The sequence below is a fragment of the Sphingobacterium sp. SGL-16 genome (genome assembly GCF_011043515.1).
Taxonomy (GTDB): Bacteria; Bacteroidota; Bacteroidia; order Sphingobacteriales; family Sphingobacteriaceae; genus Sphingobacterium; species Sphingobacterium litopenaei.
In genome coordinates this window covers 1-57347 of record NZ_JAAKGQ010000022.1, presented here as the reverse complement: position 1 = coordinate 57347, position 57347 = coordinate 1, and the positions used below count along the sequence as shown (strand labels likewise).

The following is a 57347-nucleotide window of genomic DNA, read 5'->3' as shown; positions in this document are numbered from 1 at the left end:
TGTAACTAATTGGATATAAATAGCCAAAAACAGGATGCTACAGGTTGGATAATCGACTTATTGTTGATAGTTTAGTTATCTATCAAAGTCCAATTATAGGACCGAATTATAAACCCTTAGATAATATTAATCAATGAAAAACAGTATAGTTTACCTTCTAGCTTATCTCTGTATGGGAGTGTTTTCAGCGAAAGCACAGCAAAAATTTCCTAATGGAGAGTTGATCAGTTCTTGGTTTTCTGATGCCAAATTAGTGGATGTAAATTCATTGGGTAAAAAATATAAGATAACAGATTATGGTGTCATTTCTGATAGTACTGTAATTCAAACTAAGAAGATTCAAGAAGTAATTGATAAAGCATATCAAGAGGGCGGAGGTGTGGTTATTGTACCTAAAGGTGTTTACTTGAGTGGTTCTTTATTCTTCAAGCCCAAGACACATTTGCATTTAGAAGAAGGTGGCGTATTGAAAGGAAGCGACGATATTTCCAATTTCGATTTGGTGATGACGCGTATGGAAGGACAGACGCTGAAATATTTTGCTGCTTTGGTAAATGCCGATGAAGTGGATGGGTTTACGGTTACGGGAAAGGGTATGTTGGATGGAAATGGTCTACGTTATTGGAAAGCATTTTGGTTACGTAGAGCTTTTAACCCAAATTGCACGAATATGGACGAAATGCGACCTCGCTTATTGTATGTTTCCAATAGTAAAGACGTTCATATTTCTGGAATTAAGTTGCGCAATTCTCCGTTCTGGACGACACATTTTTATAAGGTAGAAAATTTAAAACTTTTAAACTTACATATTACCGCGCCAAAAGAGCCTGTGAAAGCTCCAAGCTCAGATGCGGTGGATTTGGATGTTTGCAAAAATGTGCTCATTAAGAATTGCTACCTATCTGTAAACGATGATGCGATTGCTTTAAAAGGAGGAAAAGGGCCAAAAGCAGATGTTGATCCAAATAATGGACCTAACTCGAATATTATCATTGAAAATTGTTCATTTGGATTCTGTCACAGCGCATTGACCTGCGGAAGTGAGTCGATTCTGAGCTATAATGTTATTTTTAGAAATAATACAGTGGATCAAGCGCAAAAGGTTTTACAATTAAAAATGCGTCCCGATACACCACAGGAATACAAATTCATTACGCTAGAGAATGTAAAAGGTAATGCTAAAAGTGTGCTTTTTATCAAACCATGGACACAGTTCTTTGACCTAAAAGGCGAAAAGGATATCAAAATGTCTTATGCCAAAAATATTGTTTTCAAAAATGTGGATTTGGAATGTGATATCTTGTTTGATGTGATCAATTCTCCGCAATACAAACTTTCTGATTTTTCATTTATCAATATGAATGTCAAAGCTTCTCGTTCGGGTGATATTAAGCAAAGCTATATCGAGAACTTCCAATTGGAAAATGTCGTGGTAAATGGTAAAAAGGTAATTAAACAATAATATCCAATTGTCTAGTAGAAGTAGTATTATGTATGCTGTCCGAATTATAGTTGTCCTTTTCTTCACGATATTGCAAGGAATATTTTGCTACGCACAGCGAAAGATGGAATACTTGGATAGAGGTCTTATTGGAATTAAAACCAGTGAATCTTCAGTTTTTCTAAGTTGGAGATTATTAGGAACTGACGAATATTCTACGGCTTTTAATCTTTATAGACAATACGCAAAGTCGGCAAAAACTAAATTGAATGCAGAACCACTTATTGCAGGTACAAATTTTCAAGATGAGACTCTTCAAACAGGTTTGGATGTAACTTATATTTTGACAGTTCTAAAAAATAAAAAGGAAGAAGAAGTCGCAAGATATAGCTTTTCAAAAGACCAAAATAATCAATCTTACCTAAATATTCCATTGCGAACACCTAATGGGTATAATCCAGGAGATGTATCGGTTGGTGATCTGGATGGCGATGGATCATACGAATTGATCGTGCATCAAACAGGAATAGGTCGCGATAATGCGCACAATGGACTCACCTCTGAACCTATTTTTCAAGCCTACAAATTGGATGGAACATTCCTTTGGGAAATAAATCTGGGCAAGAACATTAGAGAAGGTGCACATTATACGCAATTTATGGTGTACGACTTGGATGGCGATGGTAAGGCTGAACTGGTTTGTAAAACAGCAGATGGCACAAAGGACGGATTAGGAAAGTACATTGGTAACCCGAATGCTGATTGGCGTGATACAGTTCCTTCTTCCCGCTTTTTCGGTAGAATACTCGAAGGACCTGAATTCCTAACTGTTTTTGATGGTCTGACAGGCGCTGCCGTTCACACCGTAGATTATTTACCTGCGCGTGGCGACCTGATGTCTTGGGGAGATCGTAATGCCAATCGTGCAGACAGGTATTTAGCCTGTATAGCTTATTTGGATGGTGTCAATCCTTCAGTGGTCATGACCAGAGGGTATTATGAGAGAACAGCTTTGGTGGCTTGGGATTATAAAGATAAGAAGCTGGTAAAAAGATGGGTATTTGATACGGAAGGTCGTAATAATCCTTATTCAGGTCAGGGCTATCATAATTTGTCTGTTGCAGATGTAGATCAAGATGGCAAAGATGAAATAATATTTGGGTCTATGGTTGTGAATGACAATGGCAAAGGATTATACAGTACAAGATTAGGTCATGGTGATGCACTGCATGTTACTGATTTGGATCCCGACAGACCAGGGTTAGAGATATTTGGAATTCACGAGTTAAAAGGAGGAAGAAAAGGTATTGGTACTTCACTCTTGGATGCAAAAACGGGTGAACTTTTATTTAAAGGTGCTATTGATGAAGATATCGGTAGGGGTGTAGCTGCTAATATAGATCCCAATTATAAAGGTGCTTACATGTGGTGGGCCGGTTCATACAATGCGTATAATATGAAAGGAGAAGCAGTAGGACGTGCTCCGCGTTCTGTAAATTTTTTGATCTGGTGGGATGATGATTTAAGCCGTGAATTGTTAAATAACAATTATATTGAGAAGTATAATGTTGGAAGGATATTCACAGCAGATGGTGCTTTTTCGATAAATGGAAGTAAAAGTACACCGAATTTATCAGCTGATATCCTTGGAGATTGGCGTGAAGAATTGATTCTTCGTTCAGCAGACAATCAATCTTTGCGGATTTATACGACAACAATTCCTACCCCGCATCGAGTGTATACACTTATGCATGATCCGCAATATAGGTTAAGTATTGCCTGGCAAAATGTGGGATATAATCAACCACCACATACAGGATATTATTTGGGAACAGGAATGGGTACACCTCCAAAACCTAACATCAAAATTGTGAAGTCCAAAAAGAAATAGTATTGAATAGCTATGAAAATATTTAAAATAGTCTCCATAGGAGTAATAGGACTGATGTTAATGTCCTATATAATAAAACCTAAACCTACAATTTATATAATTGGTGACTCAACGGTTCGTAACAGCAATAAAGAATTTTGGGGATGGGGATCGTTATTAAGTGAATTTTTAGACACTACTAAGGTGGAAATTGCAAACCACGCCATGGCAGGTCGCAGTACTCGCACATTTTTAAAGGAAGGACGTTGGGCAAAAGTGGATTCGTTGATGAAAAAAGGAGATTTCCTCTTAATCCAGTTTGGACATAATGAAGGCAGTAAGCCTGACACTTCGCGCCAAGGGTATAGAGGTGTCCTGCGAGGAATAGGACGTGATTCTGTTGTGTTGGATTGGGGTAATAACCAATTTGAAGTCGTGCATACCTACGGCGAAAATTTAAGACGATTTGTGAAAACCGCCAAGAGTAAAGGCGTGCAGCCGGTGTTACTTTCTATGATACCACGTAATCAGTGGGATGCTGAAGGAAAAGTAAGACGTGCCAATCAAGATTTTGGTCTTTGGGCGAGGCAAATTGCAGAAGAAGAAAATATTCCTTTTGTGGATTTGAATGAATTGTCTGCGAAAAAATACGATAAGTTGGGGCCTGATCTTGTAAAGTCTAAATACTTTCCTGGTGATCATACACATACGAATTACGAAGGGGCGATGGAAAATGCCGCTTCTGTAATAGAAGGTCTTACGACGTTACAACATCCTATTATAAAATATTTAAAGTCATTATAATATGTTAAGAAATATAAGATTACTGTTTTTGGGGATTTGTACATTTTTAATGCTCAATTCTTTTTTGCAACAGGAAAATAAGACTCGGTTATTCGTAATTGGCGATAGTACAGTAAAAAATGGCAGAGGTGATGGTTCCAATGGTCAATGGGGCTGGGGCAGTTTTATCGCGAATTATTTTGATCAAAATAAGATAGAAGTACGCAATCAGGCTTTAGGAGGAACAAGTACAAGAACATTTTACAACAATCCAAAATTGTGGCAACAAGTATTAGATAATATTAGACCTGGCGATTACGTAATCATGCAATTTGGACATAATGATTCAAGTCCTGTTGTGGATACTTTGCGAGCAAGAGGTACTTTAAAGGGGAATGGAGACGAGTATGAAGAAGTGATTAATCCTTTGCTTAAGCAAAACGAAATGGTGTACAGCTATGGTTTTTATCTTCGTCGTTTTGTGAAAAATATCCAGGATAAGGGTGCTACTGCAATTATCTGTTCGCCAATTCCTCGTAATTCTTGGGAAGGAGAGAAGGTCCGAAAATCCAACTACGCTGATTGGGCAAAAGAGGCAGCTATTCAAAGTGGTGCTCATTTTATTCCATTGCAGGATTTGATTATCTCAGTTTATGAGAAAGAAGGACAGCAAAAAGTAAAATCTACTTATTTCGGCGAAAAAGATGCGACGCATACCATCAAAGAAGGCGCAGAATTAAATGCCAAATTAGTAGCCAATTATTTGAAATCAAATTCCAATATCGGCTTAAAAAAGTTTTTGAAATAAACTGAAGGAGCTTTAAATAAGATTTCGCAGGACACTACAGGTTGCTGTAGAAGCTTATTTACAGTATACTCGTACTATTAATGTAACCAATACAAAGCATTCTACCGATGCTTTTAAATATTTTTTGACGTTACCAGCTAATCATTTGATATGAAAAGAAATAAGATAGCCCTTATAAGTTCAATACTATGCTCCGTGTTTTTTATAATCGGATGTGCAACCAAAAGTAAAATCTCCAACACAACGAATTCATCGATTAACAAAGACGAAGTGCTCGCTGTGTTGCGCACAACCAATAATTATTTTATGAATAAATGGCCTGATACAGGGAAACCAATTTATACGAATCGTTGGCGACCAAGTAACATATGGACTCGGGGTGTATATTATGAAGGGCTAATGGCTTTGTACAAAATCGATAAAGACAAACGCTATTATGATTATGCTGTAGATTGGGGTGAGAATCACAAATGGGGATTGCGTAATGGTACAACCACTCGTAATGCGGATGATCAAGCCTGCGGCCAAACTTACTTGGATTTGTATGAAATTGACCCTAAACCTGAACGTATAAAGGACATTAAAGCAAATATTGAATACGTCATAAAATCTGGAAAATATGATGATTGGACTTGGATTGATGCTATTCAAATGGCTATGCCTGTGTTTGCGAAATTAGGTGTCATGTATAAAGATGACACGTATTTCGATTACATGTACAAAATGTATGCGCACTCTAAAAATGTAGAAGGTGGAGGGCTGTACAACAAAGCTGATAAATTGTGGTGGAGAGATAAAGATTTTGTACCTCCTTACAAAGAGCCAAATGGAGAAGATTGTTATTGGTCCAGAGGCAATGGGTGGGTGGTTGCAGCATTGGTACGTGTGTTGGATTTAATTCCTGAAACTGAAAAGCACCGTGCTGAATATTTGCAGGATTACAAAGAATTAATGGAAGGCTTGTTGGCTTGCCAACGCGAAGACGGCTTCTGGAATGTGAGTTTGCATGATCCGACAAATTTTGGCGGAAGAGAAACCTCAGGTACTGCTCTGTTCGTTTACGGCATGGCGTGGGGAATTAATAATGGTTTATTGGATGCCAAAACCTATCGTCCTTCGATGGAGCGCGCATGGAATGCCATGTTCAAGGAAGCTATCCACCCTTCAGGTTTCTTAGGTTACTTGCAGGGAACAGGTAAAGAGCCTAAAGATGGTCAACCAGTAAGCTTTGCTTCAGTTCCAGATTTTGAAGATTACGGCTTAGGTTGTTTCTTATTAGCTGGTTCAGAAGTTTATAAATTACTGGATAAAAAATTATAATGAGACATATTGGTCTTACATACTTTTTAACTGTATGCTTTAGTTTTTTTGTGTATACAATATATGCGCAGGATAGTAAAGTATATAGTCTCAATGCCGAATGGCGCCTTCATATTGGCGATATCAAAGATGCGGAGAAAGAAAGTTTTAATGACTCCACTTGGAAGCAAGTAACGCTGCCTCATGCGTGGAATGAGAATGAATCTTTTGCGAAAGCTATTCATGAGCATTCCACAAATATTGTTTGGTATCGTAAACATCTAATTCTTCCTAAAGATGTGCCTTTGGACAAAGTTTTTTTAGAATTTGAAGGAGCAAGGCAAGGGGCAGAAGTCTATTTGAATGGGCAATTTATTGGTCGACATGAAAATGGTGTGATGGCTTTTGGTATGGATATTTCGAAAGCCATTAAAAGAACGCAAAAGAATATTATTGCTGTACGTACAGACAACAGTTGGTCTTATCGAGAAAAAGCCACTAATAGTACTTTTCAATGGAATGATCGAAATTTCAATGCCAACTATGGTGGCCTACCTAAAAATGTTTGGATTCATTTCAAACCTAGGGTATACCAGACTTTGCCACTATTTTCTAACCTTGGAACAACAGGAGTTTATACCTATGCAAAGAACATAGACGTTAAAAAAAGAAAACTTGATCTTTTTGTAGAATCTCAGGTTAAAAATGAAAGTGATCAAGCCCAATCAGGGAAATACAGTGTAGAAGTGCGTGACGCAGATGGAAAGCTTGTAAAAGAATTTTCCCAACCCTACAGCATTGCCAGTGGTCAAACAAAAATTTTGGTAGCTAAAGCACAGCTGCAAAATGTGAATTTTTGGAATTGGGGATATGGATACTTATATACCATTACGACCAAAATAAACAATACTGATAATACCAACGATATTGTAGAAACCAAAACAGGATTTCGAAAAACAGCTTTCAGTGGAGGCATGGTATACTTGAATGATCAAGTCCTTATGATGAAAGGATATGCACAGCGGACCAGCAACGAATGGCCTGCAGTAGGACTTTCTGTCGCACCCTGGCTGAGCGATTTCAGCAACAGGTTGATGGTGGAAAGCAATGCAAATTTAGTGCGTTGGATGCATGTTACACCTTGGAAACAAGATGTGGAATCTTGTGATAGAGTCGGACTAATGCAAATGTTACCAGCGGGGGATTCTGAAAAAGATGTAACAGGTCGTCGTTGGGAACAGCGCAAAGAAGTCATGCGTGATGCGATTATTTATTACCGTAATAATCCCAGTGTATTGCTTTACGAAAGTGGAAATGAATCTATATCTGAAGAGCACATGGACGAAATGAAAGTAATTCGAGATCAGTATGATCCGCATGGAGGACGAGCAATTGGTTCGCGTGAAATGTTGGACAGCAAGATCGCAGAATACGGGGGCGAGATGCTTTATATCAATAAGAGTGCGCGTCATCCCATGATCGCTACGGAATATATGCGTGATGAAGCACTTCGAAAATATTGGGATGAATATACTTATCCTTACCACAAAAACGGTGAAGGTCCTTTGTACAAAGGAAATGATGCAAGTGATTACAATAGAAATCAGGATTCTTTTGCTATTGAAGCGGTATACCGGTGGTACGAGTATTACAAAGTACGTCCTGGCACTGGTGATCGCGTAAGTTCTGGAGGATTAAATATTATATTCTCAGATTCAAATACACATTTTAGAGGCAAAGAAAATTACCGCCGAAGTGGCGAAGTGGATGCCATGCGGATACCTAAGGATGCTTTTTATGCTCATCAAGTAATGTGGAACGGCTGGGTTGAACCCGATCCAAAAGGATTGCATATTGTAGGACATTGGAATTACGCTGAAGGTACTATTAAAGATGTACATGTGATTTCGGCTGGAGAAAAGGTTGACTTGTTTATAAACGAAAAAAAAATCGGTGAAGGACAACGTTCACTGGAGTTTTTATTCAATTTCCCGAATGTAAAATTCGAAAAGGGAACGCTCAAAGCGATATCTTATGATGCTAGTGGTAACAAATTGAATGAGAAAATCCTTCGCACGGCGAGTGAACCTTATCGCCTAAAATTAACTTATCAGCACGGCAAGAACGGATTGTATGCAGACGGTAATGATATGGTATTGGTAGAAGTCGAAGTGCTGGATAAAGAGGGCAACCGCTGTCCTACAGCTACCAACATGATTGATTTCAAATTTACTGGACCTATGGAATGGAAGGGGGGAATTGCACAAGGTTCCAATAATTTTATCTTAGCAGAATCACTACCTGTAGAAGCTGGCGTAAATAGAGTTTTATTACGCACCTTATACAATCAAACAGGAGAAGTAAAATTAACAGCACACGCTAACGGTCTGCTTTCAGATGAAGTATCTTGGAAAGTAGAGCCTATCATAATCAATAACGGTCTTTTTGAAAAGTCTTCCAAACTAAATCTTCCATCGAATTTAGATAGAGGAGAAGGATTGTCTGAATCTCCGTTAAAAGTGAAGCGTATAACCTTACCAATTAAATTCGCTACAGCGGGGGCTAATCAAGACAAAGTAGTTGCTTCTTTTGATGATAATGAATTGTCGGATTGGGTAAACGATGGAAAAATGCAAACAGCTTGGATAGAATATAATCTGTCTAAAACCGATTTCATCGACGAAATAGATGTGAAATTAAACAATTTTAGATCTAGAGCCTATCCTCTGGAAATTTATATTGATGATAAATTAGTTACTGATATCGTGACTAAAACCACCTTAGGTTATTACACAATCACATTACCTCGTACTAAAGGTCAAAAAGTAAAAATTAAATTAAAAGGAGCATCGTATACTGCTCAGGAAAATTTACATGCTGAAATTGGCGGTAAAAGATTAGACGATGGGGTATCACGTAATGACGCGAACGCAAAGGGAACATTGAGCATTATCGAAATAGATATTCATAAAAAATTATAAGCATGAAAGTAGCTTTTAAAATGAAATTAAAACCTGGCATGAAGGCTGAATATGAAAAGCGGCATGCGGAAATATGGCCTGAATTGGCAGAATTGCTTAGCAAAAGTGGTATTTCGGATTACAGTATTTTCTTGGATGAAGAAACTAACACTTTATTTGCAGTGCAACGTCTTTCGGGAAGCTCTTCGCAAGAATTGGGAAGTAATACAATAGTTCAGAAATGGTGGGAATTTATGGCGGATATCATGGAGACAAATGCTGATTCCTCGCCAGTTTCAATCCCTTTGATACCCGTTTTTCATTTAGACTAAATTATGAGGAATAAAAACATACTAGCACTGATTTGTGCATTAGGCTTAACGACTTTTACGTCTTCAGCGCAAAATCTGTGGCCTGAGGTGACTAAAGAAATGAAACCTTGGACAAGATGGTGGTGGATGGGTTCGGCAGTTGATAAGCAAAATCTCGAGCGCGAGCTACAATTAATGAACCAAGTGGGATTCGGTGGAGTGGAGATTACGCCTATCTATGGTGCAAAAGGATTTGAAAAAAGTTATATAAATTTCCTTTCGGACAAGTGGCTGTACATGTTGAAAGTCACAACCGAACAATCCGAAAAGTTGGGCATGGGCGTGGATATGAATTTGGGTACAGGATGGCCATTTGGCGGTTCATTTGTCACCAATGAGTACGCCGCTACTAAATTCTTTTTGGATGAGATAGATTTACAAAAAGGAGCAAAACTTACTTTTCCGTTGAAAGTAAGTGATAAAAAGCAAACCTATTCCAAATTACAAGCTTTACGCGCTTTCAAAGGAAATGGGGAAGAAATTAATTTGGATCAATACCTGAATTCGACTTCGGGAGAATGGATCGCGTCTGAAAATGTTAAAGTGATAGCCCTATTTACAGGTCGTACGAGGCAGCAGGTCAAAAGAGCCGCTCCAGGCGGAGAAGGTATGACGGTAGATCATTTGGGTAATGCTTCTGCAAAATTCTATTTTGATCATTTTGCCCATATTTTTAATGGAAAACATCTAAACGTTCGCTCATTCTTCAATGATAGTTATGAGGTATATGGCGCGAATTGGACAGATTCTTTCTTATCAGAATTCGAACGTATAAAAGGATACAAACTTCAGGATCATTTGCTGGATTTTTCAGGCAAAGGAACAGATTTAGACCGTCAAGCACGTATAAAAACAGATTATAGAGAGGTGATCAGTTATTGTTTGCAAAATAATTTCTTAGTCCCTTTCACAAAGTTTACGAATGACCATAATGCATTATCTCGTAATCAAGCGCATGGATCTCCAGGTAATCTGATCGACTTATACGCTAGTACGGATATTGCGGAATGTGAAACTTTCGGTTCTAGTTTTTTCAATATCCCAGGACTTCGTCGTGATAAGGAAGATGTACGTAACGTGGATCCAGACCCTATGATGTTTAAATTTGCTACGTCGGCTACGCACCTTTCAGGTAAAAAATATACCACCTCAGAAACATTTACATGGTTGACGGAGCATTTCAAGACGGCTTTGTCTCAAGCAAAGCCTGAAGTAGAGCAGTTGTTTTTGGCGGGTGTAAATCACGTATTTTATCATGGTACGACGTATACGCCAAATGACGTATCATTTCCAGGTTGGTTATTTTATGCTTCCACAAATTTTGTTACTAACAATTCTTTTTGGGACCATTTGCCAGGTTTAAATAGTTACGTCACACGCGTCCAATCTGTAATGCAATCTGGTGTTGCTGATAATGAAATTTTAGTGTATTGGCCTGTGTATGACGTGTGGCAAGATACCACATCAGCTTTTAAGACCTTAAGTGTGCATCATGTAGACGAATGGTTGCATCCTTCTTCATTTTATAAACAATCCGTAAGGTTGCAGCGCCAAGGATATAGCTTTGATTTTATCTCGGATGCTTTTATCGCAAAGACCAAAGTGCAGAATAAACAGTTGGTGACATCCGAAAAGGCAAATCCTTACAAAGTAATTTATGTGCCCTCCACAAAGTATTTCTCTGTACAGACATTTAAAAATTTATTGCGTTTAGCCAGTGATGGTGCAACTGTAATTTTTGAGTCTTTGCCTAATGATGTAGAAGGCTATCAAAATCATGAAGCTAGAAGGAGAGAATTGGCTGACCAAGTAGCTTTGCTTAAATTAAAATCTGATGTAGCACATCAATATACTAAGTATGGCAAGGGAAAGATTTATGTAACTACAGATGTTCAAACAGCTTTAGAAACCGAACAAATCTTTGCAGAGCGATTGGTACGCGCAGGTATTAATTTTACCAGAAGAGTGGTAGGAACTGAGGTGTATTATTATTTGGTAAATCACAGCAAACGCAATGTGGATCAAAAAGTAACCTTAAATAATGTTCGAAAATATTATTCTTTGTTGGATCCACAAACTGGAAAAGTTTATAATCTGCCGCAACAAGAAGGTCATATAAGATTGCAGATTCCTTCGGGCTATGCTTGGATCGTGTTAGCTTCGGATGAAAAGAAAGTAGAAAAGGATTATAATTATATCGAAATATTAGAAGAAGTAAATTCTTTCAGCCAACCATGGAAACTGACCTTTATCAAAGGAGGTCCTCAATTACCTAAAGCGGAGACTTTATCGAAATTAAGTTATTGGACGGCGCTGAATAAAGCCGATATGAATAAATTTTCTGGAATTGGAGTCTATGAGACTTCAATAGATTTGACAAAAAAGGAAGGGAAATCTTACCTTTTAAAACTTGGAGCTGTAGGGGAAAGTGCACGAGTGATAATCAATGGAAAAGATGCAGGCATTGTTTGGTCACATCCTTACCACATTGAAGTGAGCGACTTTTTACAGTCTGGCAAAAATACGGTACGTATTGAGGTGGCAAATTTAATGGCAAATCGAATGCGTGATTTGGATGCCCGAAAAGTAAATTGGAAAAATTATCACGAGATCAATTTTGTAAACATAAATTACAAACCATTTGATGCTAGCCAATGGAAAATCATGGATAGTGGATTAAATGGACCAATTCAATTATTCAGTTTTTAAAATAAGTAAATGTAAAGGTAGCTTGTGAGTATAAAAAAAAAAGTATTTTCTTTATACTTACACTAACAAATAAACCTATGAGCAGTTCTTCTTTTAATAAAAGTATTCAGATAAACGACTTTTCATCTACTCCAAAATATATTCAATTAGTAGATGCTGTAATTGATGGAGTTCGAAATAATTACCTCAAACAAGGTGATATTTTGCCTTCTATCAATGAACTAAGTATTTATCTTGATATTTCAAGAGATACTGTTGAAAAAGGGTACAAGCAACTAAAAAGTTTAGGGGTCATTTCTTCGACACCTGGCAAAGGTTATTTTGTAGCAAAGACCGATGTCGCGAAAAAATTAAAAATTGCTTTATTCCTCAATAAACTCAGTGCACACAAAAAAATTGTGTATGATGCTTTCGCAAAAGAATTAGGTGATGAAGCTTCCTTAGACTTATTTGTCTACAATAGCGACATTTCGCATTTGAGAAGATTATTACTCAATTTGAATAAACAGTACGATCGCTATGTCGTATTTCCACATTTCAAAGAAGGCCGTGATCAGGCTCCTGAGGTATTGTCTCTGATTCCGGAAGAAAAGTTGATGCTATTGGGCAAACACATTGATGGTATCAGCGATAATGTGGATTGCGTATATGAAAATTACGAGAAAGATATCTACGAAGCTTTAGAAAAATTCCTTGAGCCTCTTTCGCGTTACCAAATGATAAAATTAGTTTTTCCAGACCATAGCGATTACCCCAAAGCGATTATTAAAGGCTTTTACAAGTTTTGTAATCAATATGCATTCGATCATATTTTAGTGGGTAATCTTGCCAAAGAACCCATCAAAAAAGGTGAGTGTTATATCAATCTTGCTGAAGACGATCTAGAACTCATACTAGAAAAAAGCATCAAGAAAGGACTAAAAATCGGAAAAGATATTGGCGTAATCTCCTATAATGAGACTGCCCTGAAAAAATTTATTTTGAATGGTATTGCGACCATTTCCACCGATTTTGATTTAATGGGTAAATATGCGGCCCAAATAATTAAGAATCAAGAAAAAAAACAAGTAGAAGTGCCCTTCTACGCAAATTACCGACCTTCCATCTGATACAGGACATCACAGGATGCTCAAATAAATATGCATACCTATCTTTAGTTATATGGATAGGATGTAGCTTATATGCATCTACTGTGAAATTATAGACCTGATTTATTTTCTTTTAACCAGGAGAAAATAATTGTAATGTATATCAAAAGACGATGCTTAATTCATTCGTGCGTGAAGACATTTCTTATTGATTTCAATAGGGGAATTTTTCAACCATAGGATAACCAGAACAAACTATTAGATTTTATATAATGAAAAGGAAAAAACAAACTAATCAATTTTTCCAAAAGTTTTTAAGCATAAAAGCACTTCTGCTTGTATGTTTGATGAGTATAAGTTTTATTACAGCTTTTGGTCAAAATCAAGTGACTGGTAGAGTTACGGATGATGGGGGAAGTCCACTTGAGGGCGTAACAATCTCAGTGAAAGGAACGTCAAGGTCGGTAGCTAGTAATGCTTCAGGTCAATATACTATTGATGTACCAAATAACGCAGTACTGATTTTTAGAGTTATCGGCTACACTTTGCGAGAAGAGTCTGTAGGAGGTAGATCGACTATCAATGTGCAGTTATCACAAGATAATCTGGAGGTGGATGAGGTCGTGGTAGTCGGATATAACGTCGTTCGAAAATCTGATGTTACAGGTGCTGTAGCGAGTATTGGAGAAAAAGAACTTAAAGCTATGCCTGTCAAAGATGCGTTGCAGGCTATGCAAGGAAAAACAGCCGGTGTAGATATCACATCCAACCAACGTCCTGGAACAACGGGAGGTATCACTATTCGTGGACTAAGATCACTATCTGCAACGAATAGTCCGCTTTACGTTGTTGATGGTATGCCCTTGCAAGGAAGTGGTATTGATAATATCAATCCATCGGATATTGAGTCTATCGACATCTTGAAAGACGCTTCTGCTACCGCTGTTTATGGTTCTCGAGGCGCAAATGGTGTTGTTTTGGTGACTACCAAAAAAGGTAAAAAAGGAAGAACTTCACTTACTTACGCAGGAACGGCGACTGCAGAAAAAATGTACGATGTAATGGAATACATGTCCGCTGCGGAATGGATTGACTACGCACGCTTAGCAAAAACAAAATCGACTACGCCAAATTACAGTGAGGATTTTGCTCGTTGGGGATCAGTTGCTGCTTCTTGGGCAAATATTGCAAAAGGTTGGACACAAAATAATACCGTGTGGGATCCTTCATTGGTAGGTGAATTTGATTGGGCGTCAGTAGGAAGAAAAGACGCATTATCTACAGAACACACGTTAAGCGTTTCAGGTGGTAGCGAAGAAACACAAGGATATGGTTCTTTTGGTTACTTAAAACAAGATGCCACACAACCAGGACAACTATACGAAAGATTTACTTCAAAAATTAGCTTTGAAGCATCACCTACTAAATGGTTTACTATGGGTGCTAATTTAAATCTAACGTATGGTGACCAAGATTATGGATATAGTTTTACTAAATCTACTACTGGAGCAGGTGATTATTACAATGCGCTAAGAGGAATGCTTCCTTGGACTGTTCCATATGATGCCGATGGCAACTTTATTCGTAACCCAGCAGCGGGAGATATCAATATTATCAACCCTATAAATGAGTTGGAGCATAATACAAATCAACGTCAAAGTCTTGTGGCTACCGGTAGTTTGTTTGGTCAGATTGATTTAGGAAATATCTATTCACCATTGAAAGGGTTACGTTATAAAATTCAATTTGGTCCTGAATACAGAGACTATAGACTGGGAATTGCTAATGCAGCTGAAGGTATAAACGGAGATGGAAATAATGCTGTAACATATAGTCCCGATAGAACTATTGCATGGACCTTAGATAATTTAGTTTTCTACGATAAGGACTTTGGTACGGATCACAAATTAGGGTTGACCTTCTTGCAATCCGCTTCTGGATACAACTATGAAAGTGCTACGATGCGCGCAACAGATGTATATAGTGCACAAGAATTATGGTATAATATCTCTTCAGGTGGATTTGTGGGGTCCTATGGCACAGGATTGAGAGAGTATCAATTAGAATCCTACTTAGCGCGATTGAATTATATCTACAAAGACCGCTATATTTTAACTGCTTTCACACGTTGGGACGGTTCATCGGTGTTAGCTCCAGGCTATCAATGGGATTCATTCCCTTCGGTGTCATTAGCATGGCGCATTGACAAAGAAAATTTCATGCAGAATTCTTCTGTAGTGAATGCATTGAAGTTGAGAGCAGGTCTTGGTGTAGTAGGTAACCAAGGTATTGGTCCTTATGCTTCCAAAGGTGGTTTAACGCAAGTATTTTATAATTGGAATACAACGACTTCGACACCTGGCTATGTTGCTTCTGATCCTTCAGCAGCAAATCCTCAAAAAATGGCTAATCCGCAATTGGGCTGGGAGCGTACTACACAATTTAACGTCGGTTTGGATTATGGTTTATTCAACAATAGAATCAATGGTGCGTTAGATGTATATAGCACAAAGACTAATGATTTGTTGATGTCTATGCTGATTCCTTCCATTTTAGGATATACTTCAACTAATGCAAATGTGGGTAAAACCAAAGGTTGGGGTATAGATTTCCAATTGAATACAGTGAATATTCAAAAAGATGATTTCCAATGGAATACTTCTTTGACATGGTCTAAGGATAAAGGTGAAATTGTGGCATTAGCAAATGGCAATCTTCAAGATGTAAACAATAGATGGTTTGTTGGAGAAGAATTAGCTGTAGCTTATGATTACGTGTACGATGGTATTTGGAAAACTTCAGAAGAAGCGGAAGCTGCTAAGTATGGTCGAAAACCAGGACAAATCCGTGTAAAAGATTTAAGTGGACCTGATGGTGTGCCAGATGGTGCTATTGATGGTAACAACGATAGACAAATAATAGGTTCGTACCGTCCAAAATGGTCTGGTGGTATATCAAATACCTTTAATTACAAAAACTTCGAACTTTCATTTTTCATCTATTCACGGTGGGGATTTTTAGTGAATGCAGGTGCAGCTACATTAGATGGAAGGTATATGCAACGTAAATTAGATTATTTTATTCCTGGAGTGAATGAAGATGCAGAATATTATATGCCAGGTTCAAACGGAGAAGCGGCGGATACGTACAGTTCTTCGATGAATTATAGAGATGGTTCATTCATAAAATTGAGAAATGTAAGTTTTGGCTATAATTTCCCTGCTTCCAAACTACAAAGAATAGGAGCTAATAATATTAAAATCTATGGTCAGCTTATGAATCCTGCCATGCTGTATTCTAAAATCGACTTTTTGGACACAGATCTTTCCAATTATAACAATAACTCTAATCAAGTGGGATCATCGGTTACTACCAGGGGATTTGTTTTGGGTGTAAGTGTTGGTTTTTAATAAGAGCGTCGTAAAATTTATAAAGTGAAAATCATGAAAAAAATTAATTATAAACTATTAGTAGCATCGCTATTAGGTGCGACCTGTATATCTTTTATGGAGTCTTGTAGTAAGGACTTTTTGAAAGAAGAGCTTATTACTACACCGAGTACAGATTTATTTAAAACACAAGCTGGGTTGGACGATTTGTCTACTGGTGCCTATTCCAAGCTAAAATTTAAGTTTAATTACACTTGGGGTATGGCATTATTCAATCTCGGAGTTGATGAATTCACCGATGCTAACAATGCCTCGCCCAGTTTTAATAGCTATGGAACGGACTTAAATCCGCAAGAAACTACTTATGGTGGTCAAAATATTGCCCCTTTGTGGGACAATATGTATTCTGGAATTGAATCTGCAAATACGTTGATTAAAAATGTTCCTTTGTATTATGATAAGTCAAGCTCTAATTACAATGTAAGATTAGGTGAAGGCTATTTTATGCGCGGCTATTTCTATCTACAATTGGTGACTCAATTCGGTGGTGTCCCTTTAAAATTGACACCTTCTGAAGGCGTAACAACTTACTTCCAACGTAACACCGAAGAAGAATGTTTCGCTCAAATTATTGCTGATTTAGAAGAAGCTTATAAATTATTGAATCCTACAGGTTCCGAATTTGGTCGTGTGACCAAATGGGCAGCAGCACATTATTTGGCTAAAGCACATTTGACACGTGCTAGTGAACTTTACAGTGGATGGAATACAAGTTATGTAGGTGCGGATTTGGATGCCGTGATCAAGTATGGTACAGAAGTAGTGAATGCACATCCCTTGGTGAGTGATTACACTGAATTGTGGGATTACCAAAAAGCGAATAGTCCTAACGAACGCGTTTCTGAAGTAATTCTTTCCGCACAATTTTCGGATGATCAAGCTACTTGGGGACGTTATGGTAATCAAATTCATTTATATTATCCAGCTGTTTATCAAGATCTAGCAGGTACTTCTCGCGATATTTCTGGGGGGCGTGAGTTCTCTTATGCGCGCTCTACAAACTATACATTAGATGTTTTTGACCGTGTCAATGACTCGCGTTTCTGGAAATCTTTTATTACTACTTATGGCAGTAATAATACTGCGGGGGCGCCTTCTTGGACAAATGAGCAAGCGGCTATGGGCCCTCCAGGAACGGTAGCAGGTACCAAGCGTTTTAGAGGTGGCGAATTAGCCATAAAATATATTGTTAACAGTGCCGGAGATAATAGATATACCAAAGTGGGAACTGATCTAACTTCTGTAGCAAAAGGTGGAATAATGCAAAATACCCACACGTTCGTACGCTACTTTAATGGTCAATCACAAGCTTGGGTGGGAGAACATGGTAATTATGGTTATTTCTTATCCCAAGGAACAAGTACGCATTCTCGTTACGTAGCCCTCTCCAAATATAGAGATGGATATCGCGTAAATATTGCTTCTCAATTTGGTACGCGTGATGCAATTATGGCACGATCTGCTGAAGATGTGCTAATGGTAGCAGAGGCTTATGTGCGTAAAGGTGAAGGAGAATATGCTAATGCCATACAATGGATCAATAGGTTGAGAAATCGAGCAGGGTTTAAACAAGGTGAAGACCGTACAAAACATGTAGATGGTGGGCAATCGTATATAAATAATCCTTATGCTGCTGGAAAAGGTGGTGGATTCTCTGCTGATGGCGCGATCTATTGGAATAAGAATACCTACTATGAATCCAACAATGATATGCCAGTAACGACTGCTTCTACGGTTTCATCTTTAGTAATCAATTCTGTAAATGATATTTTCAACTCACCTGTGGATGTTCCTATTTACAATAAACTAGGAGCCACCACAAATGCACAAAAGATGCTGCATTTTATCTTAAATGAACGTACAAGAGAGCTGTGTGGTGAGCTATACCGTTGGGAAGATTTAGCCCGCACAAAAACACTAGAAGTAAGATGGAAAGCATTCAACGATGGTTTCGTACGAGGAAATTCAGTCTTTAATCCAAATACACATTACTATAGACCGTTACCTCAATCGTTCCTAGATGCAATCACAAATGAAAATGGAGGAGCTTTAACTCCAGCAGAAAAGCAAGCTATGCAAAACCCAGGTTATTAGTGGTTATAATTTGAGTATAAATGTCAAAGCCAACTTATTTAAGTTGGCTTTTTTATGTTTTATTCGAGAAAAATTTTATGATTATGACTCTCTTTTCATTTGTTCATCCAGCAATTGACGCTTAAGTTTTTGTTCGGTTTCCATAGCTTTCTTCTTATAAGCCTGAAAATCATTTTGAACTTCTTCTGCTGTTTTTTGATGCTCTACCGCATCTACCTTAGCTTTTCTAAAGGAGAATAGAATAATAAAAAACGCCAAACCTAATATCGCAATAATAGACCATACCAACATGTGATATGATGGTTTTGAAAAGTCTATCCCCAAAAAGGAGATGCTATCGGTTTTCTCTTGTTCCACGCGCAAGCTTTCGCTTAATGTCTGTACCGAATCTTTTAAGGATTGTACCTGCTGAACAGATGAGGAAGAATTCGCTTTCAAGGAAGCTATTTCTTTAGTGTATTTCGCTATAGAATCACTTACATTCCGTTGAATGATATCAATATTTGACTTTCGTATAATCTTAAAATCAGCATCTTGATTTCTGGATTGATTCAATAAAACCTGAAATTGAGATTGAATTGGCAGGTTAGATTGTAATTTTTGCTGTAATGTAGGTTGGGGTTGAGCAAAACTAACGATGGAGACAAAAAGAAATACGAAAGAAAGAAATGATTTATACATAGCGATTTTTGATGCGTGTTAAAGTCTTTACGTAAAGTTGTTAAAATATTTGCTTATTTACAAGAATACCACATTTAAATAAATATTTCTGTATTTCAAGTTCTTTTTGGTTAATTTTTAGGACAACTAAAAGGTCTTAACCTTAAATGTCCTTAATCTAACGCCGTAATATTCTAGCTATAAATAGATTTCTCGGCTGTAATCGTTGATCTTTCAGGATACTGCAGGATAGGAAAAGAGGCTTTTTTGAGTATATTAGAAATCGATAGCCAAAGTACAATCTACTCTATTTCAAATCTATTGCTATGTTGATAAGAATAAACTTATGTATTTTCCTGTGTTTTATGACACTTATTGTATGGGGACAAGGAAACGTGTGGACGTCTTCCAAACAACCACTTCAGGAAGTTGAAAATCTCAAAAAACTTATTAAAGCTCCCTCATTTAGAAATAAAGATTATAATATAAAGGATTTTGGTGCCATTGGTGATGGTAAACACAAAAATACGGATGCTATTCGAGAAGCTATTGAAAAATGTAATAGTGATGGTGGAGGCCGTGTTATTGTACCTAGCGGCACTTTTTTGACAGGAGCAATATATTTAAAAAGTAATGTAAATCTTCACATTAGTGAAGGAGCTACATTATTATTCAGTCGGGATAGTTCGGATTATCCTATGGTATTTACCCGTTGGGAAGGTATGGAATGCATGAATTATTCCGCTTTCATCTATGCTTATGAAGAAGAAAATATAGCCATTACAGGATCGGGATTGTTAGATGGTAATGCTGATCTGGATCATTGGTGGTATTGGTGTGGAGCGCGTCATTACGGTTGGAATGAAAGCCGTCCCGGAGAACAAAAACCTGCACGTGCGAAGTTACACCAACAGATGGCTGATGAAGTAAATCCGCGCAATCGTGTTTATGGCGATGGACACTTTTTAAGACCAAATTTTGTTCAAACTTATTTGTGTAAAAATGTATGGATAGCAGATGTGAAGCTAATTAACTCGCCTATGTGGAATTTACATCCTGTACTTTGTGAAAATGTCCTTATTGAACGTGTAAAAATTGAAACATTAGGTCCTAATAATGATGGAATAGATCCAGAGGCTTGTAAGAATGTCTGGATTAGAGACTGTTATTTTGATACAGGTGATGATTGTATTGCTATTAAATCGGGGCGGGACCAAGATGGTCGAAATATAGGCCGTCCTGCGGAAAATCATATCATAGAGAATTGCATGTTTAAAGAAGGACATGGCGGTGTAGTTATAGGTAGTGAGATAGGGGGCGGGGCGCGCAATATTTATGCGCTTAATAATACCATGGATAGTAAAGAACTAGACAGAGCTTTGCGTATCAAAACGAGTTCGAGTCGCGGTGGAATAATTGAGAATATATTTTTCTACAACACAAAAGTTGGGCAATATAAGGAAGCTGCGGTTCGCTTCAATATGTTCTATGAGAAACCCGGAAATCATATTCCTACTATTCGTAATATTTGGGTGGAAAAATTAGATGTGACGCACGGCGGAAAATATGCGGTACTTTCTGCTGCTTATGAATCCTCACCAGTGACCAATTTTACCATGATTGATTGTAATATCAATGGAGTAAAAGAACCGTATAAAGTCGACTATCTAAAAAATATAACCTTGAAAAATGTAAAAATTAATGGGAAAACGTACACCTCTTTTTACTAAAAATATAGTAAGATTCAGTGTTTTAATTGTTGTATTTCTTTCTCTTCAATCTTTTCAAAACCCTAAAATCAATAGAAAGAATGTAGTTCAGCGACACAATGTTATCAACACTGAAGTCGATATTCTCTCCTCTCTAACGGTGGGGAATGGAACTTTTGCGTATACCGTCGACGTAACTGGAATGCAATCTTTTCCAGAATTTTATAGACCAGGAGTTTCTTTAGGGACGCAGTCAGAATGGGGTTGGGATAGCTTTCACAATCCTAACAATTATAAGTTTGAAGAAACACTAAAAGCTTATGACTTTAATAATGAAGGCAGAAATGCTTTATATAGCATTCAGCACAAAGAAGAGGGAAGACCAAAAGAAGCAACAGAATATTTTCGTGCTAATCCGCACCGTTTGCAGTTAGGTAATGTTGGTTTAGAACTCTATTTAAAGAATGGAAAAAAGGCAGAAATCACGGATATAAAAAATATTGAGCAAACTTTAGATGTATGGACGGGGTTAATAACCAGTCAATTTACCATTGATAATATTCCCGTAAAAGTTTATACCGCTTCTTATCAGCAATCGGATAGAGTAGGTGTGAAGATTGAATCCGCACTGCTTGCACAAAAACGCATTAAAGTATATATAAGATATCCTTATCCTACGGGAACATTTTTGGATGAGGGAACGAATTATACGAATGAAGAGCAACATAGCTCTAATATTATTGCACAAAATAATACTTCTGCTGTAATTAAGCATACACTACAAGGCTCGGAATACAACACAACTTTACATTTTACCAACGCACAGGTTTCTAAATCTAACGCGCATTATTTCGTTGTAGAACCCATATCTTCCAAACAGAACTTTGAAATTTCTTTTGCTTTTCATTCTACACAAAAGCGTATAACAAAAGGATTATTTACTGAGGCAAAAAAGGAAAGTGAAATTGCATGGACAAAATTTTGGAATTCGGGAGCGGCTGTAGATTTTGAAGGTAGCACGGACTCCCGAGCGAAGGAATTAGAAAGAAGAATTGTACTGTCTCAATATTTGACTCGTGTACAATGCTTAGGCAATAATCCTCCCCAAGAAACAGGTCTGACATTCAACAGTTGGTATGGTAAGCCTCATACTGAAATGCATTGGTGGCATGGGGTGCATTTTGCATTATGGGGAAGACCTGAGCTTTTGGAACATACGCTAGAATATTACTTTAGAACTTTTAATAAGGCAAAACAGTTAGCACAACGTCAGGGCTACAAAGGTGTTCGTTGGATCAAAATGTCCAGTAATGAGGGCGATGAAAGCCCATCTTCTGTAGCTGCATTTTTAATTTGGCAACAGCCACATCTAATTTACCTGACCGAATTATTATACCGTCACAATCAGGATGTGAAAGTATTGCATAAGTATAAAAATCTTATTCATGAAACAGCAGAATTCATGGCTCACTTTACCTCTTATAACAAAGAAAAAGATCTGTACGATTTGGGATTTGGGTTAATTCCTGCTCAAGAAGTTTTTCCAGCTGCCCAAACCAAAAATCCACCTTATGAGGTCGCCTATTGGGATTGGGCTTTGCGAACTGCTCAACAATGGAAAGAACGCTTAGGAGAAAAGCGTCAACCTAAATGGGATGAGGTTATTAATAAATTAGCTCCACTTCCAGTTAAAGATGGCGTGTATTTATCTACTGAAACGGCTCCCGATTCTTATTCCTTTGATAAGTGGATGACCGATCATCCATCTGTATTAGGTACATTAGGAATGGTTCCTGCATCCTCTAAATTAGACAAAGGAATTATGAGAAATACTTTTGATGTAGTTTGGAAGCGATGGTCATGGTCAGATACATGGGGGTGGGATTTCCCAATGACAGCAATGAATGCGGCTCGTCTTGGACTTTCAAATAAAGCCTTAGATGCTTTATTTATGGATATCCGAACTAATACTTATCTCAAAAATGGACACAATTATCAAGACGATAGATTACGGATTTACTTGCCTGGTAATGGAGGAATATTGACGGCTGTAGCAATGATGCTCGAAGGGTGGGACAACTCTGATTCAGATTCACCCGGGTTTCCAAAAGATGGCACATGGAAAATCAAAAAAGAAGGGTTTAAGAAGATGCCTTAAGGACATATGCAAAATTTATAAAATAAAAAATAGCTCCATTTAGGAGCTATTTTTTATTTGGATGTCTTCAATGGATATTGTTTCATGATACCATTTATCATTTTCGGCAGTCCATTAATAGCTTTTTCTGGGTTATCTACCTCTGTGGTGCCGCGGGCTTGCCATACTACAGATTTTGTATTACGGTCTACAGCTTCCAAAATAATATGACCATAGCGTATTCTTTCTTTTCCTACAGGATAGTTTGGCGAATAATATCCGTAATATCCCCATGGACGATACCAACCCCATGGACCGCCCCAGCCCCAACCATAACCGTAAGGAGAGCCATAAACCAATCTGCTTTTGTTGTTAACAATAGCTACATATCGGAAAAGTAAATCTGGATTTTCTTTAGTATAAGTTAAGCCGCGTTGTTCAATTTCTTGATTGGCAGTAGTCATGATATTGTGCTTGGCAATATCATTGCTAAAATAATCTTTAGAAAGGGAATCTACTGGCGGTAGCCATCCATAAGTTTTATATTGCCCGAAATCTAAATTCTGAACACGAGTGGTATGATATTTATTGGACGAACAAGAGGCCATTACTATAATAGCAAAAGCCGCTAACATGACACTTAAATTTTTCATAATAAAGCCTAGTTATATCTTGTATGACAGGGAAATAAATAAAAGGTTTAATTTATATTTATTTTATTTCCACTCTTCTGGAATATGGCAAACAGGAATAGGCTGAATTTTATGTTGAGCTGCTTTGTGCATACGGTCAAAAATTTTGAATACTTCCAAATCTCTTCCTGTATAGTCACTTTCCGACTTGCTGCCGTACTCTTTTTGGATTTTTTCTAATTCAGGATATGTGGCACCAATTTGTTGTTCGTCTGTTCGCTCCGCGTCCCATAATCCATCTGTTGGGATGGCATTTTTAATGCTTTCTGGCAAATCCAATGCTCTCGCTAAGGCATAAACTTCCGTTTTGTATAAGTCCGCTATAGGTGAAAGATCGACCCCTCCATCTCCATATTTAGTATAAAAACCAATACCGAAGTCTTCCACTTTATTTCCTGTCCCGCACACTAATAAGGAATTTATTTGTCCATAGTAGTAAAGTGTCAACATGCGTAAGCGTGAACGTGTATTAGCTAATGCTAAATCTCTGTTTGGTATATCGGATTGTTTTGCATCAAAAATGTTAGTCAATTCATCAAATGCAGAAGTCAAATTCACACTCGTTCCTTTTACATTGGTAAACTTGTTTTTTAAATACTCAATATGTTCTAATGCACGATCGACTTGATCCGTTTTTTGGTGAATAGGCATTTCAACCGCCAATACTTCTAGGCCTGTCATTGCACAAAGCGTCGACACGACGCCCGAGTCAACGCCACCAGAGACACCTACTACAAATCCTTTCACTCTTGCTTGGGTAGCATAATCTTTGAGCCAAGTAACAATTCTATCGATGATTTTTTCTGTTTGCATAATAGGAAATTTATCAAATAAAAAGAGGTAAATACGAATTTAAAGATTGGATTCGTATTTACCTCTATTTTTATTCATTTTATTAGAATCTTTTTAGAAGAATAGACCTAAATTAAGTGCTAAGTATGAAGTTTTTGGCTTTCCTTCTTTGATTGCCCTCGTAAATCCATTATTAAAGGTTAATCCCGTCATCAATCCTAAGTTTTCACTTAATTTCCATTCTTTACCGCCTCCAATTTGAAGTCCTAAACGAAACAAATCATCACCTTCTATGGATTGATTTTTAGTTGCTCCCGCTAGTTTCTCTTTTCCAGACACTTTAAATCCAGCTGTGAAACCAAATTGACCATAGAATCTTCCTGTTTCATCTTCAACAGATTTCAATTTAATTGTCAAAGGAACTTCCACATATTGTAAACGAATTTTGTCTCTATCAATAGCTTCTCCAGGAAAATCTACTTTTGAAGCAATTGAATTGATTAATAATCCTGTAGAGAAATAATAGTTATCTGCAAAGCCTAAGTCAGCAACCAAACCATAAGAGAAGCCTGCTTTTGCTGTTGCTTCATACTCATCATCATAACGCAACCAACCAATGTTAGGATTTATAGAAAGTCCTAAACGGAAATTTTTTTCTTCTGAACTATTACGTGATCTATTATAATAGTCTTGTGCCTTTACCTGCATCGCAAAGAAAAGAATCGCCAATGTAGCTAAGGTAGTAATTGTAGTTTTTGTAAAATTTAGCATACTTATAATTTTAGTTTTAAATTTATGGTGATAACTTCGTTTTACTAATGAAATTAAAACCGCTACAAAAGTATTTCTTTTTTTTAATAGTTGCTATAGCATCTTGTCGCGAAACAACTACAATAAAACGACCTGACGTATCAAATATTAATGTTCAAGTACATATTGAACGTTTTGATCAAGACCTTGCCCAGATAAATCCAGAAGATATTGGTTCGATGAACAAAGCCTGGCAAGAGCGATATGGCATATTTTACAGTAATTATATGCAGGATATTTTGCAAATAGCAAATCCAGCGGATAGCATCCGAGTGAAGGAATTTTTAACTCAAATTATTAAGCAAAAGGATTTTGTAGATTTGAACAAGGCTGTGGCAAAAGTTTATCCATCAATGGAATCATATGAAAAAGAGTTAACGCAGGTTTTTAAATATGTAAAATACTATTTTCCAGAATATAATATCCCACGATTTATTACCTATGTAAGCGGTTTTGCTTATCAAACACCTATTGGAGAAGATTATGTAGGCATAGGATTGGATATGTTTTTAGGAGCGGAATCTGAATTTTATCCTGCATTGGTGCAGTCAATCCCTCTATATATTTCAAGGCGTTTCACGCCAGAAAACATAGTTCCACGTGTAATAGAAGCGGTATTGCGCGAAGATATTTATTCAATTCCTGATCAAACCCACAATACCTTGCAACACATGATATACAATGGAAAGATAATGTATGCAATGGATATGCTACTTGAAAATGTATCAGATGAACTTAAAATAGGTTATACAAAAGAACATTTGGCTTGGGCAAACAAGTACCAAAGTGATGTATGGACATGGTTTTTACAGGAAAATCTGCTATATAGTACAGATCATTTGCGTACTCAAAAATATTTTACGGAAGCTCCTTTTACACCAGAACTGGGGGAAAAGAATGAGTCTGCTCCCAAGCTCGGATCGTTTATAGGATGGATGATGGTCCGTAAATATATGGAAAGGCATCCCGAGACTTCATTGAAGGAATTATTTGCTATAGAAGATGCGCAAAAAATTCTAGAAGGTTCTAAATATAAAGGTAAGTAAAACAAAAATGTCAATCCATTCAGATTGACTTTTTGTTTATTGAACAACATCTTTTATGTCTATGACTTCTATTTCAAAAAATAAAGGAGAATTTGGCGGAATCTTACCCATATCTCTATTTCCATATGCATAATAAGAAGGAGTTACTATTCTTATTTTACTGCCTTTTTGTAATCCCGTAGAAGTAAGACCTCCAAATTCAGAAGAACCTATACTTTTAGGAATAAATGCAATTTGCCAAGCTGAAATTAGTCCACTCAATTTACTGGTAAAACCTGCATCAGTTTGATTAGAGTCAAAAGTTGAATTATCTGATATTAATTTACCAGTATATTTAACAGTTACAGCAGGCATTCTTAATGCTTTCACCATTTGCCCGTAATAATTTAAGGTATCTACCACTTTGTATACATAACTTCCATCAGTACCGGGATTCACCACTTCATACCACATTCCTGTTTCATCACCCGCATATACCATATTCGGGAAATTTGTATTTGCATATGATTTGATAAGTGGTTTCTCCGTTTCGAATTGGGCAATAGGGTCAAATATCTCTTCCTTAGCACAAGATAAGAAGGAGAACGAGATGATAATAAGGTATAAAATTGGTCTTAAAAAATTCATGAATCTAAATTAATAAAAAAGAGACAAAAAATTAATTTTATCTCTTTTTTATTGACATTTTATTGTATTTCCAAAACTTCAAATTCGTACACTAAAGGTGAATTAGCAGGGATATCACCTACTTTATTCGCACCAAATGCCCAAAGAGAAGGTGTTATCATTCTTATTTTACTACCTTTTTTAAGTCCATCTTTTGTTAAACCACCCATATTAAGAATTTTAACATCTATGTTGTTAAATTTTACAGCATAAGGGAAGAATGCAAAATACCAAGCATTGTTAAATGTATTGTTACTAGAGCCAGCGAAAGAGTATTGACCACCCTGAGTGTCAGACTGTACTACAGTACCATTTAATAATTTAGCTGTGAATTTAGCCTTGAAAGTAGGAGGAACTAAATTCTGGTAATTTGTTCCATTCGATTTATATTCATAAGAATTGTCTGTAGGCTGTGATAATATTTCATACCAAATACCTCTTTTAGCCGTTTTTTTGTCTATGTAGGAATATTTAATAGTAACCGTGTCTTCTATTGGATTTGTAAAATTAGCTTCTACATAATCTTCAATTTTTAGCTTCTCATCGGTTAGAAGTGAATCAATTGCTTTTTCTTGTCTCCTGTTGTAATCATCATAATCAAAATCGTCAGATTTATTACATGAGGTAAAAGTCGTAGTCAAGAATGCTACTGCAGCAAGTAAGCCAAATAATTTTTTCATAAGAATATTAAAATAGTTTATAGGTATGTAACGATCAAAATCGCATTTTGCTACAAAGAAATCAAAATATTTCTCTTAATACGAATTCTTTGTTAAAGACTTACTTATTGCCAGTATTAATTCATTGATTTGTTTATTGTTCAATATTCCATTATGTCGGAACACAGGTTTAAAATTTTCATCTAAAAGTATCCAGAATGGATAGGATAAACTTTGATTACCAGTAAAGATCGTTACGAGTTCATGTATTCCAGTGTTTATTCCCTTGGGTCTAAAGTGATATGTTTTTCCCATAAAGTCTATTGGATCTTTTCGTTCTGCATCAAATTCGATAAAGTAAAATTCGTCTTTATGGTTGTGGAAATATTCGTTTTTTTGAAGCTGGTTTTTCTGAAGGGCGCAGTACTGGCACCAATCCGTGGACAAAAGGATAAGCAAAGGTTTTGGCTTTTGCGCCATCAAACTATCTACCTGCTCAATTTTATGCGGATTAATTTGTGCAGAACTATTTAGCCCTGCACAAATTCCAATCATTATTAACAGAAACTGAATTACATATCTTGCTTCCATACTAACGGTTTTACATTAGATTATATCGTAAACCTAAAAATCCACGAGCTCCTTGGTTTGGACCGTAAACATAACTAGGATCAAATGGTAATAAGTTAGGATCGTCAATTCTTTCAAAAGGGTCGTGAGCTCTGGAGATAATTTCAATGCCGCCTTTGGTAGGAGTCCAGTTTAAGAAGTTTTTAACCCCTCCAAATATTTCCAAACCGTTGTGGAATTTTTTGGTTAATTGAATATTCTGAATACTCCATGCTTTTGATTTGTCTGGACGGGTATCATTTTCACCTAGGACAGGTAAACGCATTGGCCCAATTAGATTTCCTGTGTAATCAATGTTAACGCCCAAAGGTTTTACAGTATACCCAATCGTCCAAGTTCCCATTACCTTTTCGGTCAACATCTGCCATTCTTTTACATCGTTTTCTACACTGTACACGTCCATGACAGTAGCTCCAATCATCGCTTTCAGTCCACTGGTATGCGCCCAATCCAAATTGAGGGATAAGCCTTTCGAAACAGCGTGTCCGTCCAGATTAGAATATATAATTTTGTTTACATCTGATTCGTAGTCAGGAATAATCTTATTATCGAAATAAGTGTAGAAAGCGCTCGCGTCAATTGCAAAAACAGAACCTCCATCCATATAAAATTTCTTAATGTAGTTTACGTTACCATTCCAAGAGGTTTCTGGTTTTAAATCTTCTTCAAAAGTCACATCACGTGATCCTGTTAAGGCGGCGTGATCTTCTGTGAATACATTAGCTACACGGTACCCATTACCAATTCCTACACGTAAAACTTGGGTTTTGTCCAATGAATTCCATTTATAATTTACACGAGGAGAAACGATACTCCCATGGACAGAATTGTAATCATAACGGGCTCCAAGTAATAATTTGTGCTGCGGATGTAATGTAATTTCATCTTGCACAAAAAATCCTGGAAGGTGAGTTTTTGAAGAATTGATGGTAGCTGGAGTATTGTCATTATAATACGTATAACGATAAGCTAAACCTGTCAACAAATCATGGTTTCCTAGTTCTTTTCGCCAGGTTAACTGTCCGAATGCAATTTTTTGATCCGCCAAATATTTTGTTTCGCCATATACGCTATTTTGATTGTGACCGTTTACGCTAAAAGTGAAAGTCAAATTTTCTGTGGTAGGTAAATCGTAAGCACCCATCAACTCCCAACGTTTGGTATAAATACTTTCGCCATAAACATCGTTTCCACCACGGTATTTCCTCGCCCAATTCATCTCACCACCCCAACGGTCTTCGTACACGTAGCGTCCAGCTAAGGTGAAGAGCTTATTGTCTTTACGGTCAAAATTCCATTTATTGAAAACAGAAAGTCTATTCTGTAGAGTTACATCGGTAAAGTTATCCCCATTATTATCAATAGGATTAGCATAATTGAAGTAATTAGCTCCGACCAGAGACTGCGCAGAACCTACCTCAAATTTGCCACCTAAGTCTAAGTTGTATTCTTGCCAAGAAGTCCCAAATGCTTCTACATTTAGTCGTGGTGCGTTATTTGGACTTTTGGTAATGATATTGATTAATCCTCCTACAGCTTCACTTCCATAAAGCGTAGAGGCAGGTCCTTTTACGATTTCAACACGTTCGATTAAAGCCTGTGGAATACCATTTAAACCGTACACTGTTGATAATCCTGAGACGATTGGTAGACCATCAATCATCACCATGGTGTATGGACCTTCTAAACCATTTATATGGATATCACCTGTGTTACATACGCTACAGTTAATTTGCGGACGTACACCGTTTATGTTTTGAAGCGACTCAAAAATAGTAGGTGCAGGGTTTGCTTGGAAAAATTTGGCAGTAAAAACTTCTACTGGAATCGGGCTATCCAATTTTGATACTTGTTTCAACGTTCCAGAGACCACGACTTCTTCGAGGTTGCGGTTGTCCGTGTCCAATACAATTTCAAATCCATTTTGATATTCAGTTGCAGCAAGATCTTTTTTGGCTGTCAAAAAGCCTACAGCGCGAACAGTGATTTTTGTTTTTCCGTCAGGGATTTGAATAGAAAATTGTCCTTCAGAATTTGTTGAAATCGCCAATTTCGTGCCATCAACGAATACAGTAGCATTATCTATGGGATTCCCATGAGAATCTTTTATCGTTCCTTTAAGTAAATTTTGTGCATGAAGTACGAAAGCAAAGCTAACAAATACAGCAGTCAGCATACAGCTTTTTATAAGTTGTAACATATATAAGTTTCTTGTTAATGATTAGTTGGTATGAAATGACTACAAATAAATTGGAAAGGACTATATATAAATACATATAGCCAGCTCCATTACATGTTGCTGTCAAATCAATTTTATTGTGTTTTTTAGAAGAAATCATTATTTCACAAGGCTAAAGCGTTGCAAAATGTTTGGGGTATCATTAAACAAGTGAGGGAGGTCCTCGTAGGTAAGAATGAAATATTGTTACAGCCTTTGTAGCACGGTTGTAAACTATATCAAAGGGAATAGAAAATTCATTGAAGACGGGAACTTCGAAAATAGTGAATTCACTTTCAATAAACGTTCCTTGATAGAGTACATCCAAAAAGCGAATCTCCGCATCGTTTTTGTGATGATGTTTTTGGTTCTTGGTAAAATCGTACGGGTGAATGTGGGTAATTATTTCACCTTTGGATGTTACCTCTTTGTGCATAAATACTATTCCACTAATCACAATTAACGTCATCCAACACGTCAATAGTGAGGCGATGAGTCTGCGATATGTAGAAATAGTATTTATCACAAAATAGTATTACATATTATTTTGTCAATCTATTGTTGTCGTCTGGAAACACTAATCTTGGTTTGTGGGCTTTCGCTTCTTCTCTGTCCATCAAAGCATAAGAAATGATAATCACAATATCACCTACTTGTACCAATCTTGCTGCAGCTCCATTAAGGCATATAGTTCCTGTGCCACGTTTTCCAGGAATGACGTAAGTTTCTAACCTTGCACCGTTATTATTATTTACGATTTGTACCTTCTCGTTCGCAATTATATCTGCTTCATCCATCAAATCTTCATCGATGGTAATACTTCCAACGTAATTCAACTCGGCTTGTGTGACACGTGCGCGGTGAATTTTGGACTTCATTACTTCAATCATCATGCTGCAAAGTTACGCTTTATATTTAAAATCTAAATGTCATTAATCGTTCAAAAGCATATTATCTATTAACCTAACGCCTTCAATCCAAGCGACTATATGAGCAATATATTGTTTGTCTGCTTCAACAGTTTCTACTCTTTCAAGCGTGCGTGTTTCACTAATAGCAAAATATTCCAGTTCTACTTCACCTTCTTCTGTAATCATTTGTTCCGCTATGTGCTGCAATTCTGGGATAGCAACGTTTTCGTTAAAGCCTTTTTTAACGGCTTGTAGGGTGTGGGAAAGGATTAAAGCTTTTTCTTTGCCCGCTTCGGAAAGCCTTGCATTTCTAGAACTCAAAGCCAATCCATTTTTACTTCGTATAATAGGACAGATAATTAATTGAATATCTAGATTTTTGATTTCAATCATGCGCTGAATAACCATCACCTGTTGGAAATCTTTTTGTCCAAAACAAGCTACATCAGGGTTCACCAAATTGAATAATTTATACACGATTTGGGTTACCCCTTGGAAGTGACCTGGACGTTGTGCGCCTTCCCAGATTTGATCTAATCGACCCAAATCAATTTGCCATTGTTCTTCGGCATCAGGATACATTTCTTCTACAGAGGGAATAAAAAGAATGTCACAACCCTGAGCTTCTAACAGTTTAATGTCATTTTCTATAGGGCGAGGATACTTTTCTAAATCCTTTGGATCGTTGAATTGTGTAGGGTTGACAAAGATACTACACACGACTATATCTGCGTGTTTTTTAGCTTCTGAAATAAGGGACATATGTCCTTCGTGTAATGCACCCATAGTAGGTACTAAAGCTATTTTTTGGTGCTGCGCACGTGGAGTTTCAAGGTAGGTGCGAAGCGAATTTTGGGTGTTGAAAATTTCCATATCGATATGGGTAAAATAGGGGTCAAAATTGCATAATAAATTTGTAATTAGAAAGCTATAAATCGCAAAGAATTGTAAAATTTGTTTATTATTCGTATCTTTGTACACCGATTTTACTGTTCAAATAATAAAAAAACAATTGGAGATGGCTAAAACGAAAATATTGTTTATTACCCACGAGATGTCGCCTTTCCTTGAAATAAGTAAAATTTCTGAAATAACACGCCAGTTACCTCAAGCGATGCAAGAAAAAGGATTCGAAATTAGAATTCTTATGCCACGTTTTGGTAACATTAATGAGCGCAGAAATCGTCTACACGAGGTGATAAGGTTGTCGGGAATGAATATAGTGGTGGATAATAACGATAATCCATTGATCATTAAAGTAGCATCATTGCCAGCAGCTCGTATGCAGGTGTATTTCTTAGATAATGAGGAATACTTCCAACGCAAAAAGGTGTTCAGAGATGAAAATGGAAAATTCTTTGAAGATAACAACGAACGTTCGTTGTTCTTCTGTAAAGGAGCGCTAGAGACTGTTAAAAAATTAGGATGGTCTCCGGATGTAGTGCACTGTCACGGCTGGTTCACAGCTATGATTCCTTTGTACTTGAAAAAAGTATATCAAGATGATCCTACTTTCAAAGATGTTAAAGTGTTCTATTCATTATTCAATGAAGATAATGATTTCGGAGCAGATACATTGACATCAAAATATGGTGAAATGGCAGCTCAAGAAGATGTAGGTGCTGAGGATGCGGCTGTATATGGTTCAGGCAGTTATGCTGACGTATACAAAGGTGCCTTGACTTACACGGATATCGTTGTGAAAGCAGATGATAACTTGAATGCGGACGTGTTGAAATTTGTTGAAGAGCAAAATATTCGCGTGTTCACGCCAGAGTCTATAGATGATTATGAAGGATATTCAACATTGTACGAAGAGTTCGCTTCTGAAGAAGTAGAAGCTTAATATTTCTACGTATAAGACAAAAAAGGCTTTCCAATCGGAAAGCCTTTTTTGTCTTATAGCATAATGACTTTTTCTATAGTAGATACTTTTTTGTAGTAATCAATTACTTCATCCGCTGATTGCACAAAGGTTTCGACTGTTAAGGAATTATATTTTCCTGTTTTCGAGTCTTTAGAAGAAATTTTCGTACTAGGATGCTCAAATATTTTTTCTACTTGCTCTCTTTTATCCACATCAGCAGGAATAATAAATTTGAATGTATATATTGATGGAAATTGCTCAATATCCATCAATTTTTGTCTAAAGTTATTATAAAAATCAGCACCATTGTTGTCGTTGATGTCATTGATGCTGATGTTGTTGAAGTCACTCATTATTAAATCCTTTCTATAACTTGTTTCTGGATATAGTCAATTTACGTGCCGTTGCTATTCTGTCAGTAATTAAGGACGAAATGTCTTGTTTGCTCCAAACTTTTTATTGGGTGTGGCAGACATCTCAAAGATAAGTTCTCCACCCTTTAAAATATCGTTATGTGTAATGTAGCTGTTCTCATACTTCTTCCCATTTAAGGATACCTTATTAATATAGATATTCTTTGTACCGTGATTTTTCACTTGGATGTGGAAAGTTTTGCCACTTGGTAAATTAATGCTGGCTTCTTCCATCAAAGGAGAGCCAAAAACATATTTTCCATTCATTGGATTTGCTGGATATATTCCCATAGAAGAAAATACATACCACGCACTCATCTGTCCTACATCATCGTTGCCACAAAGACCAGCAGGCTCATTTGTGTAATATTTGGTCATTGCCTTGTGTACCAATGCAGCACCTTTCCATTGTTCCCCTGCATAAGCATACAAATAAGGTACGTGATGATTTGGTTCATTGCCTTGTGCATATTGTCCTATCATTCCTGAAATATCAGGAGACGCATCGTCCAATTGTTCGGGCAAAGCAGTGAATTCATCCAATTTATTCAAAAAGGCTTTTTCTCCTCCAAAGAGGTTTATTAAACCGTGTACGTCTTGTGGTACGAGCCAAGTATATTGCCAAGCATTACCTTCACAATAATCATTTTCACGATGTTTCGCCATCAGTGGGTCAAATGGTCTTCTGAATTTTCCGTCAGCATGACGACCCACAAAATGTCCGACTTCTTTATCAAAATATTGCTCATAAAGTTTAAAGCGTTTGTGAAAATATTCAGCATCTTCTACTTTGCCCAAATGCTTAGCTGCTTGATATGCTCCAAAATCAGCGATAGCATATTCCAATGCCCAAGCTACAGATTCATTTTGCATATGTTCGATAGGAATATATTTAAGGTCTCGAACATATTCCAAACCGTGTCCACTGCCCATTGCTGTGGTTTTAATGGCTTCATAAGCTAGCTCAATTTCGGAAGGATCTATTATTCCTTTCAGAATAGCGTCTGCAATGATAGGAATTGCGGGAAGACCTACCATAGTATTGGTTTCGTTTGCCCAAAGATGCCATACTGGAAGTTTGCCTTGTTGTTGGTAAATTTTTAGCATCGAACTAACGAAATCTTTATTCTTTTGGCCTTCAAGGATGGTCATCAGTGGATGTAAAGCACGATACGTGTCCCACAAAGAGAATACGGTGTAGTTTTGATGATTTTTGTCGTTATATACTTGTTTATCTGTGCCCATATAATCGCCATTTACATCGCTGAAGATTGTAGGGGCGAAGTAGGAATGATACAATGCGGTGTAGAATATCGTTTTGGTGTTTTCGTCTGCTTTGAAATCAATTTTGCTTAAGACATTATTCCATTTTGCCACAGCCCATTTTCTCGCTTGTTCAAAATTCCAATACGGAATCTCTGCTTTAATATTTTCTAAAGCATTAACTGTACTTACTGGAGAAATACCCACTTTCAGTTCTACAGCTTTGGTTGGATCGATAGATATAATAGCTTTTGTAGCTGTGCTTTTTGCAATATGGTAATCAGCAGCAGGGATGCTATCGTTATAGAGTTCTACTCTTTTGAATTTTGTATTTGATTGGATAGCAAAATAAACTTTTTGGTCATTCGCCCAGCCTGTGGAGAAACGATATCCTACGATTGTAGAATCATTTACCACCTTTATATAGGTGTCCGTAGGACTATCCCAATTCATTTTAAAGCCCAAATCAATTAGAATATGGGGATTGTCTTTTTTGTTAAAAGTGTATTTGTGATAGCCTACGCGCTCAGATGCGGTCATTTCGGCAAGGATGTCATAATCTTCTAGCAGCACTTTATAATATCCTGGAGACACGGTTTCGTTGGCTTTACTTATTTTTGAACCGTAACCCTCATTCATTTTATTGAATGGTGCTTGTCTTATATGCGTTTTGCCATTAGCTGGAAGAATTAATATATCATTTAAATCCCCGATACCAGTACCGCTAAGGTGCGTATGCGTAAAACCTAAAATTTCCTCGCTCTTATAGTTGTAGCCGCTACACCAATCCCAACCATTGAATTTATCCCATGTTTGTGAGATTTGACTAGGTCCCAATTGTACGGCACCATTTGGCACATTTGCGCCCACAAAAACATGTCCATGATCAGCAGAACCAATATAAGGATTGACAAATTGGGTGTAATCTGTCTTCTGTGCAAATGAAATCGAAGTGAAAGAAATGGATACTAATACAGCTAAAGCCGTGCTAAATATCTTTCTCATGATGGGTTTTAATTTAGAGTTTACAAAATACGCTGCAAGATAAAACCTTTTAGCAAATATATCATGATTTTATTTCAGAAAATTTGTAAGAATTCATTAGATTAGAAGAATCTAAATTTTCAATTATTAAAAATATGAAGAAAAGGCTTTCTATTAGTGATATAGCTAACAATCTTGGGGTTTCGGTGACAACCGTTTCTTTTATTTTAAATGGCAAGGCCAAGGAGAAGCGCATTAGTGACGCATTAGCCAAGAGAGTGTTGGATTATGTCAAGAAAGTCGATTACAAACCCAATCAACTTGCTAAAAGTCTTCGTACAGGGAAATCCAAAAGTATTGGACTTTTGGTAGAGGATATTTCGAACCCATTCTTCGCGAATATTGCAGACCGTATTGAGAAGCTGGCTTATGACCATGGTTATCATATAATATACTGTAGTATGAAAAATGATGAGCAGCGTGCCAAAGAATTGATTCAGCTGTTTTACGATCGCCAAATTGATGGTTTCATTATTGCGCCTACAGAAGGATTAAGCGATGTTATTAATAATCTTTTGAAGAGCTCGGTTCCTGTCGTGTTGTTTGATAGACCGCTCGCTGATGTAGATACGCATACAGTTATTTCTGAAAATGTGGAAGGCGCTTATCAGGGCACAATGTTTTTATTAGAGCAAAAAAATGCAAAGCGTATAGGCTTCGTGACTACTAATAGTATCCAATCACAAATGAAAGGTCGTCTGGAAGGCTATATGAAAGCGGTAGATAATGTGGGTATGGATTTATTGGTGAAGAAAATCAATCCTGCGCAAACTGAAGAAGAAGTGGTTTCACAGTTGAAAGATTTTATTTCGGATAATAAATTGGATGCAGTGCTGTTTGCGACCAACTATTTGGCTATTAATGGATTGAAGGCTATAAAACAATATCAGCTAGAGGTAGATAAGTTAATTTCATTTGATGAAAATACTACATTTGGTCTTGTGAATCCTCCTGTTTCGGCTATTTCTCAGAATATCCAAGAAATAGCACAAGAGGTTGTTCGTATTTTGGTGAATCAAATTCATGGCAAACTTGATAAGATCGAAAAAGTCGTGATTCCATGTAATCTGATTGCGCGCTAAACTATTTTTCTGCAGGAACGAATTTCATCGAGATAGAATTGACACAATGACGTGTGTTTTTAGCAGTGAATCCTTCGCCTTCAAAAACATGACCTAGGTGTGCGCCGCAGGTATTGCATAAGATCTCTACACGTCTACCGTCCGCATCTCTTTCTCTTTTTACTGCTCCAGGGATTTCATCATCGAAACTTGGCCATCCGCAGTGGGATTCAAATTTGTCTTCTGATTTATACAATGGAGCATTACATCTTCTACATATATATGTTCCTTTTTCTTTGTTATCCAATAATTCTCCTGTGAAGGGCATTTCTGTTCCTTTGTGAACGATGATGTATTCTTCTTCGGGGGTCAATTTGTTAAAATTACTCGTATCCATAGTTTCTGTTTTTGTTGATTTCACAATATGTTTCTTTTGCTGTTGACAAGATAATGCAATTAACATTACCAGACCTATTATTATAATTGAAAAAAAACGATGCATAACTGTGAAAATATGTGTATTTTACTGTATAATAAATGACAAATGAAATAAAAAAATGTTTCTCTTGATATTTCTTTATTCATGTACTAACCAAAGATGTTATAAGTAGCTGTATAATGGCTTTTAAAGTTAATTATACAAAGAAAAGCAACTTATTTAGAATGATTTTAAATTGACAATTTGAGTCATTAAATTGTCAGGGATTGCTTATAAAGTCCTACTTTTGTGCATTGTTTGATGGGTGAGGACCCTTCATGCAGTGGATAAAGTAATTTTTATATTCATAAATAAATAGTATAAAGTGCTAAATATGAGAAATATCTCATCCGTATTGGGAAGATTTGCGAAGTCAATATCAGTTAGTTTGGTATTGTTATTTGCTGTTACGATGTCGTCAAATGCGCAGGATGCTAAGGAAGGGGCAGCGTTATTTAAGGCGAACTGTACTGCTTGTCACAAAGTGGACAGAAAAATGACAGGTCCTGCATTAGCGGGTATGTCTGAGAGACACTCTGAAGAATGGTTGGTGAAGTGGATTAAGAATTCAGCAGCGTTGATCGCTTCTGGTGATCCTGTAGCTAATCAAATTTATGAAGAGTATAATAAAGTAGCGATGCCTGCTTTTACACAATTTTCTGATGATCAAATCAAAGGAATTATTGCTTACGTAAAAGAGGAAGAAGCTAAAGCAAACGATCCTAATAAAGGTGGTGCTGCTGCGGCTGGTGCTGCTGCTAGTTCAGATGCAAACAATTTAATGATCTTGGGTATTGCTGCTGTATTGGTGTTGGCAATAGGAGTGATCATTATTTTGAGTCGTGTTATCAAAACTTTAGAAAAAGTTATTGCTAACAATGCTGCTGCTATCGAAGCTGCTAAAGCACGCAACGAAGCTTACGAAGAGTCTGGTAAAGTAAAATTTGCACAGAAATTCTTGAAAAACAAAAAGCTAGTTGGTTTCACTGCTTTGATGGTTGTAGGTTTATTGGCTGTATTAGGCTGGCAAACGATGTGGAATGTAGGTGTGCATACGGGTTACAAGCCAGTTCAACCTATTAAATTCTCTCACCAAATCCACGCTGGTGTTAACCAAATCGAATGTCAATACTGTCACGGTGGTGCATTCAAATCTAAGAATGCTTCTATTCCTTCTGCTAACGTATGTATGAACTGTCACAATACGATTACTGCTGCGGATCACTATGATGGTGAGACTTCTCCAGAGATTCAAAAAATCTATCGTGCAGTGGACTGGGATCCAGAAACTCGTACGTATGGTAATAACCCTCGTCCTATTGAGTGGGTTAGAATTCACAACTTACCTGATTTCGCATATTTCAATCACTCACAACACGTTAGTGTGGCTGGTGTTGAATGTCAAACTTGTCACGGTCCTATCGAGACTATGGAAGAAGTATATCAATATTCTCCATTGACAATGAAATGGTGTGTGGAGTGTCACAAAAACACAGAAGTTAATGCTGATAACAAATATTACGATCAGTTGATCGCTGCGCACGAGAAGTTGAAAAAAGGAGAGAAGATGACTGCTGCAATGATCGGTGGATTAGAGTGTGGTAAGTGTCACTATTAATAATTAATTAGGAAAACGCAATCTTATATACAGCTTAAATGGATAGCAATAAAAAATATTGGAAAGGTTTAGAAGAGTTAAATCAAACTCCTGCTTTCGTAGAGAATAGCAAGAGTGAGTTTGCTGAGCCTATTCCTGTAGAAGATGTATTAAACGAAGCAGGCTTAAGTACAAGAACACCTCGTCGTGATTTCTTGAAGGCTTTAGGTTTTGGTTTGGGAGCTGTTACATTGGCAGCGTGTAACCGTACGCCGGTTCACAAAGCTGTTCCTTATGTAATTAAGCCAGAAGAGGTTACTCCTGGTATTCCTAACTACTACGCTTCATCATTCAATGGACAAAGTATTTTAGTAAAAACTCGCGAAGGTCGTCCAATCTTCATCGAGCCTAACCCTAACGGTATCGGATTGAACCAAGGTTCGGACGCTACAACTGTAGCTTCTGTATTGGATCTATACGATATGTCTAAATTACAGAATCCTCAATTAGACGGTAAAGATGTAGAATGGTCTAAATTAGATAGCACGGTAATCGCTGCTTTAAACAAAGCTGCTCAAGCTGGTAAGCAGATCGCTATCGTTTCGACGACGGTTAATTCTCCATCAACTTTAGCTTCTATCGCGAAGTTAACAGCTAAATATCCGACTGCTACTTTAGTACAAGTAGATGCTGTTTCTTACAGTGGTATTATTGAAGCAAACAAAAATTCATTTGGCAAGGCTGTTATTCCTTCTTACAATTTCGGAAACGCTCAATTAGTTGTTTCAGTAGCTGCGGATTTCTTAGGTTCTTGGTTGTCGGGTGAAGAGCATTCACAAGATTATATCAAAAACCGTGACTACAAATCATTGAAAAATGGTAAAATGTCACGTCATATCCAATTTGAGTCTGGTCTTTCCATGACTGGTTCAAATGCCGATGTACGTATCGCTATCAAACCTTCTGAAGAAGGAGCTGTGTTGATTTCATTGTACAATGAAATTACAGGTCAATCTTTAGCTGGTGGTACTACAAACGCAAAAGCACAAACAGCAATTAAATTAGTAGCTAAAGAATTAGTAGCTGCTAAGGGTGCTGCTGTAGTAGTAGCTGGTGCTAATGATATCAACATTCAATCATTAGTAAATGCTATCAACACACAATTAGGTGCTTACGGTGTTATCATCGACTTAGATAATTATTCAAAACAATATCAAGGTTCTGATGCTGCTTTCCAACAATTCTTAACTGCTGCTAAAGCTGGTCAAGTAGGTGTAGCATTATTCTTGAATAGCAACCCTGTTTACAATTACTTCAACGCTGAGGATGTAAAAGCGGCTATTTCTAAAGTTGACTTTACATTATCATTCGCTGATCGCGCTGATGAGACAGCTTCATTATTGAAAGCCATCGCACCAGTTCCTAACTACTTAGAGTCTTGGGGTGATGCTTCAGCTAAAGAAGGGTTGTTTACAATTGTTCAACCTACTATCAACCCAATTTACAACACGCGTCAAGCTGAGCAAAGTTTCTTAGTATGGGCTGGCGAGACTACGAACATCTATGATTTCGTAAAACAAAATTGGGAAGCTAATATCTTAGCTGGTACTGGTAAATCTTGGAAAGAAGTATTACAAGCTGGTTTTATATATAAAGGTACTACTGCTGGCTCAGCTTATTCAGCTAATGTTGATGTAGCTTCTGTAGCTTCAGCTATCGTTGCTGATGCGAAAAAAGTAGCTGGCGACGTAGAATTGAAATTATACGAATCTCCAGTATTGCGCGACGGTCGCTATGCGAACAACGCATACTTACAAGAGTTGCCTGATCCAGTAACTAAAGTAACTTGGGACAACTTTGCAGCTATCAACCCTAAATTTGCTGAGCAATTAGGTCTTGGTGAAAATAGTAAAGTAACTGTAGAAGCAAATGGTAAATCAATCGAATTGCCAATTGTATTACAACCAGGTCAAGCACTAGGAACTGTTTCTGTCGCTGTAGGTTACGGTCGTACTGCAGTAGGTAAAGCGGGTAACAATGTAGGTCAAAACGCTTATCCATTAGCTTCATTAATAAACGGTACAATTCAATTCGCTGCTAAAGCGTCAGTATCTAAAGCTTCTGGATCTTACGAATTAGCACAAACACAAACACATCACACTATCGAAGGTCGTAACATCATTCGTGAAACTACTTTCGCTAAATATCAAAAAGATCCGCACTCAGAGTCAGGTCGTTTCGCAGATTCTCACAAATCATATGACTTGTGGAACAAATTCGAAAGCCCTGGTCACAAATGGGTAATGGCTATTGATTTAAATGCTTGTACAGGTTGTGGTTCATGTATTGTTGCTTGTAATGTTGAAAACAATATCCCAGTAGTAGGTCGTGACGAGGTTCGTCGTCGTCGTGAAATGCACTGGTTACGTATTGACCGTTATTACACTATCGCGGATAACGAATCAAATGCGTATACTAAAGAAAAAGAAATCGCTAAAGCTGATGCTTTAGATTTCGAAAATGTTTCAGTTGTTTACCAACCAATGTTGTGTCAACACTGTGACCACGCTCCTTGTGAGACTGTATGTCCTGTATTAGCGACAGTACACTCTTCAGAAGGTCTTAACCACATGGCTTACAACAGATGTTTCGGTACACGTTACTGTGCAAACAACTGTCCATACAAAGTACGTCGTTTCAACTGGTTCAACTACTGGAATGATTCGCGCTTTGATAACTACTTAAATAACGAGTTTACACAATTAGTATTGAATCCAGATGTTACTACACGTTCGCGTGGGGTAATGGAGAAATGTTCAATGTGTATCCAACGTATTCAAGCTGGTAAATTGAAAGCAAAAATGGAAAACCGTAAGTTGGTAGATGGAGATGTGAAAATGGCTTGTCAAGCGGCATGTTCGGCAAACGCTATTATCTTCGGTGATGCAAATGATCCTAATTCAGAAGTATCTAAAGCATTACGTAACGAGCGTGTTTACTATGTGTTAGAAGAGATCAATGTTCAACCGAATATCGGTTACATGACTAAAGTTAGAAACACATTTGAAGCATAATTTTATTCTTTATTTGAAATAAAACAACTATGTCATCGCATAACGAATCAATATTAAGAGAACCATTAATGACCGGTAAGGACATCACGTATGCACAAATTACGGATGATATCTTACTACCGGTTGAAAATAAACCCAACAAAGCTTGGTGGATTGGATTTATTGTAGCCTGTGTAGGAGCTAGCTTATGGGTTATTAGCGTTGGATACACGTTCTGGACGGGTATCGGTGCTTGGGGTCTAAACAAAACAGTAGGTTGGGCATGGGATATCACCGACTTCGTATGGTGGGTAGGTATCGGTCACGCCGGTACGCTTATCTCAGCCGTATTATTATTATTCCGTCAAAACTGGCGTAACTCCATCAACCGTTCTGCGGAAGCGATGACGATTTTCGCCGTTATCTGTGCCGCAACGTACGTTGTAGCGCACATGGGACGTCCTTGGTTAGCTTATTGGATTTTCCCACTTCCAAACCAATTCGGTTCTTTGTGGGTAAACTTTAACTCACCACTTGTATGGGATGCTTTCGCGATCTCTACATACTTCACGGTATCATTAGTATTCTGGTACTGTGGTTTATTACCAGATATCGCTTCAGTACGTGACCGTGCTACTGGTTTGAGAAGAAGAATCTATTCAATCTTCTCTTTCGGATGGAATGGTTCAGTAAAAACATGGCAACGTTTTGAAATCGTGTCCTTGATTTTGGCTGGTATTTCTACTCCACTTGTACTTTCGGTACACACTATCGTATCTATGGACTTTGCTACTTCGGTAATTCCAGGATGGCACACGACAATCTTCCCTCCATATTTCGTGGCAGGTGCGATTTTCTCGGGCTTCGCGATGGTACAAACATTATTATTAATCTTACGTAAAGTATTGAATTTTGAGCACTATATCACGATGTTCCACATTGAGTCTATGAACAAAATCATCATGACTACAGGTTCTATCGTAGGTGTTGCTTATTTGACTGAGTTATTTATTGCGTGGTATTCAGGTTCTGAATATGAGATGTATGCTTTCGCAAACCGTGTTGCTGGTCCTTACGCTTGGGCTTATTGGGCGATGATGACATGTAACGTAATCTCACCTCAGTTATTCTGGTTCAAAAAGATTCGTACAAGTATTCCTATTTCATGGGTATTGTCAATCATCGTAAACATTGGTATGTGGTTCGAACGTTTCGTAATTATCGTAACTTCATTACACCGTGATTACTTACCATCATCTTGGGCAATGTTCTACCCAACATGGACTGACGTTGGTATCTTTGTAGGTTCAATTGGTTTATTCTTCGTATTATTCTTATTGTTCTTACGTTTCTTACCAGGTATCGCAATCGCAGAGGTTAAGTTATTATTGAAAAGTTCTAGCTTACAACATAAAACTAAATTGGTACAAGAAGGTGCTTTCCCTGAGGATCAAGTTGAATTCTTCAAAGGATCATTGGAAAAATACGATTCAGTTTCACAAGAGGACATTAACGCATTACGTAAAAAATAACAGCAATGAGCAATACAAAATATATACTAGGTAGTTTTGCTGATCCTGATGATTTGATGCACGGGATTGAAAAATTGCAAGCAAATAATATTAGCATATACGACTGTTTTACGCCTATGCCGATTCACGGAATCGAAGCTAAATTGGGTGTGAAGCCTTCGAGATTACCTATCGCAGCCTTCTGTTTTGGTGCTTTGGGTACTACATTAGGATTTAGCTTATTATACTATACCATGGCTTATGATTGGCCAATGAATATCGGTGGTAAGCCATCATTACCATTACCTAACTTTGTACCGGTAACATTTGAGGTGACGATCTTGTTATGTGCATTAGGTATGGTAGCGACTTTCTTCTTCCGCAATCATTTATTTCCAGGACGCGCGCCACGCGTTATGGATTTGAGAGCTACGGACGATCGTTTCATTTTGGCAGTTGATGCACGTGAAAATACAGATCATGCTTTAGTAGATTCTTTATTAAAAGAAGCTGGAGCAGTAGAGGTTAAATACAATGAAAGAAAATATGTTAGTTATGAATAAGAAGAATTTTCTTGGCGCTGTATGTATGGCTGTAGCTTTCGCAGCAGTAACTACTGCTTGTGGAGATGGTACTACGCGTAGCACAGGTTTGGAATTTTCGCGTAATATGTACGATCCGTTAGCATACAATCCAGATCAGCCAAACAATAATTTCAAAAATAAACAAACAGCTCAAACTCCTCCTGCAGGTACATTACCTCAAGGTTTCGAAAGATTTGCTGCTGAATATTCAAATACACCAGAGGATTACCAAAGAGCGGGAGCGGAGTTAACTAACCCACTTCCTGTGAATGAGGAAAACTTAGCGCAAGGACAACACTTATACTTAGTAAACTGTGCAGTATGTCACGGTAAAGAAGGTAAAGGTGACGGTTCTATTACTAAAGATCGTTCGGTGACAGATTCGAGAGGTACTCGTCAGTTAGAGAACTTCCCTAATCCTCCAGCTTACACAAGATCAGGTGGAGCGAATTCATCAAGAGGTGGATTAATGGCAGATTTGACTGCTGGTAAAATTTATCATACTATTTACTACGGTTTGAATACAATGGGATCACATGCATCTCAATTGAATCCAGAAGAGCGTTGGAAAGTAGTTATGTATGTTCAAGAATTACAAAAGAAATAATCTAACATCAATTTAATAAATGGGAACTCACAATCATCATCACGATTATAATTTCAGCGAGCAATATACATTTGCTGGTACAGCGAAGATTGTTAGCTTGGTTGCTGTTGTATTAGGTGTTGCTACCATTGCATATGGTTTGTCCACAGGAGATACAACTCGCACATTCGCCAATCTACTATTGATGGGATATTATTTTGCTTGTGTATGTGCTGCCGGTGCTTTCTTTATCGCACTTCAGATGGTAACTCAATCTGGTTGGTCAGCAGGTATGCTTCGCATTCCTCAAGCAATGGCTAGTGTATTACCTATTGCAGCTGTAGTTTTATTAATCATCGCGGCAGGAGGTATTTATACACATACATTGTACCACCACTGGACTGCGCCAGAATTATTCGATCCAAATAGCCCACATTATGACGCTTTGGTAGCTGGTAAATCTGCCTTTTTAAACATCCCTGGATTCTTTATCCGTCAGGTATTGTTTATGGGTACTTACAGCATCTTTGCTTTCATCATTGCTAAGTTGTCTTATAAAGAAGATTTAGAAGGTGGTCTTAATTCATACAAGAAAAGCTTCAAATTGTCAGCTATTTTCTTAGTAATCTTTGGTTTCACTACACCTATCTGGTCATTTGATACTATCATGTCATTAGAGGCCCACTGGTTCTCTACAATGTTCGGATGGTACAATTTTGCAGCTATGTGGGTTAGTGGTATTGCTGCTATCGTAGTAATCTTAGTATTATTGAAAAAAGCTGGATATATGGCATGGGTAAATGAGAATCACTTACATGACTTAGGTAAGTTAATGTTCGGTTTCTCTATCTTCTGGACTTATGTTTGGTTTGCACAATTCATGTTGATTTGGTATTCAAACATTCCTGAAGAAACTGTTTACTTCTACAAACGTTGGGAACCTGAATACAAACCATGGTTCTGGTTAAGCATCATCATCAACTTCTTATCACCATTGTTGATATTAGTAGATAGAGACGCTAAACGTAAGCAAAACATCATGTTGTTCACTGCAATCTTATTATTGTGTGGACACTGGTTAGACTACTATATTATGATCATGCCTGGTACAGTTGAAACAGATAGAGGTTTTGGAATTATAGAAATTGGTACAGCTATCGGATTTGCAGGTTTATTTACTTTCTTAGTATTGAATAAAATCAGTAAACATCCATTAGCGGCTAAACATCATCCATTCCTTGATGAAAGTTTAAACCATCAGATTTAATATAGAATTGAAAGAAGTTACGTTCAAACGTTTATATAAGAAATGAATTTAAAAATTAATAACGGGTTTAAATCCATAGCGGGTTTACTACTTTTAATCAGCTTATTTTTTGCGGCGCCAGTATCGGCTTTGCAAAATGATTCAACAGTAGTTGACACAACAGTGGTAGCAGATGTAGCTGCTACCACTGCTGCGGCAACTGTTGATAGTACAGCAGCAGATTCATCAGCAACAGCAACTGTGGCTGCGGATGATGCCAGTACTACTACTACAGCGACAGCTAAGGCAGAAGAAGTAAAGAAAATAGATCCTCAAGTCTATAAGAACTTCTTTTACTATGTATTATTGTTTTTAGTTCTTTGTACTATCGTTGCTGTTATTGGCAAAATTCATTCAGTCTATGTATTGACTAGAAAAATGAATGGTAAGTACAACGAGTATGGTAACAATAATCTACAAGCTGTATTGTTCCTTATTTTCTTAGTTGTATTCTTAGGTTTTGTTTACTATGGATATGATGTATGGGGCAGTTGGGCTTGGAGAGATGCTGTAACTGAGCATGGTAAAGACATTGACCGCATGTTTATGATTACTTTAGTGATTATTACAGTGGTTTTAGTTTTGACTCACATTGTTTTATTAGGCTTCACATACATTTATAGAGCTAGAGCAAAACGTCAAGCTTATTACTATCCACACAATGATGCTATCGAAAGATTATGGACAATCGTTCCAGCGGTAGTATTGACTGTATTAGTATTGTTTGGTTTCTTTACTTGGAGATCAATTACTAACGTACCAGAAGAATTGCAAAAGGAAGCTATTCAAATTGAAGTATTGGCAGAGCAATTCAAATGGAATATTCGTTACCCAGGTACTGATGGTCAAATTGGTAAACGTAATTACAAATTGACTACGCCTACTAACCCTTACGGTATTGATTTCAATGACAAATCTTCTTGGGATGATTTACAACCACAAGACATTGTTATTCCTGTAAATAAATCGGTACGTTTCCACATTATTTCAAAGGATATTATTCACTCATTCTTTATTCCTGATTTCCGTGTTCAAATCAACGCAGTACCAGGTATGACAAACTACTTCCAATTCACTCCAACAGTGACTACAGAAGAGATGCGTGATAAAATGAATGATCCTAGCTACGATTACATTATGTTATGTAACAAAATCTGTGGTGAAGGTCACTATAACATGGGTAAAAAAGTTATCGTTGTTACAGAAGCTGAATATAAAGAGTGGTTAGCAAAACAAGGCAAATACTTTACAGAAGATTTGCAAAAAGAGTTTGCGAGTAACAATGTATCAGAAGGTGTGAAAACAGCTTCATTAAATTAATTATAGAAGATTTTTTATAAAGTAATATGTCAAGTACAGTTATATCACACGACGCAGCTCATCATGATGCACATGGTCATCACCATGAGACGTTCCTAACTAAATATATATTTAGTGGGGATCACAAGATGATTGCGAAGCAATTCTTGATCACGGGTATCATTATGGCAGTTTTTGCCATGACATTATCTCTATTGTTCCGTATCCAATTAGCTTGGCCGGACAAAGAGTTCCCTATCTTAGAAGTATTCTTAGGTAAATGGGCTGAAGGTGGTCGTATTAAACCAGATTTCTTTTTATCATTAGTTACTATTCACGGTACAATGATGGTATTCTTCGTATTGACTGCGGGTTTATCAGGTACATTCAGTAACTTATTAATTCCATATCAAATTGGTGCACGTGATATGGCGTCTCCATTGATGAACATGTTATCATACTGGTTCTTCTTTGTAGCGTGTGTTATCATGGTAGCTTCTTTCTTTGTTGAAAGTGGTCCTGCATCACCAGGTTGGACAATTTATCCTCCACTTTCTGCTGTTCCTACAGCGATCGCTGGTTCGGGATTAGGTATGACATTATGGTTGATCAGTATGACATTGTTCATCGCTTCTCAGGTATTGGGTGGTGTGAACTATATTTCTACTATTTTAAATATGCGTACTAAGGGTATGGATCTTTGGAAAATGCCTTTAACTATTTGGGCGTTCTTCTTAACTGCTATCGTGGGTTTGTTATCATTCCCAGTATTGGTATCAGCAGTAGTATTATTGATCTTTGACCGTTCAGTAGGTACATCATTCTATTTATCAGACTTAGTAGTTCAAGGTCAGATCTTACCTAATGAAGGTGGTTCTCCAATCTTGTTCCAACACTTATTCTGGTTCTTAGGTCACCCAGAGGTATATATCGTAGTTATGCCTGCATTAGGTTTGACTTCCGAAGTTATCTCTACAAACTCACGTAAACCAATCTTCGGTTACCACGCGATGGTTTACTCTTTAGTAGGTATTACAGTATTATCATTCATCGTATGGGGTCACCACATGTTCGTGACTGGTATGAACCCTTTCTTAGGAGGTGTTTTCATGATCACTACGTTGATTATCGCTGTACCATCTGCCGTTAAATCATTCAACTACATGGCAACATTATGGAGAGGTAATATCCGTTTCACTCCAGCAATGATGTTTGCTATCGGTATGGTTTCATTCTTCATCTCAGGTGGTTTGACAGGTTTATTCTTAGGTAACGCAGCTTTAGATATCAATTTACACGATACATATTTCGTAGTAGCTCACTTCCACTTGGTAATGGGTTCTGCATCTATCTTTGGTATGTTGTGTGGTGTTTACCACTGGTACCCAAAAATGTTCGGTAGAATGATGAACGAGAAGTTAGGTTACTTCCACTTCTGGTTGACATTCATTGGCGCTTACTTGGTATTCTTCCCAATGCACTTCATGGGTGTTGATGGTGTTCCACGTCGTTACTATGCGTTCACAGAGTTCGCTTTCATGGAAAAATGGATGTCTGTAAACTTATTAGTTACTTGGGCTGCTATTATCGCAGGTGTTGGACAAGTTGCTTTCTTAGTTAACTTCTTCGGATCTATTTTCTGGGGTAAGAAAGCTACTCAAAACCCTTGGAACTCAAATACATTAGAGTGGACTACTCCAGTAGAGCATATCCACGGTAACTGGCCAGGAGAAATCCCTACAGTATATCGTTGGCCTTATGACTACAGTAAACCAGGTCACAACGAGGATTTTATCCCTCAAACTGTACCATTCTCTGAAACAATGAGCTCGAATATGCCTCATGATTTCGAAGGAAATGAAGAAGCTATTCGTATTCAAGAGCAATGGAATAAAGAAAATAATAGAGTAGTAGAAGGTTAGGTTTATCCTACCTTCTATTCCTTACATTTTGACAGATATAAATAGTGAGTGTAATGTATCCAGCTGGTGAGAAGAGATTTATAAATGTTAATAGATTTACTATTATCGTTTTGTTTCTTGTTATTATCGCTGGTGGAGTAGTAAGAAGTACCGGTTCAGGAATGGGATGTCCAGACTGGCCTAAGTGTTTCAACCGAATTGTTCCGCCAACAAGTGTTAGTCAATTACCTGAAGGGTATGAGCAACATTATATTGAGGGACGTGTAAAGAAGAATGAGCGATTTGCGAAAATCATTGATTTCTTTGGATACTCCAAGATGGCAGATAGGATTCGTCATGATAAATCTATTTTGGAACATGAAGAATTTAATGCCGCTAAAACATGGACAGAATATATTAATAGGTTAGTTGGAGTTTTAGCTGGATTCGCATTATTATTCACAGCCGTTTATTCATTCATTTATATCAAATCAAAACCCTCCATTGTTATTTGGAGTGTTCTTAATGTGTTCTTTGTAATTTTTCAAGCATGGTTAGGGTCAATAGTAGTTTCGACGAATTTGATGCCTTGGATTATTACTACGCACATGCTGTTGGCATTATTAATAGTTGGTGTGAGTATTTACACTTTCTATTCGGCTACTACATTGCGTAATAAGACCATTTTGGTTAATTATCCTTCTACTGGACTCAAAGCAATAGCTTTATTTTCTTTAGTGATTACATTAGTACAGGTTGTATTTGGTACTGAAGTTAGAGAAACCATTGATCATTTTAATGCAGAAGGACTATTAGCTCGAGACCAATGGATTGATGCTATAGGAAGTAATTATTTTATCCATAGGATATTAGCTTATGTGACATTGTTAATTACTGTTGTGTTTTTCTTCTTAGTGAAGAATAGATTCAGTAAATCGTCAATTCAAAGTCAATATGCATGGGTAATCTTAATATTAGTACTTATACAAATGTTGTCTGGAATTATATTAGCTAGATTTGCAGTTCCAGCTTTTGCACAGACAACGCATTTAGTAATTGCGAGTTTGTTTTTCGGAGCACAGTATTATTTGATGCTTTTGATGACGAAGCTGAAAAGATAGATAATAAGGTTATTATCTAGGATGGAAAAGGAGAAAGAGTAGTCAAATGAAAACTTTTATTTCGGATTTTAACAAGCTTGTAAAATTACGACTTACGTTAACTGTTGTGTTTTCTGCATCTATATCATTTTTGATAGGAGCGAAGCAGCAGGGTGATATCATGTGGTTCAATTGGTTATTATTAACGATTGGCGGATTTTTGGTAACAGGAGCAGCGAATGGATTTAATGAAATAATTGAAAAAGACATTGACAAATTGATGAAACGTACAATGGATCGTCCCTTGCCGGCAGAAAGAATGACCACAGGTCAGGCTTTAGTGTTGAGCTTATTTATGGGAATTCTAGGGACGTTAGTGTTAGTGAAGCTAAATTTCATTGCAGGTCTTTTGTCTGTATTTTCAATTTTTTTATACGCATTCGTATACACACCATTAAAACCTAAATCTAGAATAGCGGTATTTATAGGAGCAATACCTGGAGCATTACCTCCACTTATTGGCTACTTTGCAGCGTTCGAGTCTTTGGGATTTGGTTTAGCGTATGCTTCAGTAAGCGAGTCTGCTATTATCATAACGCCTTTTATTTTATTCTTAGTTCAGTTTTTCTGGCAATATCCACATTATTGGGCTATTGCTTGGGTAGCGGACGAAGATTACAAAAGAGCTGGTATCAATTTATTACCAAGTTTGAAAAAGAATAAAGCATCTGCGATATTTATTTTTGTATCAGCCTTATTGATGATTCCTGTAGGATTTTTGCCTATGTATTTCGGATTCGGAGGTTGGATATTCACGATAGTATCTTTATTGGGCGGATTAGCTTTTACTTGGTATGGATACAAACATCTTGTAGAACTTAAAGATGAATCGGCTAAAAAGGTGATGTACATATCGTTTTTGTATTTACCGTTGACACAATTAGTATTACTTTTTGATTTTATTCCTTTTAAATAATATAAATGGGAGCTAACGAAATAAAGTTGGAAGAGCAACAAAAGCAATTTAAAGCCAAGAAATTCAATCTTTGGTTGGGTATGATTGGTATGTTTATGATGTTTGCGGCGCTTTCAAGTGGTTTTATCGTTTACACAGCAAGTGGTGTTGATAAAGGAATTAAGACCATATTACCTCAAATGTTCATTTACAGTACTATAGTAATTTTGGTAAGTAGTTTGACATTGCATTTAGCTTTTAAAGCAGCTAAAGCGGGCGAACTCGCAAAACAAAAGCTATTATTGGTAGTAACTATCGTTTTAGGTATAGTGTTCTTTATATTACAGGTACAATCTTGGGGAGTTTTGACAGAGCAGGGCGTGTATTTTATTAATAACAATGCATCTCAATCGTTCATCTATATCTTCACTGGATTACACTTAGCGCACATTATCGCTGGTATTATTGTATTGATTACTGCATTTTTTTGTGCTAAGCCATCAATTGCCACCGAGAAGAATGTGTTTAGAATGGATCTAGCTGCAATTTTTTGGCATTTTCTAGATCTTTTATGGATTTATATATATGTTTTCTTACTTTTGAATCAATAATAGTAAACAATGAGTACAACAACTGTATCGCAATTGGATAAGGTAAAAGACGGACCATGGTCAGGTGGTAAGTCGCCTTGGAATTTAGAGTATGGAAAAATCATGATGTGGTTTTTCTTAGTATCAGATGCATTTACATTTTCAGCATTCTTAATTTATTACGGTGCTCAAAAATTTGCGCAACCTACATGGATTGATGCGGATAAAATCTTCCAATCTGTACCAGGTTTAGCAGAGTCAGGACAACCTTTAGTTTTCGTAGGTATCATGACTTTCATCTTGATTATGTCATCTGTAACTATGGTATTAGCTGTAGAGGCAGGACATAGAAATTCAAAACAAGAAGTAGTAAAATGGATGTTGTGGACTATCTTAGGTGGTTTGGCTTTCGTAGGATGTCAAGCTATTGAGTGGACTCACTTACATCACCAAGGATTCTGGTTTGGCCAAAACCCAGCAACAGGTTTGACAGATCCAGACGCTATTGCAGCAGCATTACAACCTTATTTCTCTAAAGAAATTTCGTATACAGCAGCATTGCAATTTTCTAACTTATTCTTCACTATTACTGGTTTCCACGGTTTCCACGTATCGATTGGTATTTTATTAAATATCATTGTTCTTTGTATGACATTGAATAATACGTTCGAAAACAGAGGTACTTATTTAATGGTTGAAAAAGTAGGTCTTTACTGGCACTTTGTGGATTTAGTGTGGGTATTCGTATTTACATTCTTCTACTTAATCTAATTGTTGACTAATATTTTTATAAATTGAAAATGGCACATCACGATCATATAGCTACACACGATGCTCACGAGCACGGCGAAGGCATGGACAAAAAACGTATTTGGAGTGTATTCTTTGTATTGTTAGCATTAACTGCATTAGAATTCTTAATCGCGTTAGGTTTTGTTCACCACTGGGGTATTTTACAAAAAGGCGCTTTAGTTAATACTATTTATATCGTATTGACATTAGTAAAGGCATATTATATCGTAGCATTCTTCATGCACTTAAAGTTTGAAAAATCAAGCTTTATTGTGACTTGTGGTATCGTATTTTTATTCATCATTTATTTCATCGTATTGATGTTAGTAGAAGGTGGATATTTATTGACGCACTTGCAAGAACACGCGCTTTACCCTAATAACTAGAAATGAATAATATCTCTAAAAAGAGAAATATATCGACTATCATAATCCTGGCTATAGTACTAATTGTGCCAGGATTTTTGTATATAGCACTCAATAAAATTGGTTCAAATCAGTATTTGAAATTACCAATTTATGGTGAAAAGGTATTAACTGGTAAGATGAACCGCAAAATGGGTCGTGAAATACCAGATACTTTATACCATCATGTACCTTCTCTTGCTTTAGTAAATGCTAAAGGCGATCCTACACCATTTTTAAATAGTGATACTGTTGTCACTGTAGTACATTTATTTAGTGCAAAAGATGAAGGATTGTCAAAGACTCTATTGAGCAACTTAAAACCTGTAGTGGATCGTTTTAAGAATATTCAAAAAGTTAAGTTTTATTCGATTTCGCTGAATGAGAAAGAATTAAATGTAGATATAGCAAGTATTCAGCAATTGTATGCCAAGGATTATCCAAATACATGGTTTATCGTACGTCCTGATTCATCCATCTTTGAATATGTACAAAAGAATTTTTTAATCGATGCACATGCTAATCCTGATGATACGTATTCTTTTAGTAACAATTATTTATTAATTGATACAGAAGGTCGAATCCGTGGGTTTTATGATATTAATCAAAATAAGGAAATGGAGCGTTTGCAAGATGAAATTAAAGTTCAGCTTGTAGAAGAAGCGCGTAATAATCCATTAAAAGTAGAAAAGAAATAATATGGCGATGACTCAAGAAGAGAAAAAGTACAAAGGTATTATATGGACTTTATCTGTTGTTATTCCTTTAGCAGTAGCTGCATTGTTTGGAGTGAATTTACGTAAAATGGGTTACGATGTAGAACCATTGTCTTTTTTACCTCCGATATACGCGACTATCAATGGATTGACAGCTGTTCTGTTAGTTTGGGCTGTTTCAGCAATCAAAAAGGGTAATGCGAAGTTACATGAAACCTTGATCAAACTTTGTATGGTTTGTTCGTCGTTATTTCTACTGATGTATGTAGCCTATCATATGACTTCTGATTCCACATCTTATGGAGGAGAAGGTCTCATTCGATATGTATACTTCTTTATTCTAATTACGCATATCGTTCTTTCTGTAGTTATTATTCCTTTTGTATTGTTTACATTTATAAGAGGAATTGCGGGAGCTTACGAAAGACACAAAAAATTAGCTCGAATTACTTACCCGATGTGGTTATACGTAGCAGTTACTGGTGTTGTAGTATACCTTATGATTTCACCTTATTATAATCATTAATACGATGGCTAGAGTTTGGATTTATCAGGCAGACCGGTTTTTAACCGAATCGGAAGCTAATGAAATTAAGGAGTTAGCAGAACATTTTGTGTCTTCATGGACAGCACATGGATCTGCTTTGGCAGGTAAAGTAGCTGTGTTGGATAATCTATTTCTAATATTGGAAGTAGATGAAGAAGTGGCTGATGTAACTGGATGTTCGATTGATAAGTCTGTTCATTTTATTAAAGCGTTAGGTGAGAAGTTTAGTATTGATTTCTTTGACCGAATGCGTGTTTCTTACATAAATGCTGATGGACAATTGCAATTAGCTAGCAGAGAGCAATTTCAACAATTAGTGAAAGAAGGAGTTGTTACTTCGGATACTATCGTTTATAATAACTTGATTCAAAATACGGAAGAACTTGAATCCAACTGGAAAATCCCATTTTCTCAAAGTTGGCATAGCAAAGTTTTCTAAAAGGAAAAGCTATAAATTAACAAAGGCTGTACAAATTTTGTACAGCCTTTTGTCTTTTATAATGTAATGTTAGGGGCAGCGGATAATATTTCTTCGCTCGCTTGATCTTCGTATTGTTTGAAATTGTTTACAAAGAGCTTTGCTAAAGCTAAAGCTTGTTTGTCATATGCATCAGTATCAGTCCAGGTAGTGCGAGGATTCAATACTTCTGGAGGTACGCCTGGACATGACTGCGGTTTTAGTACGCCGAAAATAGCATGAGGAACATACTCTACATTATCTAATTCCCCACGCATTGCAGCATTGACCATGGCGCGAGTGTATTTTAAGTTCATGCGTTTGCCTTCACCAAATTTTCCTCCGGTCCAGCCGGTGTTAATCAACCATACGTTTACATCAGGGTGTTGTTCTAGTTTTTTACCTAACAGTTCTGCATATTGTGTAGGATGTAGAGGTAAGAATACACGACCGAAACATGCAGAAAAAGTAGTTTGAGGTTCTGTGATGCCCACCTCAGTTCCAGCTACTTTCGCTGTATATCCAGAAATAAAATGATACATGGCTTGCGCTTTTGTCAATTTTGATATTGGAGGCAATATGCCAAAAGCATCACATGTTAAGAAGAATATATTCTTTGGAATATACCCCAGAGACGGCTGTTTCGCATTTGGAATATAGTCTATGGGATAAGCAACACGTGTATTCTCAGTTAGGTTCGTATTGCTAAAATCTACAACATTACTTTTTTCGTAAAAGGAAACGTTTTCTAATAAAGCACCCGGTTTAATTGCGCCATATATTTCAGGTTCTTTTTCTGCACTCAAATCCACTACTTTAGCATAGCAACCACCTTCAAAGTTGAATACCGAATTGTCTGCCCAACCATGTTCGTCGTCACCAATCAATGCGCGGTTAGCATCAGCAGAAAGCGTTGTTTTACCTGTACCACTTAAACCAAAGAATAAAGAAACATCTCCATCTTTACCTTCATTGGCCGAACAGTGCATAGGTAGTATATTATGTTCGTGAGGAAGTATAAAATTCAGTACAGAGAAAATACCTTTTTTCATTTCTCCAGTATAGGCTGAGCCTCCAATTAATATAATTTTCTTGGTGAAAGAAACGATAGTAAAGTTAGGAGAGCGAGTGCCATCGATTGCAGGATTAGCTTCAAAATCAGGATTTTGAAGAATTACCCATTCATGCTCGAAACTTTTTAGTTCTTCATCAGATGGAGTGATAAAAAGATTATTGCAAAATAGATTTGCCCAAGGTCTTGTATTGATAACTGTTACATTGATTTGGTATCTTGGATCCGCACCAGCATAACATTTTCTTGCCCACACTTCTTTATTAGCAAATGAATCTTTCATCTTTTGATAAAGATTCTCAAAGATTTCTTCCGAAATTGGGATATTGACATCTCCCCAATCTATAGTATTGATGGTTAAATCATCTTTAACAATGAATTTGTCTTTTGGCGACCGGCCTGTAAATTTTCCTGTCTCTACACATAATGCACCAAGATCGTTCAGTTTTCCTTGTCCAAGATCTAAAGTTTGCTGTGTAAGTTCTTGATTAGATAAATTCCAATAAACCTTTTTTGCTTGACTTTCTACTTGAAGTATATCTTCCGCTATGTGGTTTGTCCCTATTTCCATACGCTCAGTTATCATAATTTTGAATTATGGCACTAAGGTAGGTAGTTATAAAATGCAGAAATTAACTTCTATTATTTTTACGAAAATTACTATAATATCTTAGATTCGTTATGTTTTTTAGATTTTAGAAAAAATATTTTTGTTATTCACTTTTTAAAAGTCTAAAAGACTTAATAAAAATCTAATTTTCCATTCTTTTTCTAAGGGTAAAAGAATCCTTAATATGACAAAATATGTTTATTTTTATAAAACGGAGCGTAAAAACCACAGGTCTTTAGCCTGTTGGATGTAAGCGACTAACCCTGATTGAGAATATACTCACGAATAGTATCAGGAGATGCTTCACCTATTGAACAAACAAAATAACCATCAGACTAA

The 57347-nt window shown here is 37.0% G+C and carries 47 protein-coding genes; 32 read left to right on the top strand and 15 right to left on the bottom strand.

Annotation, left to right across the window (positions count from 1 at the left end; all coding sequences use genetic code 11):
- The first annotated feature begins 133 nt into the window (after positions 1 to 133).
- From G5B32_RS09270 to G5B32_RS09225, 11 genes are all read left to right on the top strand, one after another.
- Positions 134 to 1462 (top strand): glycoside hydrolase family 28 protein, encoded by a 1329-nt coding sequence (locus G5B32_RS09270; protein WP_165291259.1) that lies wholly within the window; start codon positions 134 to 136, stop codon positions 1460 to 1462.
- 103 nt (positions 1463 to 1565) lie between these two features.
- Entirely contained in the window at positions 1566 to 3332 is a 1767-nt protein-coding gene (locus G5B32_RS09265; RefSeq protein WP_240899038.1) for a rhamnogalacturonan lyase, read from the top strand.
- A 12-nt stretch (positions 3333 to 3344) separates the two neighbouring features.
- Positions 3345 to 4115 (top strand): rhamnogalacturonan acetylesterase, encoded by a 771-nt coding sequence (locus tag G5B32_RS17095; RefSeq protein ID WP_206366861.1) that lies wholly within the window; start codon positions 3345 to 3347, stop codon positions 4113 to 4115.
- Position 4116: 1 nt separating this feature from the next.
- Positions 4117 to 4902 (top strand): rhamnogalacturonan acetylesterase, encoded by a 786-nt coding sequence (locus G5B32_RS17090; RefSeq protein WP_206366860.1) that lies wholly within the window; start codon positions 4117 to 4119, stop codon positions 4900 to 4902.
- Between the two features lie 195 nt (positions 4903 to 5097).
- Complete coding sequence (locus G5B32_RS09255; RefSeq protein ID WP_317166101.1) at positions 5098 to 6222, top strand: glycoside hydrolase family 88 protein; 1125 nt, start codon at positions 5098 to 5100, stop codon at positions 6220 to 6222.
- Positions 6223 to 6272: 50 nt separating this feature from the next.
- Positions 6273 to 9182, top strand: coding sequence for a DUF4982 domain-containing protein (locus G5B32_RS09250; RefSeq protein ID WP_317166100.1), 2910 nt, complete (start codon positions 6273 to 6275; stop codon positions 9180 to 9182).
- Between the two features lie 2 nt (positions 9183 to 9184).
- Positions 9185 to 9493, top strand: coding sequence for an L-rhamnose mutarotase (gene rhaM / locus G5B32_RS09245; protein ID WP_165291256.1), 309 nt, complete (start codon positions 9185 to 9187; stop codon positions 9491 to 9493).
- A gap of 3 nt (positions 9494 to 9496) precedes the next feature.
- On the top strand, positions 9497 to 12241 hold the full coding sequence (locus G5B32_RS09240) for a glycosyl hydrolase (RefSeq protein WP_165291255.1): 2745 nt from the start codon (positions 9497 to 9499) through the stop codon (positions 12239 to 12241).
- Between the two features lie 77 nt (positions 12242 to 12318).
- Positions 12319 to 13350 (top strand): winged helix-turn-helix domain-containing protein, encoded by a 1032-nt coding sequence (locus G5B32_RS09235; RefSeq protein ID WP_165291254.1) that lies wholly within the window; start codon positions 12319 to 12321, stop codon positions 13348 to 13350.
- A gap of 251 nt (positions 13351 to 13601) precedes the next feature.
- Entirely contained in the window at positions 13602 to 16739 is a 3138-nt protein-coding gene (locus G5B32_RS09230; protein WP_165291253.1) for a SusC/RagA family TonB-linked outer membrane protein, read from the top strand.
- Between the two features lie 33 nt (positions 16740 to 16772).
- Positions 16773 to 18872: a RagB/SusD family nutrient uptake outer membrane protein gene (locus tag G5B32_RS09225; RefSeq protein ID WP_165291252.1), complete on the top strand. Its 2100-nt coding sequence runs from the start codon at positions 16773 to 16775 to the stop codon at positions 18870 to 18872.
- 81 nt (positions 18873 to 18953) lie between these two features.
- Here the strand turns inward: G5B32_RS09225 and G5B32_RS09220 are convergent, their stop codons facing one another.
- Positions 18954 to 19553 carry a hypothetical protein gene (locus G5B32_RS09220; RefSeq protein ID WP_165291251.1) on the bottom strand — a complete coding sequence of 200 codons (600 nt, stop codon included), beginning with the start codon at positions 19551 to 19553 and terminating at the stop codon, positions 18954 to 18956.
- A gap of 344 nt (positions 19554 to 19897) precedes the next feature.
- Here G5B32_RS09220 and G5B32_RS09215 point away from each other — a divergent pair, with 344 nt between their 5' ends.
- On the top strand, positions 19898 to 21262 hold the full coding sequence (locus G5B32_RS09215) for a glycoside hydrolase family 28 protein (RefSeq protein ID WP_223815234.1): 1365 nt from the start codon (positions 19898 to 19900) through the stop codon (positions 21260 to 21262).
- Positions 21234 to 23399: a hypothetical protein gene (locus tag G5B32_RS09210; protein WP_206366859.1), complete on the top strand. Its 2166-nt coding sequence runs from the start codon at positions 21234 to 21236 to the stop codon at positions 23397 to 23399. Before G5B32_RS09215 ends, G5B32_RS09210 begins: the two co-directional genes overlap by 29 nt.
- 53 nt (positions 23400 to 23452) lie before the next feature.
- Here G5B32_RS09210 and G5B32_RS09205 read toward each other — a convergent pair whose 3' ends face one another.
- From G5B32_RS09205 to G5B32_RS09195, 3 genes are all read right to left on the bottom strand, one after another.
- Complete coding sequence (locus G5B32_RS09205; RefSeq protein WP_223815230.1) at positions 23453 to 24031, bottom strand: DUF4136 domain-containing protein; 579 nt, start codon at positions 24029 to 24031, stop codon at positions 23453 to 23455.
- Positions 24032 to 24094: 63 nt separating this feature from the next.
- Positions 24095 to 24883 (bottom strand): NAD(+) synthase, encoded by a 789-nt coding sequence (gene nadE, locus G5B32_RS09200; RefSeq protein ID WP_165291249.1) that lies wholly within the window; start codon positions 24881 to 24883, stop codon positions 24095 to 24097.
- A gap of 93 nt (positions 24884 to 24976) precedes the next feature.
- On the bottom strand, positions 24977 to 25633 hold the full coding sequence (locus tag G5B32_RS09195; protein ID WP_165291248.1) for a porin family protein: 657 nt from the start codon (positions 25631 to 25633) through the stop codon (positions 24977 to 24979).
- A gap of 47 nt (positions 25634 to 25680) precedes the next feature.
- Between G5B32_RS09195 and gldB the strand changes: the two genes are divergently transcribed.
- Positions 25681 to 26718 carry a gliding motility lipoprotein GldB gene (gldB, locus tag G5B32_RS09190; protein ID WP_165291247.1) on the top strand — a complete coding sequence of 346 codons (1038 nt, stop codon included), beginning with the start codon at positions 25681 to 25683 and terminating at the stop codon, positions 26716 to 26718.
- A gap of 36 nt (positions 26719 to 26754) precedes the next feature.
- Here gldB and G5B32_RS09185 read toward each other — a convergent pair whose 3' ends face one another.
- The 7 genes from G5B32_RS09185 to panC form a co-directional block, all read right to left on the bottom strand.
- On the bottom strand, positions 26755 to 27345 hold the full coding sequence (locus G5B32_RS09185; RefSeq protein WP_165291246.1) for an FKBP-type peptidyl-prolyl cis-trans isomerase: 591 nt from the start codon (positions 27343 to 27345) through the stop codon (positions 26755 to 26757).
- 59 nt (positions 27346 to 27404) lie between these two features.
- A complete protein-coding gene (locus G5B32_RS09180) occupies positions 27405 to 28064 on the bottom strand; it encodes a hypothetical protein (RefSeq protein ID WP_165291245.1) in 660 nt (219 codons plus the stop codon).
- 75 nt (positions 28065 to 28139) lie between these two features.
- Positions 28140 to 28634 carry a thioredoxin fold domain-containing protein gene (locus G5B32_RS09175; protein ID WP_165291244.1) on the bottom strand — a complete coding sequence of 165 codons (495 nt, stop codon included), beginning with the start codon at positions 28632 to 28634 and terminating at the stop codon, positions 28140 to 28142.
- A gap of 10 nt (positions 28635 to 28644) precedes the next feature.
- The gene (locus tag G5B32_RS09170; RefSeq protein WP_240899037.1) at positions 28645 to 30873 is read right to left on the bottom strand and encodes a TonB-dependent receptor; all 2229 of its coding nucleotides are present in this window, start codon (positions 30871 to 30873) and stop codon (positions 28645 to 28647) included.
- Positions 30874 to 31054: 181 nt separating this feature from the next.
- The gene (locus G5B32_RS17325; RefSeq protein WP_240899036.1) at positions 31055 to 31327 is read right to left on the bottom strand and encodes a hypothetical protein; all 273 of its coding nucleotides are present in this window, start codon (positions 31325 to 31327) and stop codon (positions 31055 to 31057) included.
- A 106-nt stretch (positions 31328 to 31433) separates the two neighbouring features.
- Positions 31434 to 31784 (bottom strand): aspartate 1-decarboxylase, encoded by a 351-nt coding sequence (panD, locus tag G5B32_RS09160; RefSeq protein WP_165291243.1) that lies wholly within the window; start codon positions 31782 to 31784, stop codon positions 31434 to 31436.
- 39 nt (positions 31785 to 31823) lie between these two features.
- The gene (gene panC / locus G5B32_RS09155) at positions 31824 to 32675 is read right to left on the bottom strand and encodes a pantoate--beta-alanine ligase (RefSeq protein WP_165291242.1); all 852 of its coding nucleotides are present in this window, start codon (positions 32673 to 32675) and stop codon (positions 31824 to 31826) included.
- A gap of 145 nt (positions 32676 to 32820) precedes the next feature.
- Between panC and G5B32_RS09150 the strand changes: the two genes are divergently transcribed.
- Positions 32821 to 33648 carry a glycogen/starch synthase gene (locus G5B32_RS09150; RefSeq protein WP_165291241.1) on the top strand — a complete coding sequence of 276 codons (828 nt, stop codon included), beginning with the start codon at positions 32821 to 32823 and terminating at the stop codon, positions 33646 to 33648.
- A 53-nt stretch (positions 33649 to 33701) separates the two neighbouring features.
- Here G5B32_RS09150 and G5B32_RS09145 read toward each other — a convergent pair whose 3' ends face one another.
- Together G5B32_RS09145 and G5B32_RS09140 are read right to left on the bottom strand one after the other, a co-directional pair.
- On the bottom strand, positions 33702 to 34022 hold the full coding sequence (locus G5B32_RS09145) for a DUF493 domain-containing protein (protein ID WP_165291240.1): 321 nt from the start codon (positions 34020 to 34022) through the stop codon (positions 33702 to 33704).
- 69 nt (positions 34023 to 34091) lie between these two features.
- Entirely contained in the window at positions 34092 to 36350 is a 2259-nt protein-coding gene (locus G5B32_RS09140; RefSeq protein ID WP_206366858.1) for a GH92 family glycosyl hydrolase, read from the bottom strand.
- Between the two features lie 134 nt (positions 36351 to 36484).
- Here G5B32_RS09140 and G5B32_RS09135 point away from each other — a divergent pair, with 134 nt between their 5' ends.
- Positions 36485 to 37471: a LacI family DNA-binding transcriptional regulator gene (locus G5B32_RS09135; RefSeq protein ID WP_165291239.1), complete on the top strand. Its 987-nt coding sequence runs from the start codon at positions 36485 to 36487 to the stop codon at positions 37469 to 37471.
- Position 37472: 1 nt separating this feature from the next.
- Here the strand turns inward: G5B32_RS09135 and G5B32_RS09130 are convergent, their stop codons facing one another.
- Entirely contained in the window at positions 37473 to 37847 is a 375-nt protein-coding gene (locus tag G5B32_RS09130; RefSeq protein WP_223815260.1) for a methionine-R-sulfoxide reductase, read from the bottom strand.
- A gap of 415 nt (positions 37848 to 38262) precedes the next feature.
- On the opposite strand from G5B32_RS09130, the gene G5B32_RS09125 reads away from it, so the two are divergent.
- The 16 genes from G5B32_RS09125 to G5B32_RS09050 are packed head-to-tail and all read left to right on the top strand — an operon-like array spanning position 38263 to position 55308.
- Positions 38263 to 39546 (top strand): cytochrome c3 family protein, encoded by a 1284-nt coding sequence (locus G5B32_RS09125; RefSeq protein WP_165291237.1) that lies wholly within the window; start codon positions 38263 to 38265, stop codon positions 39544 to 39546.
- A 38-nt stretch (positions 39547 to 39584) separates the two neighbouring features.
- Positions 39585 to 42599, top strand: coding sequence for a TAT-variant-translocated molybdopterin oxidoreductase (locus G5B32_RS09120; RefSeq protein WP_165291236.1), 3015 nt, complete (start codon positions 39585 to 39587; stop codon positions 42597 to 42599).
- A gap of 29 nt (positions 42600 to 42628) precedes the next feature.
- The gene (nrfD, locus tag G5B32_RS09115; protein WP_165291235.1) at positions 42629 to 44110 is read left to right on the top strand and encodes an NrfD/PsrC family molybdoenzyme membrane anchor subunit; all 1482 of its coding nucleotides are present in this window, start codon (positions 42629 to 42631) and stop codon (positions 44108 to 44110) included.
- A 5-nt stretch (positions 44111 to 44115) separates the two neighbouring features.
- Positions 44116 to 44652, top strand: coding sequence for a DUF3341 domain-containing protein (locus tag G5B32_RS09110; protein WP_165291234.1), 537 nt, complete (start codon positions 44116 to 44118; stop codon positions 44650 to 44652).
- The gene (locus G5B32_RS09105) at positions 44645 to 45280 is read left to right on the top strand and encodes a cytochrome c (protein ID WP_317166099.1); all 636 of its coding nucleotides are present in this window, start codon (positions 44645 to 44647) and stop codon (positions 45278 to 45280) included. The genes G5B32_RS09110 and G5B32_RS09105 overlap by 8 nt, the downstream gene beginning before the upstream one ends.
- Positions 45281 to 45299: 19 nt before the next feature.
- The gene (locus tag G5B32_RS09100; RefSeq protein ID WP_165291232.1) at positions 45300 to 46526 is read left to right on the top strand and encodes a quinol:cytochrome C oxidoreductase; all 1227 of its coding nucleotides are present in this window, start codon (positions 45300 to 45302) and stop codon (positions 46524 to 46526) included.
- A 42-nt stretch (positions 46527 to 46568) separates the two neighbouring features.
- Complete coding sequence (locus G5B32_RS09095; protein ID WP_165291231.1) at positions 46569 to 47885, top strand: cytochrome c oxidase subunit II; 1317 nt, start codon at positions 46569 to 46571, stop codon at positions 47883 to 47885.
- A 26-nt stretch (positions 47886 to 47911) separates the two neighbouring features.
- A complete protein-coding gene (locus G5B32_RS09090) occupies positions 47912 to 49786 on the top strand; it encodes a cbb3-type cytochrome c oxidase subunit I (RefSeq protein WP_190301437.1) in 1875 nt (624 codons plus the stop codon).
- Between the two features lie 53 nt (positions 49787 to 49839).
- Positions 49840 to 50886 (top strand): COX15/CtaA family protein, encoded by a 1047-nt coding sequence (locus G5B32_RS09085; RefSeq protein ID WP_165291261.1) that lies wholly within the window; start codon positions 49840 to 49842, stop codon positions 50884 to 50886.
- Between the two features lie 46 nt (positions 50887 to 50932).
- Entirely contained in the window at positions 50933 to 51841 is a 909-nt protein-coding gene (gene cyoE, locus G5B32_RS09080; RefSeq protein WP_165291230.1) for a heme o synthase, read from the top strand.
- 5 nt (positions 51842 to 51846) lie between these two features.
- On the top strand, positions 51847 to 52431 hold the full coding sequence (locus tag G5B32_RS09075; protein ID WP_165291229.1) for a heme-copper oxidase subunit III: 585 nt from the start codon (positions 51847 to 51849) through the stop codon (positions 52429 to 52431).
- A 9-nt stretch (positions 52432 to 52440) separates the two neighbouring features.
- Positions 52441 to 53181 carry a cytochrome c oxidase subunit 3 gene (locus G5B32_RS09070; protein ID WP_165291228.1) on the top strand — a complete coding sequence of 247 codons (741 nt, stop codon included), beginning with the start codon at positions 52441 to 52443 and terminating at the stop codon, positions 53179 to 53181.
- Between the two features lie 29 nt (positions 53182 to 53210).
- Complete coding sequence (locus G5B32_RS09065) at positions 53211 to 53588, top strand: cytochrome C oxidase subunit IV family protein (protein ID WP_165291227.1); 378 nt, start codon at positions 53211 to 53213, stop codon at positions 53586 to 53588.
- 2 nt (positions 53589 to 53590) lie between these two features.
- Positions 53591 to 54304 (top strand): photosynthetic protein synthase I, encoded by a 714-nt coding sequence (locus tag G5B32_RS09060; RefSeq protein ID WP_165291226.1) that lies wholly within the window; start codon positions 53591 to 53593, stop codon positions 54302 to 54304.
- A 1-nt stretch (position 54305) separates the two neighbouring features.
- Entirely contained in the window at positions 54306 to 54848 is a 543-nt protein-coding gene (locus G5B32_RS09055) for a DUF420 domain-containing protein (RefSeq protein WP_165291225.1), read from the top strand.
- Positions 54849 to 54852: 4 nt separating this feature from the next.
- Positions 54853 to 55308 carry an NAD-glutamate dehydrogenase gene (locus G5B32_RS09050; protein ID WP_165291224.1) on the top strand — a complete coding sequence of 152 codons (456 nt, stop codon included), beginning with the start codon at positions 54853 to 54855 and terminating at the stop codon, positions 55306 to 55308.
- A gap of 56 nt (positions 55309 to 55364) precedes the next feature.
- Here the strand turns inward: G5B32_RS09050 and pckA are convergent, their stop codons facing one another.
- Positions 55365 to 56984 (bottom strand): phosphoenolpyruvate carboxykinase (ATP), encoded by a 1620-nt coding sequence (gene pckA / locus G5B32_RS09045; protein WP_240899035.1) that lies wholly within the window; start codon positions 56982 to 56984, stop codon positions 55365 to 55367.
- Positions 56985 to 57347 lie beyond the last annotated feature (363 nt).

Bases quoted from the DNA above. Each gene is read 5' to 3' on its own strand.
- G5B32_RS09270 (WP_165291259.1), top strand. From the start codon at position 134: ATGAAAAACAGTATAGTTTACCTTCTAGCTTATCTCTGTATGGGAGTG.
- G5B32_RS09265 (WP_240899038.1), top strand. From the start codon at position 1,566: ATGGAATACTTGGATAGAGGTCTTATTGGAATTAAAACCAGTGAATCT.
- G5B32_RS17095 (WP_206366861.1), top strand. From the start codon at position 3,345: ATGAAAATATTTAAAATAGTCTCCATAGGAGTAATAGGACTGATGTTA.
- G5B32_RS17090 (WP_206366860.1), top strand. From the start codon at position 4,117: ATGTTAAGAAATATAAGATTACTGTTTTTGGGGATTTGTACATTTTTA.
- rhaM (WP_165291256.1), top strand. From the start codon at position 9,185: ATGAAAGTAGCTTTTAAAATGAAATTAAAACCTGGCATGAAGGCTGAA.
- G5B32_RS09240 (WP_165291255.1), top strand. From the start codon at position 9,497: ATGAGGAATAAAAACATACTAGCACTGATTTGTGCATTAGGCTTAACG.
- G5B32_RS09235 (WP_165291254.1), top strand. From the start codon at position 12,319: ATGAGCAGTTCTTCTTTTAATAAAAGTATTCAGATAAACGACTTTTCA.
- G5B32_RS09230 (WP_165291253.1), top strand. From the start codon at position 13,602: ATGAAAAGGAAAAAACAAACTAATCAATTTTTCCAAAAGTTTTTAAGC.
- G5B32_RS09225 (WP_165291252.1), top strand. From the start codon at position 16,773: ATGAAAAAAATTAATTATAAACTATTAGTAGCATCGCTATTAGGTGCG.
- G5B32_RS09220 (WP_165291251.1), bottom strand. From the start codon at position 19,553: ATGTATAAATCATTTCTTTCTTTCGTATTTCTTTTTGTCTCCATCGTT.
- G5B32_RS09215 (WP_223815234.1), top strand. From the start codon at position 19,898: ATGACACTTATTGTATGGGGACAAGGAAACGTGTGGACGTCTTCCAAA.
- G5B32_RS09210 (WP_206366859.1), top strand. From the start codon at position 21,234: ATGGGAAAACGTACACCTCTTTTTACTAAAAATATAGTAAGATTCAGT.
- G5B32_RS09205 (WP_223815230.1), bottom strand. From the start codon at position 24,031: ATGAAAAATTTAAGTGTCATGTTAGCGGCTTTTGCTATTATAGTAATG.
- nadE (WP_165291249.1), bottom strand. From the start codon at position 24,883: ATGCAAACAGAAAAAATCATCGATAGAATTGTTACTTGGCTCAAAGAT.
- G5B32_RS09195 (WP_165291248.1), bottom strand. From the start codon at position 25,633: ATGCTAAATTTTACAAAAACTACAATTACTACCTTAGCTACATTGGCG.
- gldB (WP_165291247.1), top strand. From the start codon at position 25,681: ATGAAATTAAAACCGCTACAAAAGTATTTCTTTTTTTTAATAGTTGCT.
- G5B32_RS09185 (WP_165291246.1), bottom strand. From the start codon at position 27,345: ATGAATTTTTTAAGACCAATTTTATACCTTATTATCATCTCGTTCTCC.
- G5B32_RS09180 (WP_165291245.1), bottom strand. From the start codon at position 28,064: ATGAAAAAATTATTTGGCTTACTTGCTGCAGTAGCATTCTTGACTACG.
- G5B32_RS09175 (WP_165291244.1), bottom strand. From the start codon at position 28,634: ATGGAAGCAAGATATGTAATTCAGTTTCTGTTAATAATGATTGGAATT.
- G5B32_RS09170 (WP_240899037.1), bottom strand. From the start codon at position 30,873: ATGTTACAACTTATAAAAAGCTGTATGCTGACTGCTGTATTTGTTAGC.
- G5B32_RS17325 (WP_240899036.1), bottom strand. From the start codon at position 31,327: ATGCACAAAGAGGTAACATCCAAAGGTGAAATAATTACCCACATTCAC.
- panD (WP_165291243.1), bottom strand. From the start codon at position 31,784: ATGATGATTGAAGTAATGAAGTCCAAAATTCACCGCGCACGTGTCACA.
- panC (WP_165291242.1), bottom strand. From the start codon at position 32,675: ATGGAAATTTTCAACACCCAAAATTCGCTTCGCACCTACCTTGAAACT.
- G5B32_RS09150 (WP_165291241.1), top strand. From the start codon at position 32,821: ATGGCTAAAACGAAAATATTGTTTATTACCCACGAGATGTCGCCTTTC.
- G5B32_RS09145 (WP_165291240.1), bottom strand. From the start codon at position 34,022: ATGAGTGACTTCAACAACATCAGCATCAATGACATCAACGACAACAAT.
- G5B32_RS09140 (WP_206366858.1), bottom strand. From the start codon at position 36,350: ATGAGAAAGATATTTAGCACGGCTTTAGCTGTATTAGTATCCATTTCT.
- G5B32_RS09135 (WP_165291239.1), top strand. From the start codon at position 36,485: ATGAAGAAAAGGCTTTCTATTAGTGATATAGCTAACAATCTTGGGGTT.
- G5B32_RS09130 (WP_223815260.1), bottom strand. From the start codon at position 37,847: ATGGATACGAGTAATTTTAACAAATTGACCCCCGAAGAAGAATACATC.
- G5B32_RS09125 (WP_165291237.1), top strand. From the start codon at position 38,263: ATGAGAAATATCTCATCCGTATTGGGAAGATTTGCGAAGTCAATATCA.
- G5B32_RS09120 (WP_165291236.1), top strand. From the start codon at position 39,585: ATGGATAGCAATAAAAAATATTGGAAAGGTTTAGAAGAGTTAAATCAA.
- nrfD (WP_165291235.1), top strand. From the start codon at position 42,629: ATGTCATCGCATAACGAATCAATATTAAGAGAACCATTAATGACCGGT.
- G5B32_RS09110 (WP_165291234.1), top strand. From the start codon at position 44,116: ATGAGCAATACAAAATATATACTAGGTAGTTTTGCTGATCCTGATGAT.
- G5B32_RS09105 (WP_317166099.1), top strand. From the start codon at position 44,645: ATGAATAAGAAGAATTTTCTTGGCGCTGTATGTATGGCTGTAGCTTTC.
- G5B32_RS09100 (WP_165291232.1), top strand. From the start codon at position 45,300: ATGGGAACTCACAATCATCATCACGATTATAATTTCAGCGAGCAATAT.
- G5B32_RS09095 (WP_165291231.1), top strand. From the start codon at position 46,569: ATGAATTTAAAAATTAATAACGGGTTTAAATCCATAGCGGGTTTACTA.
- G5B32_RS09090 (WP_190301437.1), top strand. From the start codon at position 47,912: ATGTCAAGTACAGTTATATCACACGACGCAGCTCATCATGATGCACAT.
- G5B32_RS09085 (WP_165291261.1), top strand. From the start codon at position 49,840: ATGTATCCAGCTGGTGAGAAGAGATTTATAAATGTTAATAGATTTACT.
- cyoE (WP_165291230.1), top strand. From the start codon at position 50,933: ATGAAAACTTTTATTTCGGATTTTAACAAGCTTGTAAAATTACGACTT.
- G5B32_RS09075 (WP_165291229.1), top strand. From the start codon at position 51,847: ATGGGAGCTAACGAAATAAAGTTGGAAGAGCAACAAAAGCAATTTAAA.
- G5B32_RS09070 (WP_165291228.1), top strand. From the start codon at position 52,441: ATGAGTACAACAACTGTATCGCAATTGGATAAGGTAAAAGACGGACCA.
- G5B32_RS09065 (WP_165291227.1), top strand. From the start codon at position 53,211: ATGGCACATCACGATCATATAGCTACACACGATGCTCACGAGCACGGC.
- G5B32_RS09060 (WP_165291226.1), top strand. From the start codon at position 53,591: ATGAATAATATCTCTAAAAAGAGAAATATATCGACTATCATAATCCTG.
- G5B32_RS09055 (WP_165291225.1), top strand. From the start codon at position 54,306: ATGGCGATGACTCAAGAAGAGAAAAAGTACAAAGGTATTATATGGACT.
- G5B32_RS09050 (WP_165291224.1), top strand. From the start codon at position 54,853: ATGGCTAGAGTTTGGATTTATCAGGCAGACCGGTTTTTAACCGAATCG.
- pckA (WP_240899035.1), bottom strand. From the start codon at position 56,984: ATGATAACTGAGCGTATGGAAATAGGGACAAACCACATAGCGGAAGAT.